General features: G+C 51.7%; 53 protein-coding genes (2 of these 53 cut by a window edge). 20 read left to right on the top strand and 33 right to left on the bottom strand.

The genetic code is table 11. The annotated features are described in order from the left end of the window. The 4 genes from lpxC to mutT all read left to right on the top strand — a co-directional run. Positions 1-191 carry the 3' portion of a UDP-3-O-acyl-N-acetylglucosamine deacetylase gene (gene lpxC / locus GF617_RS05145; protein WP_181622255.1) on the top strand. The gene continues 727 nt to the left of window position 1, outside the view, so only the last 191 of its 918 coding nucleotides appear in the window; the start codon falls outside the window, past its left edge; it ends in the stop codon at positions 189-191. Positions 192-467: 276 nt separating this feature from the next. Continuing rightward, the gene (gene secM, locus GF617_RS05140; RefSeq protein ID WP_181622256.1) at positions 468-971 is read left to right on the top strand and encodes a secA translation cis-regulator SecM; all 504 of its coding nucleotides are present in this window, start codon (positions 468-470) and stop codon (positions 969-971) included. Between the two features lie 59 nt (positions 972-1,030). Further along, positions 1,031-3,736, top strand: a complete 2,706-nt coding sequence (secA, locus tag GF617_RS05135) for a preprotein translocase subunit SecA (RefSeq protein ID WP_181622257.1) — start codon at positions 1,031-1,033, stop codon at positions 3,734-3,736. A gap of 57 nt (positions 3,737-3,793) precedes the next feature. Continuing rightward, the gene (gene mutT / locus GF617_RS05130) at positions 3,794-4,186 is read left to right on the top strand and encodes an 8-oxo-dGTP diphosphatase MutT (protein WP_181622258.1); all 393 of its coding nucleotides are present in this window, start codon (positions 3,794-3,796) and stop codon (positions 4,184-4,186) included. A gap of 31 nt (positions 4,187-4,217) precedes the next feature. Here the strand turns inward: mutT and yacG are convergent, their stop codons facing one another. From yacG to coaE, 3 genes are read right to left on the bottom strand one after another with little or no spacing between them, the layout of a single operon-like run. After that, on the bottom strand, positions 4,218-4,415 hold the full coding sequence (gene yacG / locus GF617_RS05125; protein WP_181622259.1) for a DNA gyrase inhibitor YacG: 198 nt from the start codon (positions 4,413-4,415) through the stop codon (positions 4,218-4,220). Between the two features lie 9 nt (positions 4,416-4,424). Next, complete coding sequence (gene zapD, locus GF617_RS05120; protein ID WP_181622260.1) at positions 4,425-5,168, bottom strand: cell division protein ZapD; 744 nt, start codon at positions 5,166-5,168, stop codon at positions 4,425-4,427. After that, entirely contained in the window at positions 5,168-5,788 is a 621-nt protein-coding gene (gene coaE, locus GF617_RS05115; RefSeq protein WP_203451228.1) for a dephospho-CoA kinase, read from the bottom strand. The genes zapD and coaE overlap by 1 nt, the downstream gene beginning before the upstream one ends. A gap of 228 nt (positions 5,789-6,016) precedes the next feature. Here coaE and GF617_RS05110 point away from each other — a divergent pair, with 228 nt between their 5' ends. Then, complete coding sequence (locus tag GF617_RS05110; RefSeq protein WP_181622262.1) at positions 6,017-7,060, top strand: GMP reductase; 1,044 nt, start codon at positions 6,017-6,019, stop codon at positions 7,058-7,060. Between the two features lie 34 nt (positions 7,061-7,094). On the opposite strand, the gene hofC is transcribed toward GF617_RS05110, so the two are convergent. The 4 genes from hofC to nadC all read right to left on the bottom strand — a co-directional run bounded on the left by hofC (position 7,095) and on the right by nadC (position 11,186). After that, positions 7,095-8,291, bottom strand: coding sequence for a protein transport protein HofC (gene hofC / locus GF617_RS05105; RefSeq protein ID WP_203451227.1), 1,197 nt, complete (start codon positions 8,289-8,291; stop codon positions 7,095-7,097). Next, positions 8,281-9,666, bottom strand: coding sequence for a type II secretion system protein GspE (gene gspE / locus GF617_RS05100; protein ID WP_181623689.1), 1,386 nt, complete (start codon positions 9,664-9,666; stop codon positions 8,281-8,283). Before gspE ends, hofC begins: the two co-directional genes overlap by 11 nt. A 12-nt stretch (positions 9,667-9,678) precedes the next feature. Next, positions 9,679-10,116, bottom strand: a complete 438-nt coding sequence (gene ppdD, locus GF617_RS05095) for a prepilin peptidase-dependent pilin (protein ID WP_181622264.1) — start codon at positions 10,114-10,116, stop codon at positions 9,679-9,681. 176 nt (positions 10,117-10,292) lie between these two features. Beyond that, the gene (nadC, locus tag GF617_RS05090) at positions 10,293-11,186 is read right to left on the bottom strand and encodes a carboxylating nicotinate-nucleotide diphosphorylase (RefSeq protein WP_203451226.1); all 894 of its coding nucleotides are present in this window, start codon (positions 11,184-11,186) and stop codon (positions 10,293-10,295) included. 87 nt (positions 11,187-11,273) lie between these two features. On the opposite strand from nadC, the gene ampD reads away from it, so the two are divergent. Together ampD and ampE are read left to right on the top strand one after the other, a co-directional pair. Further along, the gene (gene ampD / locus GF617_RS05085) at positions 11,274-11,837 is read left to right on the top strand and encodes a 1,6-anhydro-N-acetylmuramyl-L-alanine amidase AmpD (RefSeq protein WP_181622266.1); all 564 of its coding nucleotides are present in this window, start codon (positions 11,274-11,276) and stop codon (positions 11,835-11,837) included. Beyond that, positions 11,834-12,688 (top strand): beta-lactamase regulator AmpE, encoded by an 855-nt coding sequence (ampE, locus tag GF617_RS05080; protein ID WP_203451225.1) that lies wholly within the window; start codon positions 11,834-11,836, stop codon positions 12,686-12,688. Before ampD ends, ampE begins: the two co-directional genes overlap by 4 nt. Before the next feature lie 18 nt (positions 12,689-12,706). Here ampE and GF617_RS05075 read toward each other — a convergent pair whose 3' ends face one another. From GF617_RS05075 to aroP, 3 genes are all read right to left on the bottom strand, one after another. Then, on the bottom strand, positions 12,707-13,657 hold the full coding sequence (locus GF617_RS05075; protein WP_181622268.1) for a family 43 glycosylhydrolase: 951 nt from the start codon (positions 13,655-13,657) through the stop codon (positions 12,707-12,709). A 10-nt stretch (positions 13,658-13,667) separates the two neighbouring features. Then, the gene (locus GF617_RS05070; RefSeq protein ID WP_181622269.1) at positions 13,668-15,065 is read right to left on the bottom strand and encodes a glycoside-pentoside-hexuronide (GPH):cation symporter; all 1,398 of its coding nucleotides are present in this window, start codon (positions 15,063-15,065) and stop codon (positions 13,668-13,670) included. Positions 15,066-15,229: 164 nt separating this feature from the next. Continuing rightward, entirely contained in the window at positions 15,230-16,600 is a 1,371-nt protein-coding gene (aroP, locus tag GF617_RS05065) for an aromatic amino acid transporter AroP (RefSeq protein ID WP_203451224.1), read from the bottom strand. 539 nt (positions 16,601-17,139) lie between these two features. Here aroP and pdhR point away from each other — a divergent pair. From pdhR to lpdA, 4 genes are all read left to right on the top strand, one after another. Further along, positions 17,140-17,904 (top strand): pyruvate dehydrogenase complex transcriptional repressor PdhR, encoded by a 765-nt coding sequence (pdhR, locus tag GF617_RS05060; protein WP_181622271.1) that lies wholly within the window; start codon positions 17,140-17,142, stop codon positions 17,902-17,904. A gap of 243 nt (positions 17,905-18,147) precedes the next feature. Next, positions 18,148-20,811, top strand: a complete 2,664-nt coding sequence (aceE, locus tag GF617_RS05055) for a pyruvate dehydrogenase (acetyl-transferring), homodimeric type (protein WP_181622272.1) — start codon at positions 18,148-18,150, stop codon at positions 20,809-20,811. Positions 20,812-20,825: 14 nt separating this feature from the next. Continuing rightward, a complete protein-coding gene (aceF, locus tag GF617_RS05050) occupies positions 20,826-22,712 on the top strand; it encodes a pyruvate dehydrogenase complex dihydrolipoyllysine-residue acetyltransferase (RefSeq protein WP_203451223.1) in 1,887 nt (628 codons plus the stop codon). Between the two features lie 175 nt (positions 22,713-22,887). After that, the gene (gene lpdA / locus GF617_RS05045) at positions 22,888-24,312 is read left to right on the top strand and encodes a dihydrolipoyl dehydrogenase (protein WP_181623690.1); all 1,425 of its coding nucleotides are present in this window, start codon (positions 22,888-22,890) and stop codon (positions 24,310-24,312) included. Positions 24,313-24,366: 54 nt separating this feature from the next. Here lpdA and GF617_RS05040 read toward each other — a convergent pair whose 3' ends face one another. Together GF617_RS05040 and GF617_RS05035 are read right to left on the bottom strand one after the other, a co-directional pair. Further along, entirely contained in the window at positions 24,367-25,158 is a 792-nt protein-coding gene (locus tag GF617_RS05040) for a DUF2950 family protein (RefSeq protein WP_203451222.1), read from the bottom strand. 10 nt (positions 25,159-25,168) lie between these two features. Then, positions 25,169-26,695 carry a DUF3300 domain-containing protein gene (locus tag GF617_RS05035; protein ID WP_203451221.1) on the bottom strand — a complete coding sequence of 509 codons (1,527 nt, stop codon included), beginning with the start codon at positions 26,693-26,695 and terminating at the stop codon, positions 25,169-25,171. 536 nt (positions 26,696-27,231) lie between these two features. Between GF617_RS05035 and acnB the strand changes: the two genes are divergently transcribed. Both acnB and yacL read left to right on the top strand, forming a co-directional pair. Then, complete coding sequence (gene acnB / locus GF617_RS05030) at positions 27,232-29,829, top strand: bifunctional aconitate hydratase 2/2-methylisocitrate dehydratase (RefSeq protein ID WP_181622276.1); 2,598 nt, start codon at positions 27,232-27,234, stop codon at positions 29,827-29,829. Positions 29,830-29,988: 159 nt separating this feature from the next. Then, on the top strand, positions 29,989-30,351 hold the full coding sequence (gene yacL, locus GF617_RS05025; protein WP_203451220.1) for a protein YacL: 363 nt from the start codon (positions 29,989-29,991) through the stop codon (positions 30,349-30,351). A gap of 30 nt (positions 30,352-30,381) precedes the next feature. On the opposite strand, the gene speD is transcribed toward yacL, so the two are convergent. From speD to GF617_RS05010, 3 genes are all read right to left on the bottom strand, one after another. Next, positions 30,382-31,176, bottom strand: a complete 795-nt coding sequence (gene speD, locus GF617_RS05020) for an adenosylmethionine decarboxylase (RefSeq protein ID WP_181622278.1) — start codon at positions 31,174-31,176, stop codon at positions 30,382-30,384. Further along, on the bottom strand, positions 31,177-32,046 hold the full coding sequence (gene speE, locus GF617_RS05015; RefSeq protein WP_203451219.1) for a polyamine aminopropyltransferase: 870 nt from the start codon (positions 32,044-32,046) through the stop codon (positions 31,177-31,179). 119 nt (positions 32,047-32,165) lie between these two features. Further along, positions 32,166-32,513 carry a YacC family pilotin-like protein gene (locus GF617_RS05010; RefSeq protein WP_181623691.1) on the bottom strand — a complete coding sequence of 116 codons (348 nt, stop codon included), beginning with the start codon at positions 32,511-32,513 and terminating at the stop codon, positions 32,166-32,168. Between the two features lie 145 nt (positions 32,514-32,658). On the opposite strand from GF617_RS05010, the gene cueO reads away from it, so the two are divergent. Next, complete coding sequence (gene cueO, locus GF617_RS05005) at positions 32,659-34,230, top strand: multicopper oxidase CueO (RefSeq protein WP_203451278.1); 1,572 nt, start codon at positions 32,659-32,661, stop codon at positions 34,228-34,230. Between the two features lie 91 nt (positions 34,231-34,321). Here the strand turns inward: cueO and GF617_RS05000 are convergent, their stop codons facing one another. After that, positions 34,322-36,712: a glucose/quinate/shikimate family membrane-bound PQQ-dependent dehydrogenase gene (locus tag GF617_RS05000; protein ID WP_203451218.1), complete on the bottom strand. Its 2,391-nt coding sequence runs from the start codon at positions 36,710-36,712 to the stop codon at positions 34,322-34,324. A gap of 205 nt (positions 36,713-36,917) precedes the next feature. On the opposite strand from GF617_RS05000, the gene hpt reads away from it, so the two are divergent. Beyond that, positions 36,918-37,454 (top strand): hypoxanthine phosphoribosyltransferase, encoded by a 537-nt coding sequence (hpt, locus tag GF617_RS04995; RefSeq protein WP_181622281.1) that lies wholly within the window; start codon positions 36,918-36,920, stop codon positions 37,452-37,454. Positions 37,455-37,556: 102 nt separating this feature from the next. Here hpt and can read toward each other — a convergent pair whose 3' ends face one another. Next, a complete protein-coding gene (gene can, locus GF617_RS04990) occupies positions 37,557-38,219 on the bottom strand; it encodes a carbonate dehydratase (RefSeq protein ID WP_181622282.1) in 663 nt (220 codons plus the stop codon). Positions 38,220-38,326: 107 nt separating this feature from the next. Here can and GF617_RS04985 point away from each other — a divergent pair, with 107 nt between their 5' ends. The 4 genes from GF617_RS04985 (at position 38,327) to GF617_RS04970 (ending at position 41,880) form a co-directional block, all read left to right on the top strand. Continuing rightward, on the top strand, positions 38,327-39,253 hold the full coding sequence (locus GF617_RS04985) for an ABC transporter ATP-binding protein (RefSeq protein WP_181622283.1): 927 nt from the start codon (positions 38,327-38,329) through the stop codon (positions 39,251-39,253). Beyond that, positions 39,250-40,020, top strand: a complete 771-nt coding sequence (locus GF617_RS04980; RefSeq protein ID WP_203451217.1) for an ABC transporter permease — start codon at positions 39,250-39,252, stop codon at positions 40,018-40,020. The genes GF617_RS04985 and GF617_RS04980 overlap by 4 nt, the downstream gene beginning before the upstream one ends. Before the next feature lie 108 nt (positions 40,021-40,128). Further along, a complete protein-coding gene (locus GF617_RS04975; RefSeq protein WP_181622285.1) occupies positions 40,129-40,569 on the top strand; it encodes a PTS sugar transporter subunit IIA in 441 nt (146 codons plus the stop codon). 63 nt (positions 40,570-40,632) lie between these two features. Continuing rightward, positions 40,633-41,880, top strand: coding sequence for a polysaccharide deacetylase family protein (locus GF617_RS04970; protein ID WP_181622286.1), 1,248 nt, complete (start codon positions 40,633-40,635; stop codon positions 41,878-41,880). Between the two features lies 1 nt (position 41,881). Here the strand turns inward: GF617_RS04970 and GF617_RS04965 are convergent, their stop codons facing one another. From GF617_RS04965 to thpR, 16 genes are all read right to left on the bottom strand, one after another. After that, positions 41,882-42,979 carry a fimbrial protein gene (locus GF617_RS04965; RefSeq protein ID WP_203451216.1) on the bottom strand — a complete coding sequence of 366 codons (1,098 nt, stop codon included), beginning with the start codon at positions 42,977-42,979 and terminating at the stop codon, positions 41,882-41,884. Positions 42,980-42,995: 16 nt separating this feature from the next. After that, entirely contained in the window at positions 42,996-43,619 is a 624-nt protein-coding gene (locus GF617_RS04960; protein WP_203451215.1) for a fimbrial-like protein, read from the bottom strand. A 28-nt stretch (positions 43,620-43,647) separates the two neighbouring features. Further along, positions 43,648-44,202 carry a fimbrial protein gene (locus GF617_RS04955; protein WP_203451214.1) on the bottom strand — a complete coding sequence of 185 codons (555 nt, stop codon included), beginning with the start codon at positions 44,200-44,202 and terminating at the stop codon, positions 43,648-43,650. A gap of 27 nt (positions 44,203-44,229) precedes the next feature. Beyond that, positions 44,230-44,811 (bottom strand): fimbrial protein, encoded by a 582-nt coding sequence (locus GF617_RS04950; RefSeq protein WP_203451213.1) that lies wholly within the window; start codon positions 44,809-44,811, stop codon positions 44,230-44,232. A 30-nt stretch (positions 44,812-44,841) separates the two neighbouring features. Continuing rightward, complete coding sequence (locus GF617_RS04945; protein WP_203451212.1) at positions 44,842-47,430, bottom strand: outer membrane usher protein; 2,589 nt, start codon at positions 47,428-47,430, stop codon at positions 44,842-44,844. A 64-nt stretch (positions 47,431-47,494) separates the two neighbouring features. Then, positions 47,495-48,238 (bottom strand): fimbrial chaperone, encoded by a 744-nt coding sequence (locus GF617_RS04940; protein ID WP_203451211.1) that lies wholly within the window; start codon positions 48,236-48,238, stop codon positions 47,495-47,497. Between the two features lie 74 nt (positions 48,239-48,312). After that, the gene (locus GF617_RS04935) at positions 48,313-48,903 is read right to left on the bottom strand and encodes a fimbrial protein (RefSeq protein WP_203451210.1); all 591 of its coding nucleotides are present in this window, start codon (positions 48,901-48,903) and stop codon (positions 48,313-48,315) included. 289 nt (positions 48,904-49,192) lie between these two features. Further along, positions 49,193-49,573: an aspartate 1-decarboxylase gene (gene panD / locus GF617_RS04930; RefSeq protein WP_181622293.1), complete on the bottom strand. Its 381-nt coding sequence runs from the start codon at positions 49,571-49,573 to the stop codon at positions 49,193-49,195. Positions 49,574-49,686: 113 nt separating this feature from the next. Continuing rightward, entirely contained in the window at positions 49,687-50,541 is an 855-nt protein-coding gene (gene panC / locus GF617_RS04925; RefSeq protein WP_181622294.1) for a pantoate--beta-alanine ligase, read from the bottom strand. Between the two features lie 11 nt (positions 50,542-50,552). Beyond that, positions 50,553-51,344, bottom strand: coding sequence for a 3-methyl-2-oxobutanoate hydroxymethyltransferase (panB, locus tag GF617_RS04920; RefSeq protein ID WP_181622295.1), 792 nt, complete (start codon positions 51,342-51,344; stop codon positions 50,553-50,555). A gap of 122 nt (positions 51,345-51,466) precedes the next feature. Next, positions 51,467-51,946, bottom strand: coding sequence for a 2-amino-4-hydroxy-6-hydroxymethyldihydropteridine diphosphokinase (folK, locus tag GF617_RS04915; RefSeq protein WP_181622296.1), 480 nt, complete (start codon positions 51,944-51,946; stop codon positions 51,467-51,469). Then, positions 51,943-53,340, bottom strand: coding sequence for a polynucleotide adenylyltransferase PcnB (gene pcnB / locus GF617_RS04910; RefSeq protein ID WP_181623694.1), 1,398 nt, complete (start codon positions 53,338-53,340; stop codon positions 51,943-51,945). The genes folK and pcnB overlap by 4 nt, the downstream gene beginning before the upstream one ends. 51 nt (positions 53,341-53,391) lie before the next feature. Further along, positions 53,392-54,282, bottom strand: a complete 891-nt coding sequence (gluQRS, locus tag GF617_RS04905; RefSeq protein ID WP_203451209.1) for a tRNA glutamyl-Q(34) synthetase GluQRS — start codon at positions 54,280-54,282, stop codon at positions 53,392-53,394. Positions 54,283-54,343: 61 nt separating this feature from the next. After that, positions 54,344-54,799 carry an RNA polymerase-binding protein DksA gene (gene dksA / locus GF617_RS04900; protein WP_001155232.1) on the bottom strand — a complete coding sequence of 152 codons (456 nt, stop codon included), beginning with the start codon at positions 54,797-54,799 and terminating at the stop codon, positions 54,344-54,346. 177 nt (positions 54,800-54,976) lie between these two features. Next, positions 54,977-55,681 carry a DNA/RNA nuclease SfsA gene (gene sfsA, locus GF617_RS04895; protein ID WP_181622298.1) on the bottom strand — a complete coding sequence of 235 codons (705 nt, stop codon included), beginning with the start codon at positions 55,679-55,681 and terminating at the stop codon, positions 54,977-54,979. Continuing rightward, the gene (gene thpR / locus GF617_RS04890) at positions 55,671-56,225 is read right to left on the bottom strand and encodes an RNA 2',3'-cyclic phosphodiesterase (RefSeq protein ID WP_181622299.1); all 555 of its coding nucleotides are present in this window, start codon (positions 56,223-56,225) and stop codon (positions 55,671-55,673) included. Before thpR ends, sfsA begins: the two co-directional genes overlap by 11 nt. Before the next feature lie 73 nt (positions 56,226-56,298). On the opposite strand from thpR, the gene hrpB reads away from it, so the two are divergent. Continuing rightward, on the top strand, positions 56,299-57,671 hold the 5' portion of the coding sequence (hrpB, locus tag GF617_RS04885) for an ATP-dependent helicase HrpB (protein ID WP_203451208.1). 1,057 nt of this gene lie beyond the right edge of the window; only the first 1,373 of its 2,430 coding nucleotides appear in the window; the start codon lies at positions 56,299-56,301; its stop codon lies off the right edge, out of view.

Genomic DNA, 57,671 nt, shown 5'->3' with positions numbered 1-57,671 from the left:
CGATTGGTGATCTGTTCATGTGTGGTCACAACATCATTGGTGCATTTACCGCGTTTAAATCCGGTCATGCACTGAACAACAAATTGTTGCAGGCCGTCCTGGCAAAACAGGAAGCCTGGGAATATGTGACCTTCCAGGACGACGCAGAATTGCCTCTGGCATTCAAAGCACCGAATCTGGTTCTGGCATAACGGTTAATCCCGTTTCGTAAAATCGACTGATTTATCTGGTACTCTCTCCGGCCAGGTGAACAGTCGATTTTTCTTTTTCCCCCTTCTGATGCTTTTTCCTGCCCTTTTAACGTTTACTGAACATTGAAAATGTGCGCGTTAGCTGCATTCTTGACCGTTTTTACCTGGTGCATTACGTCATTCCTGCTGCTGTACAGTAGCTTTAGTGGTAATATCTGGGCGCTAAAAAGAATAAATGAACTCAGCTGGCACTGGCCGGCTTATGTGGTGGATTAGGTGAGCGGAATTCTGACGCGCTGGCGACAATTTGGCAGACGCTACTTCTGGCCGCATCTCTTATTAGGGATGGTCGCGGCGAGTTTCGGCTTGCCTGCGCTCAGCAACAGCGCTGAAGCGGCAACACCCACCAAAACCACCACGACAAAACATGATCTCTCTGCGCGGGTTAATTTTACTAACCTCGCGTTGCTGGAAGCCAATCGTCGTCCAAATTTCTCGGTTGATTACTGGCATCAGCATGCTATCCGCACGGTTATCCGCCACCTTTCGTTTGCAATGACGCCGCAGGTTATGCCTGTTGCAGAAGAGTCGTTGCCGGTTCAGGCTCAGCATCTCGCATTACTGGATACGCTCAACGCGTTGCTGACGCAGGAAAGCAAACCGCCGGTTATCGTCCGTCAGATGGCGAAAACTGCTTTTGTTCCTCCAGTCGTTTTTTCTGTGCCAGCCTGGATTAGCCAGGTTCAGGGCATTCGCGCCGGGCCTCTTTGCCTCAGCTAAATTAACTTTTTTCAATACCTTAATTTATCTGCCCATCACGGGGCGTTTGAGAATTTATTATGCTAATTAAATTATTAACCAAAGTTTTCGGTAGTCGTAACGATCGTACTCTGCGCCGCATGCGCAAAGCCGTCACCGTCATCAATGGCATGGAACCGGCGATGGAAAAGCTCACTGATGATGAGCTGAAAGCGAAAACCGGCGAGTTTCGTGCACGCCTTGAAAAAGGTGAAACCTTAGAAAGCTTGATCCCGGAAGCATTTGCCGTTGTGCGTGAGGCGAGTAAACGTGTTTTTGGCATGCGTCACTTCGACGTACAGCTGCTGGGCGGTATGGTCTTAAACGAACGCTGCATTGCAGAAATGCGTACTGGTGAAGGTAAAACACTGACTGCAACCCTGCCTGCTTATCTGAACGCGTTGACCGGCAAGGGCGTTCACGTGGTTACCGTCAACGACTATCTTGCGCAGCGCGATGCGGAAAACAACCGTCCGCTGTTTGAATTCCTGGGAATGACCGTAGGCATCAACATGTCTGGTCTGCCTGCTCCTGCAAAACGCGAAGCTTACGGTGCAGACATTACTTACGGTACTAACAACGAGTACGGCTTTGACTATCTGCGTGACAATATGGCGTTCAGCCCTGAAGAACGCGTACAGCGCAAACTGCACTATGCGCTGGTGGATGAGGTGGACTCCATCCTAATCGATGAAGCGCGTACTCCGCTTATCATCTCCGGTCCGGCTGAAGATAGCTCCGAGATGTACCGTAAAGTAGATAAAATTATTCCCCATCTGGTGCGTCAGGAGAAAGAAGATTCCGACACCTTCCAGGGTGAAGGCCACTTCTCTGTAGATGAAAAAGCGCGTCAGGTTAACCTGACAGAACGCGGCCTGGTAAAAATTGAAGAGCTGCTGGTTGCGCAGGGCATTATGGAAGAGGGCGAATCCCTTTACTCCCCGAGCAACATTATGTTGATGCACCACGTGACTGCGGCGTTACGTGCCCACGCGCTGTTCACCCGTGATGTGGACTACATTGTGAAAGACGGTGAAGTCATCATTGTTGATGAACATACTGGCCGTACCATGCAAGGCCGTCGCTGGTCTGATGGTCTTCACCAGGCGGTTGAAGCCAAAGAAGGCGTTGATATTCAAAACGAAAACCAGACGCTGGCGTCTATCACCTTCCAGAACTACTTCCGTCTGTACGAGAAGCTGGCAGGGATGACCGGTACTGCGGACACCGAAGCATTTGAATTCAGCTCCATCTATAAGCTGGATACTGTAGTCGTTCCAACCAACCGACCAATGATCCGTAAGGACATGCCGGATCTGGTGTACATGACCGAAGCGGAAAAAATTCAGGCAATCATCGAAGATATCCGCGAACGTACCGCAGCAGGACAGCCTGTGTTGGTGGGGACCATTTCGATTGAAAAATCTGAAGTTGTTTCACATGAACTGGATAAAGCTGGTATCAAGCACAACGTACTGAACGCCAAATTCCATGCGAAAGAAGCAGATATCGTTGCGCAAGCGGGCTATCCGGCTGCTGTGACTATTGCTACCAACATGGCGGGTCGTGGTACGGATATTATGCTCGGTGGTAGCTGGCAGGCCGAAGTGGCAGAGCTGGAAAATCCAACACCGGAACAGATCGCACAAATTAAAGCCGACTGGCAGGTGCGTCATGATGCCGTTCTGGCCTCTGGCGGTCTGCACATCATCGGTACTGAGCGCCATGAATCTCGCCGTATCGATAACCAGTTGCGTGGCCGTGCTGGTCGTCAGGGTGATGCCGGTTCTTCTCGTTTCTACCTGTCTATGGAAGATGCGCTGATGCGTATTTTCGCATCAGACCGTGTTTCCGGCATGATGCGTAAATTGGGTATGAAACCAGGTGAAGCGATTGAACACCCTTGGGTGACTAAAGCGATTGCCAATGCGCAGCGTAAAGTGGAAAGCCGCAACTTCGACATCCGTAAGCAACTGCTTGAATATGATGATGTAGCTAACGATCAACGCCGTGCAATCTACACCCAGCGTAACGAACTGCTGGATGTGTCCGACGTGAGCGAAACCATCAACAGCATTCGTGAAGACGTCTTCAAAGCGACTATTGACGGACATATCCCTCCGCAGTCTCTGGAAGAGATGTGGGATATCGAAGGTTTACAGGAACGCCTGAAAAACGACTTCGACCTCGAACTGCCAATCAAAGAGTGGCTGGACAAAGAGCCAGAACTGCACGAAGAAACGCTGCGCGAACGTATTTACGAAAACGCACTGGAAGTTTATAAGCGCAAAGAAGAAGTGGTTGGCGCTGAGATGATGCGTCACTTCGAGAAAGGCGTGATGCTGCAGACACTCGACTCCCTGTGGAAAGAGCACCTGGCCGCAATGGATTATCTGCGTCAGGGCATCCATCTGCGTGGTTATGCGCAGAAGGATCCGAAACAGGAGTACAAACGTGAATCTTTCGCTATGTTTGCCTCTATGCTGGAATCATTGAAATATGAAGTGATCAGCACCCTCAGCAAAGTACAGGTGCGTATGCCGGAAGAAGTGGAAGCGATGGAGCAACAACGTCGTGAAGAAGCTGAACGTCTGTCGCAGATGCAACAGCTGAGCCATCAGACTGATGAGAGTGAAGCTGCTGCAGCGATTGCCGCACAGACGGGTGATCGCAAAGTCGGGCGTAACGATCCGTGCCCGTGCGGCTCCGGTAAAAAATACAAGGCGTGCCACGGCCGTCTGAGCTAAGCACGTAAAAAATCAAAAAGGCGCAGATATCTGCGCCTTTTTTATGGAAGTGACAATATGAAAATACTGCAAATCGCTGTCGGGATTATCCGCAACCCACATAATCAAATCTTCATTACCCAACGTGCCGCCGATGCACACATGGCAAACAAGTGGGAATTTCCTGGAGGCAAAATTGAGTCAGGCGAAACGCCGGAACAGGCGCTGATTCGTGAACTTCAGGAAGAGGTGGGCATCACGCCTCTGAACCCCTCGCTTTTCGATAAACTTGAGTATCAGTTCCCGGATCGCCATATCACTTTGTGGTTCTGGCTGGTTGAGAACTGGGAAGGTGAACCCTGGGGAAAAGAAGGGCAACCGGGTAACTGGATTGAGCTTCAGGCGCTGGATGCCGACAAATTCCCGCCAGCAAATGAGCCTGTTATTACCCGATTAATACGAGGCGCTTGAGCCTGCTTAGCGAAACGCCAGCAGGCTTGTATTATGACTGCTGGTCTTCGCTCCAGTTATCACTATCAGAAAGATCGCCTGCGCTTGGAATGCGTTTCTCCTCTGCGGCCCACTCGCCTAAATCAATAAGCTGGCAGCGTTTAGAGCAGAAAGGGCGGAAAGGACTGCTTTCACCCCAGACAACGGTTTTTCCGCAGGTCGGGCAGTTGACCATGGTTACATCAGACATCGGTACTCCTTAACAGCAGGCCAGTTCAAAATCGAGGCGATCCGGCACTGTGCCATTTTCGCTATCCAGCGGCATGAATCGAATGGCAAAACGACTCTTATGCCCGGAAATCTGCGGATAAAGTTGATCGTTCAGTGACAAATTCAGACGCAGCAGATCGGCATCATCCCCATTATCCTGATAAAAACCGTTCAGACTGGTTTGTTTGCGGAACGGCGCTGAGTTTCGGATAAGATCGAGGATTAGCAAAAGTGTCTGCTGCATCGGCTCCAGACTGTTCAGCCAATTTTTTACCTGCGTATCACGCTGCTCTTGAGGCATGTGTAGCCACATATGAAGCGTTGGCAGGTCAAAACTACAGCACCCCCCTGGAATACTCAGGCGTTGACGAACCAGCCCGATGAGGCGGTCTTCCCGTAAAAATTGTCCCACACGTGGTGCAGACATCAGGACGCTACTGCTGTTTTTCAGCTGCTGGCGAAGTGAGTCGATACGGCTCTGATCGACCCCTGGAACTTCCGTCCACGCCTGTAATTTGCGCTGTTGGCGCTCCAGCTCTTTCAGCAGCTCGGTGCGCACATCGCCGCGTTCGATCACATCCAGCAAGTCGCCCACATTGCGGAAAAAATGCAGTGCGGTGGCGTGGTCGCTAATCGGGAGGTGATGTGAAAGCTGTTGAATCAAAAATTCAATGCGTAACCAGGTACGCATTTTTTCGTTAAGTGGGTGCTCAAAAAGGATGTGAGTTGGCATTATGATTTTTCCTGTGCAACGGCCTGCGCGGCGAACGTCAGATACTGCTCGTGCAGACGGGCAACATCCGATGCAATGGCATCTGGTGCGCCGTTATTATCAATAACATCATCCGCAACAGCAAGGCGTGCTTCACGCGTGACCTGGGCGGCAAGAATTTGTTCAGCATGTGCTCGGGAAACGTTGTCCCGTGCCATTGTCCGTTGGATCTGAGTTTCGGGGGAAACATCGATGACCAGTACGCGATCGGCTTTTTTCTGAAGCTGATTTTCAACAAGCAATGGAACAACCCATAGCACGTAAGGGGATGTGGCATCTGCAATCTGACGCTGTGTTTCCTGATGGATAATGGGGTGGAGGAGGGCATTGAGCCAGGCTTTCTCCGCAGGCTGTGAAAAAATATGTTCACGAAGCCGACGCCGGTTAAGCGTGCCATCGGAATGAATTATTTCATCCCCGAAATGAGCCTGAATAGCGTTTAACGCAGGTGTATTTGGTTCTACCACCTGACGGGCAATGATATCAGCATCAATAATCGCGATGCCCAGATGAGAAAAAGCGTCTGCAACGGTACTTTTGCCACTACCGATGCCGCCCGTTAATGCGACGATGTACCCCATTAAATCAAATCCTGGGAATTATTCATTATTAAAATCAGTTGGTTAAATTTCAAACTTATCACGGCGAAAGGTTCAATCGCATCACCCGCTTTTTACCAGGTAAATTTATAGGATTGTAGCGTAAAAAAAGAGAATTTCGCAGTCTTGCGGAGCAGGTATTAGTGCGTATGATAACGTCACTGGAGTTGTGCTTTTAACATATTTGCCTCTAACCCCAGGAATCCGCACATGCGTATCGAAGAAGATCTGAAGTTAGGTTTCAAAGACGTTCTTATCCGCCCTAAACGCTCTACACTGAAAAGCCGCTCAGACGTTGAACTCGAACGTCAATTCACCTTTAAACATTCCGGTCAGACCTGGTCTGGCGTGCCAATCATCGCGGCCAATATGGACACGGTGGGGACGTTCGAGATGGCAGCTGCGCTGGCTAAATTTGACGTGCTGACTGCTGTTCACAAACACTACAGCTCAGAAGAGTGGAATGCGTTCGTTTCGTCTGCTTCTGAAGATGTGCTGAAGCATGTGATGGTATCTACGGGCACATCTGATGCCGACTTCGAAAAAACCAAACAAATTTTGAATGCTAACCCGGTGCTCAATTTTGTCTGTATTGACGTGGCAAATGGATATTCCGAGCACTTTGTGCAGTTTGTCAGCAAGGCGCGTCAAGCCTGGCCGACGAAAACCATTATTGCGGGCAACGTGGTCACGGGTGAAATGTGTGAAGAACTGATCCTTTCCGGCGCAGATATCGTGAAAGTGGGCATTGGCCCGGGGTCTGTCTGCACGACGCGTGTGAAAACAGGGGTAGGCTATCCGCAGCTCTCCGCCGTGATTGAGTGCGCTGATGCGGCGCATGGCCTTGGTGGTCAAATCATCAGTGACGGAGGGTGCACCATGCCTGGTGATGTTGCTAAAGCCTTTGGCGGCGGCGCAGACTTCGTGATGCTGGGTGGAATGCTGGCTGGCCATGAAGAGAGCGGCGGTGTTGTCGTTGAAGAAAATGGCGAGAAATTTATGCTGTTCTATGGCATGAGTTCTGAATCAGCGATGACTCGTCACGTGGGTGGCGTGGCAAAATATCGCGCCGCAGAAGGGAAAACCGTGAAGCTGCCTCTGCGTGGACCGGTAGAAAATACGGCGCGCGATGTCCTCGGTGGTCTGCGTTCAGCCTGCACCTATGTGGGCGCATCCCGCCTGAAAGAGCTGACGAAACGCACGACGTTTATCCGCGTTCAGGAACAAGAAAACCGCGTTTTCAATAGCCTGTAATCGTCTCCCGCTGGTGCATGCCTGTGCGCCAGCATTATCCTGCACTCATGGCATCGCCCAGATGAAAAATGGGCAGATACATCGCGACGACCAGCGTTCCGATAATCACACCTGTCACTATCAGCAATAAAGGCTCCAGAAGTACGGCCAGCTCGTCAGCAAGCAGGAATGTTTGCTCGGTGTGGTGACGGGCAAGATTCGCCATCATGATATCGAGCGCCCCGGAAACTTCGCCTGTACGTACCAGTTGAATGCATAGCGGTGTGAATACCGTGGCTTTCTGGAGGGAGGACCAGACTGGCATTCCTTGCTCGATTCGTCCTCTGACTTCCTTGAGCCGTTCCTGCCAGAATAGATTATCAACGGTACTTTCGGCACTCTCCAGCCCTTGTAAAAAGGCAATACCAGCGTGCTGGGTGAGTGTCAGCACCGTAAATATTTGCCCCAGCTTTTGTCCTTTAGCTAGCGATCCCAGTACCGGTATACTTAGAACAAAACGATGGCGAAAATGCTGCCAGCGCGGATGCCGCCGTAGAATCCAGCCGAGACCAGCAGGGAAAAGCAGTGATGTAAGAAGTACCATTCCCCACTGATGAATAAATGCGGCCAGCCTCAGGATCCACTGTGTCAGCAAGGGAAGCGGTGTGCTAAAGGTTTTGTAGATAGCGGCGAACTCCGGTAATACCAGCGTAACCATGGCTATCACAACCGTTATCGCCAGCGTCAGAATGATCAACGGATAGCGCAGCGCTTTTTTCACTTTTGTGCTGAGTTGTTGTTGGGATTTTTGTTGCTCGGCAAGTTGCCGACAACACTCTTCCAGTTTTCCCGTTAGCTCGCCAGTTCTTACCATTGCGACATACAGCGGGCTAAAAACAGTAGGCCACTCTTTTAATGCTTCAGAGAATGCTCGTCCTTCGCTGAGATCGTCGGCGAGACTTTGCAGCAATGCCTGCCACTGTTTCAAAGGGTGCTGTTGCGCCAGCATATGCAGGCTTTCTGAGAGCGTGAGGCCAGCTTGCAACAATGTGGCGAGTTGCCTGAAAATCTCGTAGCAATGGTGTGTTTGCCACCGATACTTCTGCATACAGCGAGTGAGCTTCAACGGATAAAGCGCTTTTCGTATTAATTTTGCGTTGGCGGTTTCGCTATTTGTGGCCCAGATCGTACCATTTTGCAGTTCGCCTTCTTCTGTCATGGCCCGCCAGTGCCAGAGTTGGTTAGTCTCCATTGGGCATACCCAGCACGCGCAACAGTTCTTCTATAGTGGTCAATCCTTGTTCGATGGCCAGACAGCCATGTTCAAACAAAGACATCATTCCCGCTTGCCGGGCACTGGTTTCGACGACGTCTACAGACACCCCGCTGGCAATGGCTTGCCGGAGAGAATCATCGACGGTGAGTACTTCAAAAAGCGCAATGCGGCCATAAAACCCGTGATAGCAGCGATCGCAACCTGTGGCTTGCCACTGAGGGAGCTGTCGGGGCCATACTGAACGGGGAAGTGTCGTTTTGTCGGGAGCCTCTTTCCGGCAATGCGGGCACAGGCGACGAACAAGGCGTTGGGCAATAACCATAGAGAGTGCAGAAGAGAGCATCCAGCGGGCAACTCCCATTTGCTGTAGGCGAATCAACGTTTCAGCCGTTGAATTAGTGTGAAGAGTCGAAAGCACCAGATGTCCGGTTTGCGCGGCTTTAATGGCAATTTCTGCCGTTTCGCTATCACGGATTTCACCGACCATAATAATGTCCGGATCCTGGCGGAGCAGGGCGCGAAGCACGCTTTGAAACGTTAAGCCTGCACGGGGATTGATTTGTGTCTGGTTGAGTCCTGAAAGGGGGATCTCAATAGGGTCTTCTACACTGCAAATGTTGACGTCGGGAGTGTTCCGCGCCTGCAATGCACTGTAGAGAGTGACCGTTTTTCCGCTACCCGTAGGTCCTGTTACCAGGAGCAAACCTTGCGGCTTATTGAGTACCTCATCAAAGCGCCTTTGTTGGTCAGTGCTCATACCCAACTGATTAACCTCAAGCGCCTGTTGAACCTGGTGTAGTAAGCGGAGCACGATTTTTTCTCCGCCATTGCAGGGAAGTGTGGCGATGCGAAAGGAGACCGGGGTGTTAGCCAGTTCAACCGTAAACTGACCATCCTGCGGTAACCTGCGTTCTGCAATATCCAGCTGGCTCAGTACTTTTAACCGGGCGGTGAGAGTGGCCGCTAAGGCCACTGAAAGGGAGGGTTGCGGGTAGAGCACGCCATCAATGCGTAAACGAATCTGACAACCCTGCTCTGTTGGTTCTATGTGAATGTCGGATGCCCGTTGCTTTAACGCGTGCAAAAGCGTGCGGTTAAGAATATCGACAGCCGACCCAGTAGCCTCAGAGGTCACTGGCAGATGTGATTTTGCCATGGCCTGCTGGTGTTTCTCCATCCGCTCGACCGTCCAGCACTCGATATCAAGACGCTTTTGTGTGGTGAAGCGCAAAGCATCCATCAGCTCTGTCGTGGGATTGCCCACAACGGCGATACTGATCGTGTCGGCATCGCTGGTGAGTAACTGCGCCTGGTGACGCAGGCATAAGGTTGTGAGTTGTTCTAAATTCATCATCAGCTCCTGTTATTGACGTTCGAAGCGGAAGACGTCTTCACAGGCCTGTTTGAGCGAGGTGTCATTAGCGATATTGCAGTTTCGTACCCAGCCCGTCATGCCATTGCCATCATTCCATTGCGGTGTCATCACCACGTCAAGCCCGGTCAGGCTCTCCTGACCGGTGAGGGCCACTACCCCTTTTGCCACACTCATTCCGGAGACATAACGCGAAGTGGTTGGTGCGGGGATACCATTGCTGCCACCGTCACAGTTATCCACCCCACCATGATCCAGGGCGCAAAGCTCAATAGCGGTGCGATAGGGAATAAATGTTTGCAGCATATCGGTCAGGGCTGCTTTTCGAAGGTAGTTCTGGTAAGCCGGAACGCCAATTGCGCTCAAAATAGCAATAATGCCAATAACGACCATTAGCTCAATAAGGGTGAATCCCTGTTGTCTGTTCATTTCTGCTCCTTAGGTTAGATGGCGCTACTGTGGCAGCGCAAAGGCACAGAAACGAGGGGCAAAAAAGAGAACGTGAAGGGGCTTTCAGGCGTTTTCGGGAGAGTTACAGTTCAGGACAACAGATTTGCGTGTGTCTTCGTAATTCCCCTCCCCGACGGGAGAGGGGAAGCATGCGGCTATTTGAAGCGCATCGAAAGGTCGAGTGCCCGGATGTGTTTGGTGAGTGCCCCTACGGAGATAAAGTCCACACCAGTTTCGGCAAACTCACGCAGTGTCTCCTGAGTGACGTTACCGGAAACCTCAAGCTGTGCCTGACCATTGGTACGTTTAACGGCTTCACGCATCTGGTCGGTTTCGAAGTTATCCAGCATGATGATGTCGGCTCCGGCCTTGATGGCATCATCCAGTTCGTCCAGATTTTCCACCTCAACTTCGACCGGTACATCAGGGTGCAGCCAGAAGGCCTTTTCTACCGCCTGACGGACGGAGCCTGAAGCAATAATGTGGTTCTCTTTGATCAGGAAGGCGTCGGATAACCCCAATCGATGGTTTGCCCCACCACCACACAGCACTGCGTACTTCAGTGCGGTGCGCAGGCCTGGCAGTGTTTTACGGGTATCCAGCAATTGGGTACGCGTTCCTGCCAGCAGATCCACATAGCGGCGCACTTCACTCGCCACACCGGATAAGGTTTGCACGAAGTTAAGCGCGGTGCGTTCACCTGTCAGTAGCACACGGGATGGACCATCAAGTTCAAACAGTGACTGGTTGGCTGAAATAGCATCGCCATCTGCGACATGCCAGGTGACTTGAACGTCGTCACCCGCGAGTTGGGTAAAGACCTCTTCCACCCAACGTTTTCCGCAAAATACCCCGTCTTCACGGGTAATAATGACCGCGTGAGAGCGTGTCTCTTTTGGCAACAATTGTGCGGTAATATCGTTGTCGGCATTAACGTCGCCGCCCAGATCTTCTTTCAGGGCATGGGCAACGCTTGCCGGAATATCCATATTAATACGTTCCAGAAGCACGTCACGTCGGTGGTCGGGGTTATAGCGGCGAGGCGGCATGATAAAACTCCAAATTGGTAACGAATCATAATATTGAAACATGCTACTCTGAACCGGGTAACAGCACCATACATAAGGAGTTCCAGCATGTTGTTAGAAAACGGATGGCTGGTGGATGCGCGGCATGTGCCCTCGCCGCACCATGACAGCCGCCCGGAGGATGAGATGCCCTCACTGCTGGTTGTTCATAATATTAGTCTCCCACCGGGTGAGTTTGGCGGACCGTGGATCGATGCATTATTCACAGGAACGATTGATCCTGAAGCCCATCCTTTTTTTGCAGAGATTGCGCATCTGCGTGTTTCAGCGCATTGCTTGATCCGCCGTGACGGGGAAATTGTCCAGTATGTTCCATTTGATCAGCGCGCCTGGCATGCGGGTGTATCGCTGTATCAGGGGCGTGAGCGTTGCAATGATTTCTCTATAGGAATCGAACTGGAAGGCACGGACACCACACCGTATACCGATGCGCAGTATCAGCAACTGGTTGCGGTGACACAGACGCTTATTGGATTGTATCCCGCCATTGCCGGGAATATCACGGGACACAGTGATATCGCGCCGGTAAGAAAAACCGATCCCGGACCGGCATTTGACTGGTCCCGGTTTCGCGCCATGCTTACCGCTTCGTCAGAAAAGGAGATGACATGACGTTGTTTACCATGCTGCTGGTTATGATCGCTGAACGGTTGTTTAAACTCGGCGAACACTGGCAATTGGATCATCGGCTGGAGGTGTTTTTCCGCCGCATTAAACATTTCTCTATGCTGCAAACGCTGTTGATGACGGCTGTCGTCATGCTTGTCGTGTTCTTGCTGCTGCGCTCGCTCCACGGTCTTTTTTTCAATGTGCCGCTGTTGGTGGTGTGGATCGTACTTGGCGTCTTGTGTATCGGGGCGGGCAAAGTGCGTTTGCACTATCATGCTTATCTGAAAGCTGCATCCCGCGATGATGCTCATGCCCGTGGTGCGATGGCGAGTGAATTAACGCTAATCCATGGCGTTCCACCGGATTGTAACGAACGTGATTTTCTTCGCGAATTGCAAAACGCGCTGCTGTGGATTAACTATCGCTTTTATATTGCCCCGTTGTTCTGGTTTGTGGTGGGAGGTCCATGGGGGCCGGTATTGCTTATGGGATATGCGTTTCTGCGCGCCTGGCAAACCTGGCTTGCCCGCTACCTGACACCGCACGAACGTCTGCAATCGGGTATTGATGCCATTCTGCATGTGCTCGACTGGTTGCCGGTTCGCCTTGTTGGTGTGGTGTATGCGTTAATTGGCCACGGTGAGAAAGCGCTTCCTGCGTGGTTTGCTTCCCTTGCCGATCGCCACTCCTCGCAGTATCAGGTGTTAACCCGCCTGGCACAATTCTCCCTGGCGCGTGAACCTCATAGTGACAAAGTGGAAACGCCAAAAGCGGCCGTATCAATGGCGAAGAAAACGTCATTTGTGGTGGTCGTTATTGTGGCGCTGTTGACCATTTACGGTACGCTGGTTTAACCCAGCGCACCGTTGTCTTCAAAGCGTATCTGCGGGCGGGATGCCAAAATCAGGCATCCCATTTTCATTCCAGCGAACCAGTTTCAGGCGGGTATGGCGGTTGGGATCATAAAGCGGATCCCCTTCAATTTCGGTGTAGTTACGTGCGTGATACACCAGCACATCTTCGCCATCCTCTGTTTGCGTAAAGCTGTTATGCCCTGGTCCATACTGGCGGTTTTCATAGCTGGTGGTGAACACCGGGCGTGACGCTTTGTGCCAGTTGGCCGGATTTTGTGGGTCAGCATGCATATCTACCCACAGTAATCCCATGCAGTAGTTCTCATCGGTGGCGCTGGCGGAATAACTGATAAACAGTTTATTGCTATGTACCAACACTGCCGGGCCTTCATTGACCCAAAAACCGCGACACTCCCAGTCATACTCTGGTTTGCTGAGCATGACGGGCTCGCCCTTGAGCGTCCAGGGGTTTTCCATTTCACACAGATACAGGTTGGAATTGCCGGAAATATCCGGGGCTTTTTGCGCCCACAGATACCAGCGCTTGCCCTGATGGACAAACGTGGTTGCGTCCAGTGCAAAGGTATCGAATGGGGTTTTGATTTGCCCCTTTTCACGCCATGTTCCCGTGAGCGGATCGCTATGGGAACATTCCAGGGCGAACATGCGATGCTGGAACATGCCGAGTTTATCGAGCGCCTGGGTATGCGCAGCCGCAAAATAGATGTACCACTTACCATCAATGTGGTGCAGCTCGGGCGCCCAGATAAGCTCGCACATCGGGCCAGTGTCAGGTTTTCGCCACACCACCACGTCTTCAGCGCGGCGAAGGCCTTCCAGTGTGTCTGCGCGGCGGATTGCCAGCCTGTCATATTCCGGTACAGAGGCAATAAAATAGTACTGTCCATCATGACGCAGAATATAGGGGTCGGCACGTTGCTCAATAAACGGGTTTGGCCAGGTTTTCATTCGGCTTTCCTTATTTCGTCTCTGCGGCTTTCAGTTCCTGATAGTCGTTCAGTTCACGGTAATTGGTACGACGTTTTTCCAGATCGGCCTGTATTTGTTTCATCAATTCTCGATCCACTTTTAACAGGCGAACCACGCCAGCAGTGATCAAATATCCGACGCCTGGGATCACCGTAAACAGCAGTACGATCCCGTTGATGGCATCAGCACTTTGGGCTTTCGCGCCAGCGTCGTAACCGTACCAGGAGAGCAGGAAGCCCACCATAGCGCCCGCAACAGCCAGCCCCAACTTGAGGAAGAAAATATTGCCGGAGAAGCTGATTCCGGTGATACGTTTCCCTGTTTTCCATTCGCCATAATCATCAACATCCGCCATTAACGACCAGTGCAGCGGGGAAGGGATCTGATGCAAAATGTTCAGCAGGAAGTAGAGAACGACGATTGTGACTGTCGCTTTTGGATCGAAGAAGTAGAACGCGCTGGAGAAGATTGCCAGCACGATGTTGGTCCAGAAGAACACCTTTAATTTACACCAGCGGTCAGTTAACACTTTCGCCAGCATACTGCCGAGCATCATGCCCACTACGCCAAGGCTGATAAACAGCGTGGCAAAATGGGTGCTTTGCCCCATCACCCAGGTGACGTAATACATTGTTGCCGCCATGCGGATAAAGCCAGGACAGACGTTGCAGAGCGTGAGCAGCAGGATGCGCACCCATTGATCGTTTTTCCACACATCCTTGAGATCGTTTTTCAGCTCATCGTTGGTCTGAACAGCCGGGCGGACGCGCTCGCGTACAGTAGAAAAGCAAAACAGGAACATACATGTGCCGATCAGAGCCAGCACGGTCATCGCCATCTGGTAGCCCCTGGCTTTGTTATCGCCCCCAAACCAGTCGGCCATTGGCAACAGGGTTAATGACAGCAGTAACGTGGCAATGCCGACCAGCACAAAACGCCAGGACTGGCAGGCAACGCGCTCTTTCGGATCGTTGGTAATGACGCCGCCCAGCGAGCAATAGGGGATATTGATGGCCGTATAGGTGAGCGACAGCAGGAAATAGGTGACAAAGGCATAGATAACTTTGCTGTTGTAGCTCCAGTCCGGTGTGGTGAACATGAGGATGCTAAAGAGCGCGTAGGGGAAGGCAATCCATAATAACCATGGACGAAAACGACCATACTTGCTGCGGGTACGGTCGGCAATCGCTCCCATAATAGGGTCGGTTATTGCATCAATGACACGGACCGAAAGCAACAATACGCCAACCAGTGCAGGCGCTAGCCCAAAAATATCCGTATAGAAATAGTTAACAAACAACATAATAGCGCCGAAGATGATATTGCATCCCGCGTCGCCCATCCCATAGCCGATCTTTTCTTTCACTGATAATTTGGTGTTATCCATCGACAGCTCTCCGAGTAACGGTATGGAGAGAATTATTTGCCTGCAAATGAATATATGCGTTGCAGTATTGGGGTGGTGATATGGATTAAATAGCTATTGGCGCGAATTTGTGAGGGAGGTAACAACACGCTGTACCCGCAAAAAGCGGGTACAGCGGAGAGGGATTAATGTGCTTTTACTGCTTTGGCATTTTTCTGTTTACACAGGTAGCCGATACCGAGGATCACAATCCATACCGGGATCAGATAAACGGAGATCGCCATACCCGGAGTCATCAACATAATGACCAGTACTGCCGCCATGAACAGCAGGCATACCCAGTTACCCAGAGGATAGAACAGCGCAGGGAAGCGAGTGGTCACGCCTTGCTGTTGTTTCGCACGACGGAACTTGATGTGTGCCAGGCTAATCATCGCCCAGTTGATCACCAGAGCTGAGACCACCAGAGCCATCAGCAGGCCAAAAGCGGACTCCGGAGCCAGATAGTTAATCAGCACGCACAGTGCAGTCACAACGGCTGACACCAGGATGGTATTTACCGGTACACCACGCTTGTCGACGTTGAGCAATGCTTTCGGTGCGTTGCCTTGTTGCGCCAGACCGAACAGCATGCGGCTGTTGCAGTATACGCAACTGTTGTACACCGACAGCGCTGCCGTCAGGACCACCACGTTCAGGGCATTCGCGACGAAAGTATCCCCCAGTTCGTGGAAGATCAACACGAATGGACTGGTATCAGCCGTTACGCGTGTCCATGGCAGCAGAGAAAGCAGAACGGCCAGTGAACCCACATAGAAAATCAGAATACGGTAGATCACCTGGTTGGTGGCTTTCGGGATGCTCTGCTCCGGGTTATCCGCTTCTGCTGCGGTAATGCCGACCAGTTCCAGCCCCCCGAAGGAGAACATGATAATCGCCATCATCATGACAAGCCCGGTCATGCCGTGAGGCAGGAATCCACCTTGTTCCCACAGGTTACGAACGGTGGCTTGTGGGCCGCCGTTGCCGCTGAACAGCAGCCAGCCTCCAAAGATGATCATCGCAACAACCGCGATTACTTTGATGATAGCGAACCAGAACTCCATCTCCCCGAACACTTTTACGTTAGTCAGGTTGATGGCGTTAATGATAACGAAGAAGGCAGCCGCAGAAGCCCAGGTTGGGATATCCGGATACCAGAACTGAATATATTTACCCACAGCGGTCAGTTCAGCCATGGCAACCAGAACGTACAACACCCAGTAGTTCCAGCCAGAGGCGAAGCCCGCGAAACCTCCCCAGTATGTATAGGCGAAGTGACTGAAAGAGCCGGCCACCGGCTCTTCAACGACCATCTCACCTAGCTGACGCATGATCAGAAAAGCGATAAAACCAGCGATAGCGTAACCCAGAATAATGCCTGGACCGGCGGACTGGATTACGGATGCGCTCCCCAGAAACAGGCCTGTACCGATAGCACCACCCAATGCGATGAGCTGTATGTGGCGGTTTTTGAGGCCGCGCTTTAGCTGATCGCCGTGCTGTTGACCTTCCATTAGAAAACCTCGTGTGTGGTTGTTATGTTCACGCTCAGGCGTGTGTAATTATGAAAGTCCATTTCATGTATTATTTTCTTTACGGACTAATAAAATGAAATATTCGGAACTGTCTTCCTTAGGGGCAAGAATAGTGATAAGTGCGAATGAATGCACCTGCTTTATGAAAGGATGATGACGAGTTGAATAAAAAGAGAGCATTTGTAAATCCTGCCCATTAATCGTTCCTCTGCTACCTATAGAATAAAAATGCTCCTTAAGTGGGCGAATTTTCATTATTTTCGTTGTTGAATCGCTTCAGATTGCAAATTCCATCGTTTCAATAAGGTTAAAACCACCTCTTTGGTAGTAATCATTTCATTTGTGCAAAGTTACATAACTGAAACGTTATTTCTGTAAGGTTGTTAAAATGTGCAGGGTTTACTGATTTCAATCAAAACCAATATGGACAGAAGGTGAATACTTTGTTACTTTAGCGATACGAATATGAAATTGGTAAGACCAATTGACTCCGGGCAAAAAGGCGTAAGACAGGGAATATGGCCTACAGCAAAATTCGCCAACCAAAACTATCCGATGTGATTGAGCAGCAGCTGGAGTTTTTGATCCTTGAGGGGACACTGCGCCCCGGTGAAAAACTCCCGCCTGAACGCGAGCTGGCAAAACAGTTCGACGTTTCCCGTCCCTCTCTGCGTGAGGCGATTCAACGCCTTGAAGCAAAGGGCTTGCTGCTTCGTCGCCAGGGCGGCGGAACCTTTGTGCAAAACAGCCTGTGGCAGAGCTTCAGCGATCCGCTGGTAGAACTTCTCTCTGACCACCCAGAATCCCAGTTTGACCTGCTAGAGACCCGTCACGCGCTTGAAGGCATTGCAGCTTATTACGCTGCGCTTCGTAGCAATGATGAAGATCGTGAGCGCATACGCGAACTCCATCAAGCCATTGAACGGGCACAGCAGTCCGGCGATCTCGACGCCGAGTCTGATGCCGTCGTCCAGTATCAAATTGCCGTTACCGAAGCGGCGCATAATGTGGTGTTGCTTCACTTGCTACGCTGCATGGAACCGATGCTGTCCCAAAATGTTCGTCAGAATTTTGAATTGTTGTATGCCCGTCGGGAAATGCTTCCGCTGGTCAGCAACCATCGCACCCGAGTATTCGAGGCGATAATGGCCGGGGAACCGGAGCAGGCGCGTGAAGCGTCGCACCGCCATCTGGCTTTCATTGAGGAAATCTTGCTGGACCGCAGCCGTGAACAATCGCGTCGCGAACGTTCACTTCGCCGCATACAGCAACGAAAGGATTAAGCGCCAGGTTTTTTTAGAGCGCGGCAACTAAACGCAGAACCTGTCTTATTGTGCTTTTAGTTTTCGAAATAGTTCGGGTTGTATCGCGGCGGCAAGCGCGCGAATCCCTGGGAGCATAGTGAGCTATGTGACCAGGGTGAGGAAGCGCAGCCAACAAAGAGACAGCCTGAAATAGGAAGAAAAAGAACACAATGGGACAGGTTCCAGACAAATTAACGTACTAGATAGATAAGGAATACCCCCATGTCAGAACGTCTCCAAAATGACGTGGATCCGATCGAAACTCGCGACTGGCTACAGGCGATCGAATCGGTCATCCGTGAAGAAGGTGTTGAGCGTGCTCAGTATCTGATTGATCAGCTGCTTTCAGAAGCCCGTAAAGGTGGCGTGAAGGTAGCGGCAGGTGCAGGGGCTAGCAACTACGTAAACACGATTGCCGTCGAAGACGAACCGGAATACCCGGGCAATCTGGATCTGGAACGTCGTATCCGTTCTGCAATCCGCTGGAACGCGATTATGACCGTTCTGCGCGCATCCAAGAAAGACCTGGAACTGGGTGGCCACATGGCATCCTTCCAGTCTTCAGCAACCGTTTATGAAGTGTGCTTCAACCACTTCTTCCGTGCACGTAACGAGAAAGACGGCGGCGATCTGGTTTACTTCCAGGGTCACATCTCCCCTGGTATCTATGCACGTGCATTCCTGGAAGGTCGTCTGACTGAAGAGCAGATGAACAACTTCCGTCAGGAAGTTCACGGTAAAGGTCTGTCTTCTTACCCGCACCCTAAACTGATGCCTGAATTCTGGCAGTTCCCGACCGTGTCTATGGGTCTGGGCCCAATCGGTGCGATCTACCAGGCGAAGTTCCTGAAATATCTGGAACACCGTGGTCTGAAAGATACCTCTGAACAAACCGTTTACGCTTTCCTGGGCGACGGTGAAATGGATGAGCCAGAATCTAAAGGGGCGATTACTATCGCTACCCGTGAGAAACTGGACAACCTGTGCTTCATTATCAACTGTAACCTGCAACGTCTGGATGGTCCGGTAACCGGCAACGGCAAGATCATCAACGAACTGGAAGGCATCTTCGCAGGTGCTGGCTGGAACGTGATCAAAGTGATGTGGGGCGGTCGTTGGGATGAGCTGCTGCGTAAAGATACCAGCGGTAAACTGATCCAACTGATGAACGAAACCGTTGACGGCGACTACCAGACCTTCAAATCCAAAGACGGTGCATACGTTCGCGAGCACTTCTTCGGTAAATACCCAGAAACCGCAGCGCTGGTTGCAGACTGGACTGACGAGCAGATTTGGGCCCTGAACCGTGGTGGCCACGATCCGAAGAAAGTCTACGCTGCACTGAAAAAAGCGCAGGACACCAAAGGTAAAGCGACTGTGATCCTGGCCCACACCATCAAAGGTTATGGCATGGGGGATACCGCTGAAGGTAAAAACATCGCTCACCAGGTTAAGAAAATGAACATGGACGGCGTGCGTTATATCCGCGACCGTTTCAATGTGCCAGTGACCGATGAGCAGGTTGAAAACCTGTCTTACCTCACCTTCCCGGAAGGTTCTGAAGAGCACAAGTACCTGCACGAACGTCGTCAGGCACTGAAAGGCTACCTGCCATCTCGTCAGCCTAACTTCTCCGAGAAACTGGAACTGCCTGCGCTGGAAGACTTCTCTCAGCTGCTGGAAGAACAGAACAAAGAAATCTCCACTACTATCGCTTTCGTTCGTGCCCTGAACGTGATGCTGAAGAACAAGTCGATCAAAGATCGTCTGGTTCCAATCATTGCTGATGAAGCACGTACTTTCGGTATGGAAGGTCTGTTCCGTCAGATCGGTATCTACAGCCCGAACGGCCAGCAGTACACCCCGCAGGACCGTGAGCAGGTTGCATATTACAAAGAAGACGAGAAAGGTCAGATCCTGCAGGAAGGTATCAACGAGCTGGGTGCAGGCGCGTCCTGGCTGGCTGCTGCGACCTCTTACAGCACCAACGATCTGCCAATGATTCCGTTCTACATCTACTACTCCATGTTCGGTTTCCAGCGTATCGGTGACCTGTGCTGGCAGGCTGGCGACCAACAGGCTCGCGGCTTCCTGGTAGGGGGAACTTCCGGTCGTACGACACTGAACGGTGAAGGCCTGCAGCACGAAGATGGTCACAGCCACATTCAGTCTCTGACTATCCCTAACTGTATCTCTTACGACCCGTCTTACGCATACGAAGTGGCTGTCATCATGCATGATGGTCTGGAGCGTATGTACGGTGAGAAACAAGAGAACGTTTACTACTACATCACCACGCTGAACGAAAACTACCACATGCCGGCGATGCCAGCAGGTGCAGAGGAAGGTATCCGTAAAGGTATCTACAAACTCGAAACCGTTGCAGGTAGCAAAGGTAAAGTTCAGCTGTTGGGCTCCGGTTCTATCCTGCGTCACGTACGTGAAGCCGCACAGATCCTGGCGAACGACTACGGTGTAGGTTCTGACGTCTACAGCGTAACCTCCTTCACTGAACTGGCTCGTGATGGCCAGGATTGTGAGCGCTGGAACATGCTGCACCCAATGGAAACGCCGCGCGTTCCGTACATCGCTCAGGTGATGAACGATGCTCCAGCGGTGGCTTCTACTGACTATATGAAACTGTTCGCAGAGCAGGTTCGTACCTACGTACCAGCTGATGATTATCGCGTACTGGGTACTGACGGCTTCGGTCGTTCTGACAGCCGTGAAAACCTGCGTCACCACTTCGAAGTTGATGCTTCTTATGTGGTTGTAGCAGCACTGGGCGAACTGGCTAAACGTGGCGAAATCGACAAGAAAGTGGTGGCAGAAGCAATCACCAAGTTCAACATCGATGCTGAAAAAGTTAACCCGCGTCTGGCGTAAGAGGTAAAAGAATAATGGCTATCGAAATCAATGTACCGGACATCGGGGCTGATGAAGTTGAAATCACCGAGATCCTGGTCAAAGTAGGCGACAAAGTTGAAGCAGAACAGTCGCTGATCACCGTAGAAGGCGATAAAGCCTCTATGGAAGTCCCGTCTCCTCAGGCTGGCATCGTTAAAGAGATCAAAGTCTCTGTTGGCGATAAAACCGAGACGGGCAAACTGATCATGATTTTCGATTCCGCTGACGGTGCAGCAACTGCTGCACCTGCGCAGGAAGAGAAGAAAGCCGCTCCGGCCGCTGCACCAGCAGCTGCCGCGGCAGCGAAAGAAGTCAACGTGCCTGACATCGGCGGTGACGAAGTTGAAGTGACCGAAATCCTGGTGAAAGTGGGCGACACCGTTGCGGCTGAACAGTCCCTGATCACCGTAGAAGGCGACAAAGCCTCTATGGAAGTTCCGGCTCCGTTCGCGGGTACGGTTAAAGAGATCAAAATCAACACCGGTGACAAAGTGTCTACTGGCTCCCTGATCATGGTCTTCGAAGTGGCGGGTGCTGCACCTGCTGCCGCGCCTGCACAGGCCGCTGCTCCGGCAGCCGCTGCACCAGCTGTTGCTGGCGGCGCGAAAGACGTTAACGTACCAGACATCGGCGGTGACGAAGTCGAAGTGACCGAAGTGATGGTGAAAGTCGGCGACAAAGTTGCTGCTGAACAATCACTGATCACCGTTGAAGGCGACAAAGCGTCCATGGAAGTGCCTGCGCCATTCGCGGGTACGGTTAAAGAGATCAAAATCAGCACTGGTGACAAAGTGTCTACCGGTTCCCTGATCATGGTCTTCGAAGTGGAAGGCGCTGCACCTGCCGCCGCTCCGGTTGCTGCTCCAGCACCTGCTGCTGCACCGGCTCAGGCGGCTAAACCTGCTGCTGCCCCAGCTGCGAAGGCGGAAGGCAAATCTGAATTCGCTGAAAACGACGCTTACGTTCACGCGACTCCACTGATTCGTCGCCTGGCGCGCGAATTCGGTGTGAACCTGGCGAAAGTGAAAGGGACTGGCCGTAAAGGTCGTATCCTGCGCGAAGACGTTCAGACTTATGTGAAAGACGCGGTGAAACGCGCTGAAGCTGCACCTGCTGCTGCCAGTGGCGGTGGTATTCCGGGCATGCTGCCATGGCCAAAAGTGGACTTCAGCAAGTTTGGCGAAATCGAAGAAGTTGAACTGGGTCGTATCCAGAAAATCTCTGGTGCTAACCTGAGCCGTAACTGGGTGATGATCCCGCACGTTACGCACTTCGACAAAACCGATATCACTGACCTGGAAGCGTTCCGTAAACAGCAGAACGCAGAAGCTGAGAAGCGTAAACTGGATGTGAAATTCACCCCAGTCGTCTTCATCATGAAAGCGGTTGCTGCTGCGCTTGAGCAGATGCCTCGTTTCAACAGCTCCCTGTCCGAAGATGCACAGCGTCTGACGCTGAAAAAATACATCAACATCGGTGTGGCGGTTGATACGCCAAATGGTCTGGTTGTTCCGGTCTTCAAAGACGTGAACAAGAAGAGCATTACCGAGCTGTCTCGTGAACTGACTGTGATCTCCAAGAAAGCGCGTGATGGTAAGTTGACTGCTGGCGAAATGCAGGGCGGTTGCTTCACTATCTCCAGCATCGGTGGCCTGGGTACAACCCACTTCGCACCGATTGTTAACGCGCCGGAAGTGGCTATCCTCGGTGTGTCCAAATCCGCGATTGAGCCGGTATGGAACGGTAAAGAGTTTACTCCGCGTCTGATGATGCCGATTTCTCTTTCCTTCGACCACCGCGTGATCGACGGTGCTGATGGTGCGCGCTTTATCACCATCATCAACAACACCCTGAGCGATATTCGCCGCCTGGTGATGTAATCGAAAAGCCGGCCAATCGGCCGGCTTTTTTCTGATAATCTCGTGAGGTTTGTGAGGTTATTGGCGAAAGCGACAATTCGTGAGCCGTTTGTTGTTTCAAAATTGTTAACAATTTTGTAAACTGCGGGCGGATAGAACGACCCGGTGGACGACGGGTATAAATTAAGAGGTCATGATGAGCACAGAAATCAAAACTCAGGTCGTAGTACTTGGGGCAGGCCCGGCAGGTTACTCCGCAGCATTCCGCGCCGCGGATTTAGGTCTGGAAACCGTCATCGTAGAACGCTACAGCACCCTCGGCGGTGTTTGTCTGAACGTCGGCTGTATCCCTTCAAAAGCGCTGCTGCACGTAGCCAAAGTTATCGAAGAAGCCAAAGCGCTGGCTGAACACGGTATCGTCTTCGGCGAGCCGAAAACCGATATCGACAAGATTCGTACCTGGAAAGAGAAAGTTATCACTCAGCTGACCGGTGGTCTGGCCGGTATGGCCAAAGGCCGTAAAGTGAAAGTGGTAAACGGTCTGGGTAAATTCACCGGGGCAAACACCCTGGAAGTGGAAGGTGAAAACGGCAAAACCGTGATCAACTTCGACAACGCGATCATCGCGGCAGGCTCTCGCCCAATCGAACTGCCATTCATTCCACATGAAGATCCGCGCGTGTGGGATTCCACCGATGCACTGGAACTGAAAAGCGTTCCAAAACGTCTGCTGGTCATGGGCGGCGGTATCATCGGCCTGGAAATGGGTACGGTGTACCATGCGCTGGGTTCAGAGATTGACGTGGTTGAAATGTTCGACCAGGTTATCCCGGCTGCCGATAAAGACATCGTTAAAGTCTTCACCAAACGTATCAGCAAGAAATTCAACCTGATGCTGGAAACCAAAGTGACTGCCGTTGAAGCGAAAGAAGACGGTATTTACGTTTCCATGGAAGGCAAAAAAGCCCCTGCTGAAGCGCAGCGCTATGACGCCGTGCTGGTGGCTATCGGTCGCGTACCGAACGGTAAAAACCTTAATGCAGGCGCAGCGGGCGTGGAAGTTGACGATCGTGGTTTCATTCGCGTCGACAAACAGCTGCGCACTAACGTGCCGCACATCTTTGCTATCGGCGATATCGTCGGTCAGCCAATGCTGGCACACAAAGGTGTTCACGAAGGTCACGTTGCCGCTGAAGTTATCGCGGGCATGAAACACTACTTCGATCCGAAAGTGATTCCTTCTATCGCGTACACCGAGCCAGAAGTTGCCTGGGTGGGTCTGACAGAGAAAGAAGCGAAAGAGAAAGGCATTAGCTACGAAACCGCCACCTTCCCGTGGGCAGCTTCTGGGCGTGCTATCGCTTCTGATTGCGCTGACGGCGTAACCAAACTGATCTTCGACAAAGAGACTCACCGTGTAATCGGTGGTGCAATTGTCGGTACTAACGGCGGCGAACTGCTGGGTGAGATTGGTCTGGCTATCGAAATGGGCTGTGACGCTGAAGACATCGCGCTGACCATCCACGCTCACCCAACTCTGCATGAGTCTGTGGGCCTGGCGGCAGAAGTGTTTGAAGGTAGCATCACCGACCTGCCAAACGCGAAAGCGAAGAAGAAATAAGTTTCTTCCGGCTTAAAAAAGCGGCTGATAAGCCGCTTTTTTTGTGCCTGTGGTTCAGGGAGCGACAGGTTGCCAGTTTTTATCCGGGTTATAGACAGTGAGTTGCTGTGCTTTTTGTGGCGAGTGACTGCCGAGGTTTGTCTGATAAACTTTGTCATCCTGATTGATCACAAAACTCATCACTCCTGTTTCACCATAACTGACTGGCCAGGCGACCATTGCAAAACCGTGTTTATCAGGCAGGATTTTGAACCGATAGCCGTGATAACCCATTCCAGGCTCTTTTGGACTGAACGCCGGACCGAGTGGGCTGGGGGTTTCGCCTTGTGCAACAGGCCAGTACAGGCCATCTTTTTTCCCTTCTGAACTGACAATTTTCCGGGCGTAGGTCTGGTTAAGGGCGTAATAGCTCTGCTGGGCATCGACGTAGGCATGCAGGGCTTCTATGGCAGCCAGTTCATTGCGGCCTATTTCACGTGTCAGGATCTCATTGGCGGCTTCCTGCATATCAAATTGCCACCCGGATGCCGTCTTGATGACGGGTATTGGCAGTTGCCAGCTATTTTCACCGACGATGAGATGGGCAATATTGTCGTTAACCACTGTGCTGTGGCGCACTTTCCAGTCGCGCAAAAAACGGTCGACGGCATCCGGGTCGACACCTTCTGGCGGCAAAAAATGACGCCAGTTATCACCGAGCAGGGAATTCATCGCACTTTCATTTTGCTCATTAATGGCATTCGCCAGTGCATCCGTTGCTTGTTCTGGCGTGCTGAAATATTGCTGCGCCATCGTGACGGTAGACACCATCAAAAGCACCAGCCCACTGAGTAATTTGATTTTCATGTCTGTTCCTTTAGCGATGACGGAATTCACGGTGTTCAGTTCGGGCTGGCATTTGTCGCTGCTGTTGCTGCTGATTACGGGCTGATAACTGACGGCTCTGCGTGCCGCGTTGCTGCTGGGCCTGCCAGTTAGCGGAAAGGCTATCGTTACCGCTTAGCGCATTAGCACGAGGTGGGTTGTTTGGCCGCTGGGCGGTTTGTGAAACCCGTTTTTCCGGACGCGGAGTGGTTGTCTGGCGGCTCTCGTGCGTTTGCTTAGCATGCTTGCGTTGTCCGCTTTGCGGTGTGTTGTCGTACCCGCGATAGTTACTACGCTGAGAAATTTGCTTCAGTTGCTGATTTGCTGCCTGACGCTGAGCCTCTTTTGTGGCCGGGCGCTGTGCCTGGGAGAGCGTTTTACCCGTCGATTGCTGAACTTGTGCTAACGCCGCCTGACGCTGGTTATCGCGGTTCACCGTTTTTTGCTGCGTTCCACTCAGGCCTGTCGCCGTATTTGTTGAATGGAAACGGCTGTTGAGCTGGTTTGTGGGATACGGCACGCCTTCCCGATAGGCTGGATTGTGCTGCCAGGTCTGGTTAGCCTCAGTAAGATGTTGTCCGCTGATTTTATTGAAATTATCAACGTTGATATTGATGTTGTTATCACCGTTACGGTTATATCCGCCGTTGTGGTTGTAATCATCATCGTGATGATGGTGATCCCAGTCGATATTGCTGAAAATTGCATAGGTTGTTGCGACACCCAGACTAAAACCAAAGCCTTTTACCAGGCTGTCAGTGAATTGCTCCCCAGGGGAAGGAGGGAGATAGACCGGGGGATAACTGGTATTGGGCCAGGTTCCATAGACCGTATTAGGATTATAGGTTGGAACATACACAACCTGAGGATCGGCAGATTCGATCTTAATGACGGTCGGTGCTGGCGTTGCGGTACTAGTGGATGTCGATTCCGTGGAGGTGCTTTTCGTCGACGCGGGTTTTGTCACGGTGGTGACGGTCTGCTGAGGTGTGGATTGTAATGCGCCAGTCTGCTGAGCGAGGGCGCGAAGACGTTGAACAGAGTCCATTACATCCTTCGGCTGCGCGAGGAAAGCATCACCGAGGTTTTGCACCCAGGGAGGATTCTCGCCCATCAATGACATCAGCTGTGGAAAGGCAACCAGCGATTTCACACTGGGGTCCCACGGCTGCCCGGCCACGGCCTGAATGGCGGTATCCCCCTGCATTTTGGGGTTATCTTTGGACCACTGCGCCGCCTGAATCACATTTGCCGGATAGGTCGATGCCATCAAAATCTGAGACAACAGCGCGTCAGGGTAGAGTGCAACAGGGGCGACCCATTGATCCAGTTGTGCAGATGTGTAAGTCGGAGCAGGGGTTGCAGATGATTGCGCGACGGGGGTTGGCTGCGCCACGGGAACGGCCGGTTGGGGCTGGGGCTCTGTCGCCCGTCCTTTCACCAGCATGACGCCTGATGCGGCAAAAAGCCCGGCACTGCACAGAAGGACAAGGAGGTGTGGCTTAAAAGGCAACTTCATAAGATGACTCCGACGAGACGAGGGCAGTGCCGTGAGGCGTTGCTGTTGCCGCGAGTATATTCACCCGAGTTTTGCTGTTTTGACTTTTATTGGGAAATCACCGGAACATCTGGCTAAAGAATGTGAGCATTTATTACACAAATTATATCTGATGTCGGGAAAGTCGTCGGGTATTCCGCAGGCCGCCCTTGCGAATGACCTGCAAAACAGATGCTCACTATCCGCTATACCATCCTTAACGATTCAGCAAACTATTTAATGTTGCTTTTTTGTAAACGGATTAACACTGTGCAGAAATCCTGCTATGCTGCCCGACGCGGCTTCGGGCATTTACCCTACAAACTGCTGTCTCACAGGAGCGTGAAGAAAACGCCCAATACACGAAAGCTTTCAATTTGCGTCAAGGCGGCAAGTGAACGGATCTTCCAGAGCTTACATCAGTGAGTGACGGGAGTGAGTGAATGCAGCCAACGGAGAGGTAAGTTGAAGGAGGAAGTGTATGCCGCAATATGACAATGAGAGTGAGGAGAACCGTCGTGCTAGAAGAATACCGTAAGCACGTAGCAGAACGTGCCGCCGAGGGAATTGTACCCAAACCTTTAGATGCAACCCAAATGGCCGCGCTCGTCGAGCTGCTGAAAAACCCGCCCGCGGGCGAAGAAGAATTCCTTTTAGATCTTTTGATCAACCGAGTACCGCCAGGCGTAGATGAAGCCGCATATGTTAAAGCCGGTTTCCTTGCTGCCATTGCCAAAGGTGAAGCCACCTCCCCACTGGTCACTCCTGAAAAAGCCATTGAACTGCTCGGTACGATGCAGGGTGGCTACAATATTCATCCATTGATCGACGCGCTGGACAGTGACACCCTGGCCCCTATTGCCGCGAAAGCGCTGACCCACACGCTGCTGATGTTTGATAACTTCTACGATGTGGAAGAAAAAGCGAAAGCGGGTAACCACTACGCGAAACAGGTTATGCAATCCTGGGCTGACGCCGAGTGGTTCCTGAGCCGTCCTGCGCTGGCAGAAAAAATGACCGTGACGGTGTTCAAAGTCACGGGTGAAACCAACACTGATGACCTGTCTCCAGCCCCGGATGCCTGGTCTCGCCCTGATATCCCACTGCACGCCCTGGCGATGTTGAAAAATGCCCGTGAAGGCATTGAGCCTGATCAGCCTGGAAGTGTTGGCCCGATCAAACAGATCGAAGCCCTGCAGGAGAAAGGTTTCCCACTGGCCTACGTTGGCGACGTCGTGGGAACGGGCTCTTCCCGTAAGTCTGCAACCAACTCCGTACTGTGGTTCATGGGTGATGATATTCCTCATGTGCCGAACAAACGCGGCGGTGGCCTGTGTCTCGGCGGTAAAATTGCCCCTATCTTCTTTAACACCATGGAAGATGCAGGCGCGCTGCCTATTGAAGTGGACGTGAACAACCTGAACATGGGCGACGTGATTGACGTTTATCCGTTCAAGGGTGAAGTCCGTAACCACGAAACCGGTGAACTGCTCGCAAGTTTTGAACTGAAAACGGATGTGCTGATTGATGAAGTTCGTGCGGGTGGGCGTATTCCGCTGATCATCGGTCGTGGCCTGACGACTAAAGCGCGTGAAGCGCTGGGTCTGCCGCACAGTGATGTCTTCCGTCAGGCGAAAGATGTGGCAGAAAGCAGCCGTGGCTTCTCTCTGGCGCAGAAAATGGTTGGCCGTGCCTGTGGTGTGAAAGGCATTCGTCCAGGTGCGTACTGCGAACCGAAGATGACCTCCGTAGGTTCTCAGGACACTACCGGCCCGATGACCCGTGATGAGCTGAAAGACCTGGCGTGCCTGGGCTTCTCTTCTGATCTGGTAATGCAATCATTCTGCCATACCGCTGCGTATCCTAAGCCGGTTGACGTCACCACGCACCACACGCTGCCGGACTTCATTATGAACCGTGGCGGTGTGTCTCTGCGTCCGGGTGATGGCGTTATCCACTCCTGGCTGAACCGCATGTTGCTGCCTGATACCGTAGGCACAGGCGGTGACTCTCATACCCGCTTCCCGATTGGCATCTCCTTCCCGGCAGGCTCTGGTCTGGTGGCATTTGCTGCTGCGACGGGCGTGATGCCGCTGGATATGCCGGAATCGGTTCTGGTGCGCTTCAAAGGCAAAATGCAGCCGGGGATTACCCTGCGTGATCTGGTGCATGCGATCCCGCTGTATGCGATCAAACAAGGTCTGCTGACCGTTGAGAAAAAAGGGAAGAAAAACATCTTCTCTGGCCGCATTCTGGAGATCGAAGGTCTGCCGGATCTGAAAGTTGAGCAGGCGTTCGAACTGACGGATGCTTCCGCTGAGCGCTCAGCGGCAGGTTGTACCATCAAGCTGAACCAGGCGCCGATCGAAGAGTATCTGACGTCCAACATCGTATTGCTGAAGTGGATGATTGCAGAAGGTTACGGCGATCGTCGTACCCTGGAACGCCGCGTGCAGGGGATGGAAAAATGGCTGGCAGATCCGCAACTGCTGGAAGCCGATGCGGATGCAGAATATGCAGCCGTGATCGACATCGATCTGGCGGATATTAAAGAGCCAATCCTGTGTGCACCGAACGATCCAGACGATGCCCGTCTGCTTTCTGATGTGCAGGGCGATAAGATCGACGAAGTGTTCATCGGTTCCTGCATGACCAACATCGGTCACTTCCGTGCTGCCGGTAAACTGCTGGATACCCATAAAGGCCAGCTGCCAACCCGCCTGTGGGTGGCTCCGCCAACCCGTATGGATGCGGCGCAGTTGACTGAAGAAGGTTATTACAGCGTATTCGGTAAGAGCGGGGCGCGTATCGAAATCCCTGGCTGTTCCCTGTGTATGGGTAACCAGGCGCGTGTTGCTGACGGTGCGACAGTGGTTTCCACTTCTACCCGTAACTTCCCGAACCGTTTAGGTACAGGCGCAAACGTCTATCTGGCCTCTGCGGAACTGGCGGCAGTTGCCGCGCTGATTGGTAAACTGCCAACGCCGGAAGAGTACCAGACCTATATTGCGCAAGTTGATAAGACGGCGGTGGATACCTACCGCTATCTGAACTTCGACCAGCTCTCTCAGTACACCGAGAAGGCTGACGGCGTGATCTTCCAGACAGCAGTATAATAAATGCGCCCCTCTCCAGTGTGAGAGGGGCTGGGGTGAGGGCATCAGGCCGCAGGGCTTTGCTCTCACCTTTTTATTTTCATTCCTCCCGTCTCTCACGCTTTTTTTCTTCCTCTCTGCTGCGATAATTAACGTAATGGCTTTGCAGAGGAAAATACGATGGATTACGAATTTCTGCGCGACATCACAGGTGTGGTGAAAGTGCGTATGTCGATGGGCCACGAAGTGGTGGGGCATTGGTTTAACGAAGAAGTGAAGGAAAACACCGCCCTGTTAGATGAAGTGGTACAGGCGGCACAGACGGTGAAAGGCAGTGAACGTTCCTGGCAACGTGTCGGGCATGAATACACGCTGTGGATGGATGGTGAAGAGGTGATGGTTCGCGCCAATCAGCTGGAGTTTTCGGGTGATGAAATCGAAGAGGGAATGAGTTACTACGATGAAGAGAGTCTGTCGCTGTGTGGCGTTGAGGACTTTTTACAGGTGGTAGCGGCATACCGCAAATTTATGAAACAGAAGTAATTCGTCGGAGCATCCTTGCTCCTTATGTGTTTACACGGCTGGCATATTGCGGCCGTAGTAAATCTCGCGCATCTCTTTCCACAACAGGTCCGTGATAACCTTGCGCTCTTCCTCGCTTAGCTCTTCCGGCCGGGTATGGAACATATAGTGCTTAAGATCGAATTCCTTTAGTAACATCTTGGTGTGAAAGATGTTTTCCTGATAGACATTCACATCCACCATATCGTACAGCGCCTTCATATCCTCGGACATAAAGTTCTGAATGGAATTAATTTCGTGGTCGATAAAGTGCTTCATCCCATTGATATCACGAGTAAAACCCCGCACGCGATAGTCAATAGTCACGATATCCGATTCGAGCTGGTGGATTAAATAGTTCAACGCATTCAGCGGTGAAATCACGCCGCAGGTAGAGACTTCAATATCCGCGCGGAAGGTACAAAGCCCACCTTCAGGGTGACTTTCCGGATAGGTGTGAACACAGATGTGGCTTTTATCCAGGTGGGCTACCACGGCTTCTGGCAGTGGACCTGGGTGTTCGCTGGGGTCGATCAGTTTCGGGTCTACAGGCTCCTCGCTCACGAGGATGGTGACGCTTGCCCCCTGAGGCTCATAATCCTGTCGGGCAATATTCAGAATATTAGCGCCGATAATCGAACAGGTTTCTGAGAGGATCTCCGTCAGGCGGTTAGCGTTGTAGAGTTCATCGATATAGGCGATGTAACCATCGCGTTCTTCCGCTGTTTTGGCGTAGCAGATATCGTAAATACAAAAACTCAGGCTTTTCGTCAGGTTGTTAAAGCCATGCAGTTTAAGCTTTTTCAATTAACTCACCTCCTTAGAGGACAGCGCGTCTTGCAGATATTGTGGCAAGGCGAATGCCGCAGTGTGGATGGCCGGGTTGTAGTATCGACACTGAAGGCCAGACTGATGGAAGCGAGCCTGGATGATTTCCGTCGAAAGATGGCGTAGCACATCGTTATCGGTCGCCCAGGCGAAGGTCATGATCCCGCCGTAATAGGTCGGAATGGCCGCCTGATAGAAGCTGACATCGTCAAAGTAGCTGCTTAATTTACGATGGCTGTCCAGGGCTTCATCTTGTTGCAGGAAGCAGACGCCATTTTGTGCGACGAAGATCCCGCCGGGATTCAGACAACGTTTGCAGCCTTCGTAGAAGGAAGAGGTAAACAACGTTGCACCAGGGCCAATGGGATCGGTGCAGTCAGAGATAATCACATCAAAGGTCTGACGGGTCTGGTTTACAAAATTAACCCCGTCATCAATGACAAGGTTGAAGCGCGGGTCGTCGTAGCTACCGGCGTTGTGGTTGGGCAGATACTGGCGGCAGAACGAAACCACTCCGGCATCGATCTCCACCATAGTAATGGTTTCGATGGACTGATGGCGGGACACTTCACGCAGCATTGCGCCATCGCCACCACCAATGATCAGCACGTGTTTGGCGTGCCCATGCGCCAGAAGCGGTACGTGGGTCATCATTTCGTGATAGATAAATTCGTCGCGCTCGGTGGTTTGTACCACGCCGTCCAATGCCATCACGCGCCCAAATGCGGCGTTCTCAAAAATGATCAGATCCTGATGATCGGTTTTCTCGTGATAAAGCACATTATCAACGGAAAAGTACTGACCAAACTGGTCATGTAGCGTTTCATGCCAGACTGTATTTTCGGCCATGGGGTGATTCCTCCTTCGTTAACATCTGTTACACCAGCATAAACAGGGGCGCAGACGACAGCGAGCTATAACCGTCACTGAACGGTTATAGCATCATCAACAAAGGAGCGTCGGGAAGGTTATTTTACGTAGGCGAGCAGGCTTAGTGAGTCGCGAGCCAGCGCTTTGCATTTCTTTGCAGTGGGAATGCCGATACCGCTTAAATCCCGGTAGCTGTCTTCGCCGAGCGCCTTCATGTCGAAGCTGTCGTAGTTGCTGAGGTCCCATTGGTTCTGTTGGGCAAAAAAGACCAGTGCACGACGAATTTGCCCGTTGGGTAAATTCTGGTATCCGCAATCGTTTTTCAGGAATACAAACACCGCCGTTAAATCGGCCATATCTTCTGCTTCATTTTCACTTAGCGCATAACTGTTCGAGCACATAGCCATCAGGCTGGCGAACAAAATTGTCCTGAAAAACGTCTTCATTGCTTCTACCACTGCATCACGGAAAATTAACGTTAGCATACTTGATGCCAGGGCGACGATCTTTATTATTGCCGCTTTGCTTGACCTTCCGGTAAGGGGAGGGTTTATGCTCAAAATATCGCCTGCAGGAAATAAGGAAATGAACATGCAACGCCGTGATTTTTTGAAATATTCCGTTGCGCTGGGGGTTGCCAGCGCACTACCACTCTGGAGCCGTGCTGCTTTTGCCGCTGACAGGCCTGGATTGCCCATTCCGGAGGTGCTTACCGCAGATGCTCGTGGCCGTATTCAGCTAGTGGTCCAGCAAGGTAAAACGACGTTTGGTGCACAGACGGCAACGACGTGGGGATATAACGGTAATATGTTAGGCCCCGCCATCCAGTTACGCAAAGGTAAAGCCGTCACCGTTGATATTCACAATACGCTGACAGAAGAGACAACACTGCACTGGCACGGTCTGGAAGTGCCGGGAGAGGTTGATGGTGGGCCACAAGGTGTGATTAAAGCCGGTGGCAGCAGAAGCGTAACCTTTACTCCTGACCAGCGTGCGGCAACGTGCTGGTTCCACCCTCATCAGCATGGCAAAACAGGTCATCAGGTCGCAATGGGACTGGCGGGGTTAGTGCTGATTGAAGACGACGAGAGCCGCCTGCTGCGTCTGCCAAAACAGTGGGGCATCGACGATGTGCCTGTGATTGTGCAGGACAAAAAATTTACCACTGACGGGCAGATTGATTACCAACTGGATGTGATGAGCGCCGCGGTGGGATGGTTTGGCGATACGCTTCTGACCAACGGGGCGATTTATCCTCAACATGCCGCACCAAAGGGCTGGCTGCGTTTGCGTTTGCTTAACGGCTGCAATGCCCGTTCACTGAATTTTGCGACCAGCGATAAACGCCCATTGTATGTGGTGGCGAGCGACGGTGGTCTGCTGCCGGAGCCGGTGAAAGTGAACGAACTGCCCATGCTGATGGGTGAGCGTTTTGAAGTTCTGGTGGATATTAGCGACGGCAAAGCGTTTGATCTGGTGACGTTACCCGTCAGTCAGATGGGGATGGCCGTTGCGCCTTTTGATAAACCCCATCCGGTGCTGCGTATCCAGCCATTGCAGGTTACGGCCTCTGGCGCATTGCCGGATACCTTAACCACGCTGCTGCCCGCACTGCCTGCTCTTGAAGGATTAACCCAGCGCAAGCTACAGCTCTCAATGGACCCGATGCTCGACATGATGGGGATGCAGGCGCTGATGGCGAAGTATGGTGACCAGGCGATGGCGGGGATGCAGCATGGACAAATGATGGGTCATATGAATATGGATCACGGCAAGATGGGGAACATGGGGAATATGAACCATGGCAGCCATGATTTTGATTTCCACAATGCCAACCGCATCAACGGCAAAGCGTTCGATATGAACACGCCGATGTTTGCTGCCGCAAAAGGGCAGTTCGAGCGTTGGGTGATTTCAGGCGAGGGCGACATGATGCTGCATCCGTTCCACATTCACGGCACGCAGTTCCGTATTCTCTCTGAAAACGGTAAAGCGCCTGACCCGCATCGCGCGGGCTGGAAGGACACGGTTAAGGTTGAAGGTGGCATCAGTGAGGTGCTCGTAAAATTTGACCACGATGCACCAAAGGAGTTTGCCTATATGGCGCACTGCCATCTGCTGGAACATGAAGATACGGGGATGATGCTCGGTTTTACCGTTTAGAACAGTGCAGCCTGATGCCCTCACCCTAACCCTCTCCCACAGGGAGAGGGAACAAACATAAAAAACGGCAACCGAAGTTACCGTTTTGCGTTTATTTTGCTTCGTCAGGTAAAGCATACGCGACGATATAGTCACCCATCTTCGTTCCAAACGAACCGTGACCCCCCGCAGAGATGACAACATACTGCTTGCCATTCACTTCATAGGTCATCGGCGTGGCCTGCCCACCCGCAGGCAAGCGGCCCTGCCACAGTTTCTCACCGTTGGTCATGTTGTACGCGCGCAGGTAGTTATCTGCGGTTGCCGCGATGAACAGCACGTTACCGGCGGTAGAAATTGGGCCACCCAGCATTGGCATACCCATATTGAACGGGACAGGAACCGGCATCGGGAATGGCATGCTGTCCTGTGGCGTACCAATACGTTTTTTCCACACAATCTGGTTAGTTTTGAGATCCAGACCGGAAATATAACCCCAGGCTGGCTGTTTACACGGCAGACCGAACGGAGACAGGAACGGGTTCAGAGTTACGCCAAACGGTACGCCATACTGCGGCTGAATACCGGATTCAGTCCCAGTACCTTTTGCGTCTTTCGGTGGCTCCATCGGGTTGCCCGGACCTCGTGGGATCAGCTTAGAGACGAACGGCAGTGCCATCGGGTTGGCAATCGCCACCTGACGGTTCGGATCAACGGAAATTCCGCCCCATTCGAACATTCCCAGGTTGCCAGGGAAGACCAGCGTGCCTTGCTCAGACGGTGGTGTGAAGATGCCTTCATAACGCAACTGATGGAACATCACGCGGCAGACCAACTGGTCAAACATGGTGGCGCCCCACATGTCAGCACCGCTGAGGTCTTTCTTCGGACGGAAGCTCAGGTCAGAGAACGGCTGCGTTTTGCTGACGTAGTCGCCTTTTGCTGCACCCTGAGGAACCGGTTTTTCCGGGGCAGGGACAACCAGCTTACCGTTGCTGCGATCCAGCACAAAAATGTTGCCGGTTTTCGCCGGAGCATAAATCACCGGAACGGTTTTGCCGTTAACCGTGATGTCTGCCAGCGTCGGCTGGGAAGGCATGTCCATATCCCACAGATCGTGGTGAACGGTCTGGTAACTCCATGCCAGTTTACCGGTGGTCGCATTCAGCGCCACGATAGCACTCGCGTAACGCTCCTGCTCTGGCGTGCGGTTACCGCCCCAGATATCCGGCGTGGTCACACCCATTGGCAGATAGACCAGATCCAGCTTCGCGTCATACGCAGCCGGAGCCCAGGAGTTTGGAGAGTTAAAGGTAAAGGTGTGTTCATCCGACGGGATCGCATTAGGATCTTTCGCGCCCGGGTCGAAGGCCCACAGCAGTTTACCGGTATTCACGTCAAAACCACGGATAACGCCAGAGGTTTCACGGGTAGAGAAGTTATCCGTTACCGAACCGGCAATCACAATCGTTTTATCGGTGATGATTGGCGGAGATGTCGGCTCATACAGACCCGGCGTGGTGTCCGGCATATTGGTCTGCAGATTCAGGATACCTTTGTTGGCAAAGGTTTCGCACAGTTTGCCGGTTTCGGCGTTAATGGCAAACAGACGACCATCATTGACCGGCAGCATAATACGACGTGGGCAATCCGCGACAACATCCGGGCTGGCGTTATCGGCGCGCGCTTCATGGTAAGAAACTCCGCGACAGGTCACATGCTGGAATGAGGTGTTGGTGTTCAACTGCGGATCGAAGTGCCATTTTTCTTTCCCGGTAGCGGCATCAAGCGCGAACAGACGCTGGTGTGCCGTACACAGGTAAAGCATGTCGCCCACTTTAATTGGCGTGACTTCGTTGGTCAGTTCGCCGGGATCGTTTGGCTGCTTCAGGTCACCCGTTCGGAAGACCCAGGCTTCTTTCAGGTTCTTAACATTATCCGCATTGATTTGCTTCAGTGGCGAGTAGCGCTGACCTTCCTGATTACGACCGTATGCTGGCCAGTCGCCATCTGCAACCTGAGAGATCGCTGCAGCAGGCGTGGACTCGGTGTTCAGTGTGCCTTTAATTTCCTGCGGGTCGTTGAATCCGGCCCAGGTCAGGATGCCGCCGCTGATCAGCAGTGCCACAACCAGGGCGGAGACTGCACCGCTGGAAGGCACAAGCAGACGACGCCAGACGAATGGCAGGATCAACCAGATGCCAAAGAAGACCAGAATGTCACTGCGCGGCGTCAATGCCCAGAAGTCGAACCCGACTTCCCAGACGCCCCAAATCATTGTTGCGAGGAGTAATGCGGCATAGAGCCACAGTGCTGATTGCTTTCTACGCAAAAGCAGGACGGTTACACCCACCATAACCAGACCCGCAATTGGGTAGTACCAGGAGCCGCCAAGTGCGACCAGCCAGACGCCACCGATTAACAAATACAGCGCGCAGAAGGCTGCGAACGCCGCTGTTAATGTCACCAGTAGACGTGGCTGTTGAGATTTTGTTTCAGCCATAGAAAAGTACTCATCAGTTTGTTAATTATTTGCTAGCAATTAATTATAGGTATTAACAAGTGTGATCGGAATCACAAAATTTGCTTTTTGTAACTCATACTCCAGGGCTATCCATTTACTGGTATACTTGCGGGCTTGTGAATTAATGCCGGACGCAGGTTGATCCGCATTGAGAGATTTGTCTTAAAATCATATGGTTAGTAATATGAAACATACTGTTGAAGTGATGATCCCGGAAACCGAGATCAAAGCGCGTATCGCCGAACTGGGTCGTCAAATCACCGAACATTACAAAGACAGCGGCAGCGAAATGGTGCTGGTTGGTCTGCTGCGTGGTTCATTTATGTTCATGGCAGACTTGTGCCGTGAAGTGCATGTGTCCCATGAAGTCGATTTTATGACCGCCTCCAGCTACGGCAGCGGCATGTCGACCACCCGTGATGTGAAAATCCTGAAAGACCTGGATGAAGATATTCGCGGCAAAGATGTGTTGATCGTAGAGGACATCATCGACTCCGGTAACACACTCTCTAAAGTGCGTGAGATCCTGAGCCTGCGTGAGCCTAAATCTCTGGCAATTTGTACTCTGTTGGATAAACCAACCCGCCGTGAAGTGAGTGTTCCGGTCGAGTTCGTTGGTTTTTCCATTCCGGACGAGTTTGTGGTGGGTTACGGCATTGATTATGCGCAGCGTTATCGCCATCTGCCGTACGTGGGTAAAGTGGTCTTGCTGGACGAGTAATATTGGCAGGGTGCGGCCTGATGTCCTCACCCCGATCCTTTCTTTCTCTCGACGAAAGGGTGAAAAGAGTGCCCCGATAAGTGTTCGCTTTCGGGGCTTCTTTTATTTGTGGTTCACGTGTTTGAGCTTCAGGTTGGCAATCCCGGAACGGTAGCGCTGTTCCAGGGTTTCACGGTTTGTGGCGGTGACTTCGAGGTTACGCAGTAACCCGTCATGAATTCCGTATGCCCAACCATGTACCGACACTTTTTGCCCGCGTTTCCACGCGGATTGCATAATGGTGGAGTGTCCCAGGTTATAGACCTGCTCCATAACATTAAGCTCGCACAGTGTGTCGAGACGACGTTCCTGCGGCATTTCGCCCAGCAGTGAGCTATGTTTGAACCAGATATCGCGAATGTGCAGCAGCCAGTTATCGATAAGCCCCAGTTCAGGGTTTTCGACAGCCGCTTGAACACCACCGCAACCGTAGTGACCACAAATAATGATGTGCTCAACTTCTAACACGTCAACGGCATACTGAACGACAGAAAGGCAGTTGAGATCGGTATGAATGACCAGGTTAGCAACGTTACGGTGTACGAACAATTCTCCGGGTTCGAGGCCAGTCAGGCGTTCAGCAGGAACACGGCTGTCAGAACATCCAATCCATAGAAAGCGTGGATTCTGCGCTTGTGCCAGTTTCTCGAAAAATCCGGGATCTTCTTCCACCAGCATTTTTGACCATAGTGCATTGTTGCTGATGAGTGTATCTATGTCATTCATGGAGGTTAACGGCCTGTAACCGAGTGATTGCGTTGCGCTACTATAGGGTAACCCGACTTTTAATGAAACCACACAACGTGTGTCAGAACTATAGGTAAGTCTAATTCATGGCTATTGCACTGGAGCTTGAACAGCTTAAAAAAACCTATCCAGGCGGCGTTCAGGCGCTCCGCGGGATAGATCTCAAGGTCGAAGCGGGGGATTTCTACGCGCTTCTTGGGCCGAATGGGGCGGGGAAATCGACCACCATCGGCATTATCAGTTCTCTGGTCAATAAGTCCTCTGGCCGGGTCAGCGTGTTTGGCTACGATCTGCAAAAAGATGTGGTCAACGCCAAGCGTCAACTGGGCCTGGTTCCGCAGGAGTTCAACTTCAACCCGTTTGAGACGGTGCAGCAAATTGTTGTCAACCAGGCGGGTTACTATGGTGTTGAGCGTAAAGAGGCGGTTGAACGCAGCGAAAAATACCTTAAACAGCTCGATCTGTGGGAAAAACGTAACGAACGTGCGCGGATGCTTTCCGGTGGGATGAAGCGCCGTTTAATGATCGCCCGTGCACTGATGCATGAGCCAAAGTTGTTGATCCTCGATGAACCAACCGCGGGTGTAGACATTGAGCTTCGTCGCTCAATGTGGGGTTTCCTTAAGGATCTCAACGACAAAGGGACGACCATCATTCTGACCACCCACTATCTCGAAGAGGCGGAAATGCTCTGCCGTAATATCGGGATTATCCAGAATGGCGAGCTGGTGGAAAATACGTCGATGAAAAGCCTGCTCTCTAAGCTGAAATCCGAAACCTTTATTCTCGATCTTGCGCCGAAAAGCCCGCTGCCGAAGCTGGACGGGTATCAGTATCGCCTGGTCGATACGTCAACGCTTGAAGTGGAAGTCTTGCGGGAGCAGGGGATTAACAGTGTGTTCTCGCAACTGAGTGCGCAGGGCGTGCAGGTATTAAGTATGCGTAATAAAGCGAACCGGCTGGAAGAGCTGTTCGTCTCTCTGGTGCACGAAAAACAAGGAGACAAAGCATGACGCATCTTTACTGGGTCGCGCTGAAAAGCATCTGGGCCAAAGAGATTAACCGCTTTATGCGTATCTGGGTGCAAACCCTGGTTCCACCTGTCATCACAATGACGCTGTACTTTATCATTTTCGGTAACCTGATTGGTTCGCGCATTGGCGAGATGCACGGGTTTACCTATATGCAGTTTATTGTGCCAGGCCTGATCATGATGGCGGTTATTACCAACGCCTACGCCAACGTGGCCTCGTCGTTCTTTAGCGCCAAGTTCCAGCGCAATATTGAAGAGCTGCTGGTGGCGCCTGTGCCAACGCATGTGATCATTGCCGGATATGTTGGCGGTGGAGTGGCGCGTGGCCTGTGTGTTGGGATTCTGGTAACGGCGATCTCACTGTTCTTTGTGCCATTCCAGGTGCATTCATGGTTGTTCGTGGCGCTCACACTGCTGCTGACGGCCATTTTGTTCTCGCTGGCTGGCTTGCTGAATGCTGTGTTTGCCAAAACCTTTGACGATATCAGCCTGATCCCGACTTTTGTGCTGACACCGCTGACCTATCTCGGCGGGGTGTTCTATTCCTTGACGCTGCTGCCGCCATTCTGGCAGGCACTCTCGCACCTTAACCCGATTGTCTACATGATCAGCGGCTTCCGCTTTGGCTTCCTCGGAATTACCGATGTGCCGCTGTTTACAACGGTAGCTGTGCTGGTGGTATTTATCTTCGCCTTTTATCTGCTGTGTTGGTATTTGATCCAGCGTGGGCGTGGTTTACGTAGCTGATCATCATGCCCGGCGGTGTTTTGGCTGCCGGGTATTTTTCTTTGACAGCTATCACCGACCGTTAATCATCACTTCGCTACACTACTCGCCTGCTAAGGAGAGACGTTTATGCTGGGATGGGTGATTACTTGCCATGATGAATATGCGCAAGATATGTGGGTAAAGCTTGAAGCCAGATTTGGCCCCCTGGTGCAATGCCGTACGGTGAATTACTGGCGAGGGTTGAGTACTAATATGCTCGGCCGGATGATGTGCGATGCCTTACATGAAACTGACACCGGTGATGGCGTTATTTTTCTGACCGATAAGTCTGGTGCTGCACCTTACCGCTCTGCGGCACTGTTAAGCCATAAACACGACAATTGTGAAGTGATCTCAGGCATCAGCCTGCCATTGCTTGAGACAATGTATCCTCTACGCGGCGAATTAAGCAGTGCGGCGTTTCGTAATACCATCGTGGAGCAGGGTATGGCAGGCGTTAGCAGCCTGTGGCATCAACAGCAGAAAAACCCGCCTTTTGTTCTGCTCCACGAGCTGTACAGGAATTAAACATGGGCATTGATGTCACTTTTGCTACAATGACATCAGTTTTTTCGTGCCGATAAAGACCTGATGCTTACGCGTATTGTTTTCCTGCTTTTGCTGCTTATCTCCGGCAGCGCTTCAGCCAGTTTGTTAAGTCAGCAAGGACTGCCTGCTCAGTATATGCAAACCACCGAAGATGCGGCGATTTGGGCGCAGGTGGGGAATGAGGTGGTCAACGTCGGCAATGTGCGAGCTGGACAGATTATCGCCGTTGTGCCTACTGCAGCCGATTATTACGAATTCCGTTTTGGCTTTGGAACCGGCTTTATCGACAAAGGTCATCTTGAAGCTGTTCAGGGAAAACAGCGTGTAGAAGATGGTCTGGGCGATCTCAACAAACCCTTAAGCAATCAAAACCTGATCACCTGGAAAGATACCCCAGTCTACAACGCGCCAAACAGCGGTAGCGCGCCATTTGGTACGCTCAGCAGTAACCTGCGTTATCCCATCCTGAATAAGCTCAAAGATCGCCTGAATCAGACCTGGTTCCAGATCCGTATCGGTAATCGCCTGGCGTGGATAAGCAGCCTGGATGCTCAGGAAGACAACGGTATTCCTGTCATTACCTATCACCATATTTTGCGTGATGAAGAGAACACCCGTTTCCGCCATACCTCTACAACAACCAGTGTGCGTGCGTTCAGTAACCAGATGACCTGGCTTCGGGATCAGGGTTATACGACGTTGACCATGTATCAATTGGAAGGGTACGTACGTAACAAAATGAATCTGCCTGCGAAAGCCGTGGTGATTACTTTTGACGACGGCCTGAAGTCGGTGAGTCGCTACGCGTACCCCATTCTGAAAGAGTATGGTTTTAAAGCGACGGCATTTATTATCTCGTCGCGGATTAAGCGCCACCCGCAGAAATGGGCGCCTAAATCGTTGCAGTTTATGAGTGTTTCAGAGCTGAAAGAGATTCAGGATGTGTTTGATATCCAGTCACACACCCATTTCCTGCACCGTGTGGATAATTATCGCCAGCCTATTCTTCTCAGCCGTTCTTACCACGTTATTTTGTTTGATTTTGAGCGCTCACGGCGCGATCTGGCCCAGTTTAATCCGCATGTCCTTTATCTGTCTTACCCGTTTGGCGGCTATAACGACAAAGCCATAAAAGCGGCGAACGATGCGGGTTTCCATCTGGCGGTCACAACGGTGCGGGGAAAAGTGAAGCCGGGGGATAATCCGTTCTTGCTGAAACGTCTGTATATCTTAAGAACGGATTCGCTGGAGACCATGTCGCGGCTGATCAGTAATCAGCCGCAAGGGTAGGTTATTGGTAAGACAAAATAAAGGTGGCAGCGGTTTTGAAATCACCTGATTTCACGGGCGTGCCATCACCTAAAACCTGTGCGCTAAAGTTAAAATAAGTAATTCTTGTCCAGTCATCACTTCGCGCGTAAGGAACATTGACCATACCGCCGGGGTCCATCTGCACGTTATAGTCCGTGTTCATGATCTTCACTGCCACACCAGATGCACTCCCGGCGCTTTTCCCGAGTAAGTTATACACTCCGGCTGGTGGAAGGTATTTGCTGGTCATCTTTATTGACGCAATAGTCGCATTACAGTTCTGCGTATTAATGGTAAAGGGAACGGCCCTGGCGCTATTTCTCTTAATATCACTGACGAAGTAGGTTCCTAAATTAACATTATTACCTGATACCGCACTGCCGCCCAGTTGGCCTATATCGCAGGTCATCACCGGGAAATCAAATTGCAGGGTACTATCGGTGATAATGATATTAATTTCCGGCTGGCCCGGTGAGCCAATGCGCCATGTTCCCACTTTTCCAGCCAGAGAATGGCCGGTTCCACCTTTTGCGGGTTTAAAATCGGGGGCCTGCCAGTAGTTTATTTTTATTAACCAGTTGTGATCAGCGGTCTCCCAGGGATATCCGCTCTGTGAGGGAAACGAGTTGGTATACCCTCCTGGTGCAAGCAGAGGCAAAACAACATCGCTGTGGTTGGTTCCGCAGCCGTCACCTGTGCGGCATATTAACGTGACGGAGTAGTAGATCCCCGGCACGCTGGTTTTGAATAAGGCTTCTCCCGCAGTACCTTTGTACTGCGTGCTTATCAACTCCGGGCTGGTGGTAAAGTTGACGCCGTTGTTCCATGGGGATTCTGATTTACAGCCAATCGGGTCACCTCCTTTTAAAGGGAGAACGTAACTAAAACTTATCCCCATATCCCGAGGGGATGGAATTGCACCATTAACTATTTTGTCTTTAACATTCGGTGTCGCGGTATAGGGAATGGTGTAATCCCCCGCAGCACTCCTTTCAATATAACAACTTTGATCGGCGAACACGGGTTTCACAGCCGCCAGACAAAAAAGGCTGGAGAGCAGCAGTAGCCATTTTCTCATTACATCTCCTTGTAATTTATTCATAGGTTACGCTCACCAGTACATGGCTGGTGACCCGGCCCGCAGTGACACTTCCTGTATTCTGGTAACGGGCGGTAAATTCATACTGCGTTAGGTACGCGTAGTTTTGCTGTTTTGAGGTGACGTCATAGACCACGTCGGAACTGCCATTTTGCTGTAAAACGTTTTGATGTAGATCTGCGGAGAAGACGACAATACCGACATTTTTAGCGCCGGTGGAGGACTGCTCAAGATCGTTTGCGAAGACCTGATTATTCCCTTGTGCCAGAACACCGGATTGCGGCCGAAAACTGAAATGCAGTTTGCTGGCAGCGCCTTTGTCGTAGTCTTCACAGTCGATGACCTTGATGGCAAATTTAGTTCCACCCGCTTCCTTCGTTGCAGTGTATTTGTCACTACCATCCGCATTAGAAAACCAATCTCTTGGCACAACCGGTAACAGCACCTGACCGCCATTTGATAGGCCGATCTTGCAGGTATTGGCAATGATGTTCGCTGTCAGTTTGATATTCATGCCGGCGTCATCTGCCCACGCAGGGGCAGATGACAATCCGAATGAGAGCGCTGCCAGCAGCAGCGGCAGCCTGTATTTTTTTAAAGATAAAGAGGAGTGTTGCATTATTAAGCTACCGCCTGCCAGTGGTTCATTACTGGTATGTAATCAGGAAGGTCACCGGCGAGGTGACAGCACCAGTGGTGACATTGCTGATGGTCTTGCCATCGGCAACCACAATACGTGATGTCAGGTCATAGGTTCCCGCACCTGAGGTCATCGCGACGTTTTTAGTCTGCGGGGTGGTGCAATTCAGTTGTGTTCCTGATGGCGTTTTACCCTGCCAGATTTCGAATGCGGTCGCGTTGTTAGCACCAAAATTCGTACTGCCAGCGGCGGAACAACTGCTTCCCGCACCGGCTGTTGCCTGAACATCTGCGGATTTCACGCCAGCACAACTGCTGAACACAATCTTAAAGACTTCAGCCCGGGTTTTGTTCGAGAGGTCAGATTTAAAGACATCGCCAAAACCAATTTCGGTGGCAGGCGCACCTGCTGCATTTTGCACCTGGGCGCTACAGGTCCCGGCTTCAATGGTCGTGACAAAAGTGGCCTGAACACTTGATGTGCCCGTAATGGCAGCAAAAGCAACCGAAGAGAACAACCCGAGGCAGGCAGACAGCGCGATAATTTTCGTTTTCAGTTCCATTATTAAAGACTCCGTATTTCTACCTGATTAATCGTAATAAAAGTTGAAGGTGGCGACGGCACTAAACTGACCCGTTGTAGAACCACCGGCCTGTGTTTCAACGAGTTTGGCTCTCAGAGGCACTTCTTTGCTGGTGATTTCACCCGCTGTCCAGACCAGGCGCTTTTGATCGTCGGTTGAGTTGATTTCAAAAGGTGCTGTTGGGGCTGATACGCGAGCAATACTGACAGCTGTATAGTCCGCGCCTCCGGAGGTCCTGCTCACGCTGTTGACAATAGCGCTCTTCACGTACCCGGAAGCGGAACCGCTCACCGTGGTTTTCAGTGAAGTCAGACTTGACGGGCACTCAACAATTGCCAGCTTGAAGTCTGCGGTGGCGGTTCCTGCTGCGACGTAGTCCTGACGAACTTTGCCGCCGGAGCCTATGGTGATGGTGTTGTTTTTTCCATTACCCGTGCCGCCAACGATTTTCATGTCGCAGGTGGTTTCACGAATATTGGCTGTAAAGGTCACATCCAGGTTTGTCGCAGCCTGAACCGCGCTGCTTGCTGTAGTCAGTACCGTTGCTGCAAAAATACAGCGAACGAATTTGTTGGGTATTAACATCATTAACTCATGCTCCTTGTTGAAAATAGCTCATTACATCCGGCAGGTCTGGCCTGGCAGCAGCGTGGTCAGACCCGCTTTTTGTGCGCCCGGCAGGATCTGGTAACTCACGTGACATCGACTCTCCTTGCCGCTTCCCCAGACCACAGTAAGTGTTCCTTTCTCGTCGACACCGCGTACGTAGGCTTGGCCCGCCTGACCGACGCTGCCGACTGACTCACCTTTATCGTTGAGTACATCTGCCCCCAGAGGGATAAAACCTTTGTCTGAGCGTTGAAGCTCAATAACGGCTGAACGTCCTTCGTCGGTTTCAAAGTTAACCAGCACGATTGAACCACTGCGTGGAATGGCGATGGAGCTGGTGCTCTTCACCTCCACATCGGCTTTTAAGGTGCTGGTATCCAGCCCAACGCGGTTTTCACGATATGCAGAGAGATACGGCATGATGGCGTAGCCAGAGTCACCAATTTCCCCGTCGCCGTTGTTTAAGCGTGCACCTTTTGCGCCACTGGCCTTGACCAGTGCGAGTGAGTCGGTATCACTGATGCTGCCCGGAGCGAACGTCAGGCCACCGGAGTGCAGCAGCATGCCGCCGCTGTAGCTGGCAGAGTATTGCTGCTGGTTGTTATCCGTCACCGAAGCCGAAAGGCTGAGCGGCCCATGTGGGCTGTTGTAACTGCCGTAGCCACCAATCTGATTAATGGTGCTGTCATCCCCGCGGTTAGTGCTGGTTGTGACGCTGTAGCTAAAGCGACTGTCCTGCGAGTTTCCACTTGCGGTGGTATTGAGGCTGGCATTACCGCCAAAATCGGAGCTCAACCCCATATTGACGCTGGAGAAGCCCGCCGGGCGCTTGCCAAACCCGAATAAGGCATCAAATGGCAGGCTGATATTGATATAGATGCTGTCGTCTTTGTCGCCCGTTTCATCGTAAGAGCGTTGCAGCGAGACGCTGTAGCTTCCGTAGGTAAAGCTGTTGCTGTAACCGGCGGTATAGCTGGCGCTGGATTTGCTGCCATCCCAGTAGTCCTGCCAGCTTCCATTTACGTACATCGACCCATAACTCACTTTGTTATGCGCCAGCGGCTGGCTAACGTTAATCTGTACCTGGTTTTTCATACGTTTGAACGTGCTGTAAACGTCATTGCTGGTACTGCCAGGTTTGAGGTTGCGATCCTGGTATTTCACACGATCTGCCAGCGAAGCGGCATCGCGCAGACTCAGGTAATCCTCCGTAGAGAAGCGGTACGCGGCGACGTTTAGCGAGGTATCTGTCGCGGATAACATCTTGCTGTACGACAAGCGATAACTCTGCCCGGAAAGCGTGCGTAGCCCATCGATGTCTGCTCGTGAGTGGGTAACATCAAACGCAAATGCACCTACTTCGGTATTCATCGCCAGACCTGCCAGCCCGGCATAGAAACCGGTGTCCATATATTGCAGGCCGGTATATCCCGTGAAGATGTTATTCAGCCCGTAATACAGGGTGGCGTAGGCCAGCCGTGGTGAATCGTGAATGGACTGGTCGTGTAATTCACCCGCACCGATATCCCAGCGAGCAAAGCCAGGACGCAGCATTTGGCTCACTGAAGAGTAGGGCACTGAAAATGAACGTTTACTGCCATCGGCTTCTTCAATCGTCACCAGCAGATCGTTACCGTAACCGGTGGTGCTCAGATCGGAAATCTCAAACGCGCCAGGCGGTACTGAGGTCTCGTAGATCTTGTTGCCGCTTTGCGTTATGGAGACGCGGGCATTGCTGTTGGCCACGCCACGGATCACCGGCGCATAGCTGGAGAGGCCATTTGGCAACATACGGTCGTCGTTATACAGACGCAGACCGCGCAAGCTGACGGAATCAAACGCGTCGCCACGCGTATACGAGTCGCCCATCAGCATCTGGGCTTTCAGTGGGGTAATGTCTCGCTGCAGGTAGATATCCTGGCTGGCGTAATGGCTGCCGTTGTCGGAATCCCAGTTCAGGTTGCCGCGCGAGCGAAAACGCCACGGCCCCATGTTCAAGCCGTAGCGTAAGCCTGCATAGGCAGTATCCGTTGTGCTGCCAGTGCCTTCACTTCGCCAGGCGTTGAGATCGTAGGAGAGCATCGCCGCAGAAATACCACTGTCCCACAATGAAGGATCGACATATCCCTCTGGCAGTTTAAGGACATACAGCTGTGGGATCGTGAGATCCAGCTCCTGGGTCGCAGGATCAAATGTTGCTGTTGCTCCTGAAAAGGCTTTTTCAATCGCAATACAGGTTTCATCCGTAATATCGGGCGTTTTCTCCAGCGATTCCGTATTAATGCCCATCTGTTTGAGCGCTAATACGGTAAAGCACGGCGTCGCGCGAGGCGTGCCATTATCTTTAAATTCAACGTCACTGGTCATTTTGGGTTTCCCGTTGACGTTGATTTTTGTGCGGTATTTTCCGGGTAACACCGGGTTGCCGTGACTAAAACGGCTGACATCAACTTTACTGCCAGTATTAAATAAAAACTGATCGTTAAATTCGACTTCATCCGTCCCCATCGTTACCGGGGATTGAGAATCGGCAGCTACGGCGCATAGCGGAATCGCCGCGCTTATAGAAAGGCACAGAAATGAATGTCGAAAAATCATAATAATCCTGATCCATCAGATGCCGGTTAATATTAACCGGCATAAATATTCGAGTTATTTATTATTAATTGACGGGAAAGTTGTGTTCTTCCATGCCGCCAAAATCATTTATTGAGGAATACTTCACTTTCCCACTGGTGATATTTGAAAGTCCTTTGACTTTCATTACTTCGCTAGAGAGAGGCTTAACAGAGTGGCTTTCCACTTCGTATTTTTTGCCATTCACTTCAAATTCAGCGCTGGCCAGAGAAACGTTATAAACCGCATCATTTTTGGCAACCAAAACCAAACCATCAGCGTTTTTTTGCTGTGACCATTTCAGGTTTTTCGCGGCCTCTTCCGGTGTGCCTTTCAGGCCATTCGGGCGGAAAAAGAGTTTAATTCGGGTGCGAAAAGCCAGTTGCAGCATGTTCTGGTTTTCTTCGGATTGCGCTTTTGGCGGAACCTCCAGCACGTTAAACCAGTACAGTGATTCACGGTCTTGTGGCATCGATGTGCCTAACCAGGTGACGCGGATTGACTGGCCTTTTCGGGCATCGACGCGGGTTACTGGAGGGGTGATCACAAACGGGAGTTTTAACTCTTGTGGGTCCACGGTATCACGCCCATCGTCCAGCCATGACTGTACAAGAAGAGGGTGATTACCTTTATTTTCAAGATTAACAATCACGTCTTTGGCTGATTCCGGGTAAATAACCCGAGTACCTGAAATAACAATATCAGCGTTAGCCTGAGCGGTTATTATGCAGCCAAGCATAAATACCAGCGTTTTCATTCCATTGCTTATTTTTGCATTACGCAGTCGCATATCCACTCCAGGATAATTGAGATGAAATAACGTCCGCCGAAGGGCGGACGTATTTTAAGATGAATAATCGATGATTATTCGTAGCTCATGGTGAAGAAGGCGTTAGCCGTTACTTTACCTGCAGTTACTGGGTTGCTGTCTTTAACCCATGCAGAGCCAGGGACATAGGCCACACGGTAGTACAGATTGCCAGAACCATTGGTCACGTCAGCAACCTGCGAGTTGTTTGCTGGTTGGCCAACCATGACGCGGTCAGTGTTGGAAGAAGAGTTGTTAAACATCGCCAGGCTGACGTTGGTGGCAGAGCCAGAAACGTTTGAATCCGGGTCGATCGTGCCGTTACCAATGGAGCCCATGTTTTTAGACATGAACACTGCAGACGCTTTTTTCACTTGAGCTGGGCATTTAGTCAGCATCAGTTCAAAGTTTTTAGAACCCACACCTTTATCAATGGTCGTGCCTTCAACGTCCGATTTTTTCACGACTGGCAGGGTGATCGTGATGTTGTTGGTGTCTTCACCGTTATTGGTGGTGATAACACAAGTGGTGTCCGTTACTGCGCCGTCAAACGTGATCAGACCAATATCGGTATCAGCGAAGGAAGCGGCAGAACTAAAAGCCATAACTACAGCAGCGGCAGTCATGCTAATTTTTTTCAGTGACATAACAAATTCCATGTTAATTGAAGATTTTTAAAGCTGGGGTTTCTCAGCGGGAGGGATTCTAGAACTAAAATTATATTTACAATTGTTATAAATAATTAATTTTGAATGTAGCTATTCTTTATTTATTTATGTATCAATGGGATAGGGTTGGTTTGGCAGGATGGATAAATTCTTAAAAAATAAAAATCATTAGGGAGGTATATAGATTTTTTAAAACTAATAAGGTAGATAATTAATATTATATCAAGACCCGAAATATTAGTGTAAATAATATTTCGGGTCGATTTTATTATGCGACCTGAACCGGAATAGCTTTCGCGGTACGTTTCATTTCGTTATCGCCTTCAAAGTACGCCACTTTTGGCTGCCAGCGATGTGCTTCTTCATCAGACATCATCACGAAACTGGCAATAATAACGATATCACCCACGTTCGCGCAGTGCGCGGCAGCGCCGTTAACGGAGATAATTTTAGAACCGCGTTCCGCCGCTATGGCATAAGTGTAGAAGCGATTGCCATTGGTGACATTCCAGATATCAATGGCTTCATTTTCAAGAATACCCGCCGCATCGAGAAAATCCTGATCGATCGCGCAGGAGCCTTCGTAATGCAGGTCTGCCTGAGTGACTTTCACACGGTGAAGCTTACCTTGCAGCATTTTGCGAATCATTACGTCTACCTTTAATCATCATGCTTTGCCCTCTCGCAGACGACAGGGCAGGGTGAAGGGAACAATTCCCAAGGCAAATATGGGCGCAGTATTGCCCGATTTTTAGCCGATGTCTACTTCGCCAGTTCAACCACTTTATTGTCGATCAGACGCGCCTGGCCGAGCCATGCAGCCACCAGAATGACCGCTCGTTTGCTGGCTTCGGTGAACTCCAGCAGCGTATCCGCATCACGAATTTGGACATCATCAGAGCGGAAACCTTTATCGTTTAATGCCTGCTCAGCAAGAGCGACAATCTCTTCTGCCGTCAGTTCTTTCGCCAGAAGCTGTTCAGCCATGGTATTCATTACTTTGCTTAACCCTGGCGCAATTTTGCGCTGGTCAGCCGTCAGATAACCATTGCGGGAGCTGAGTGCCAGACCGTCTTTAGCACGCACAATCGGGACGCCCACGATCTCGATGTCATAGCCCATATCGGCCACCATCTTGCGAATCAGCGCCAGTTGCTGGAAGTCTTTCTCACCAAAACAGGCCACATCGGGTTGAACCAGGTTGAAAAGCTTGCTGACAATCGTTGAGACACCACGGAAATGCCCTGGGCGACTTGCGCCTTCCAGCATGGTCGAAATCCCTGGGACATCCACATAGGTCGACTCTTCGGTTCCCTGAGGATAAACATCAGCCGGAGCCGGAGAGAAGACGATATCCGCATGGCGTTTTTTGAGCTTCTCGCAATCTTCCTGAAGAGTGCGCGGGTAGCGAGCCAGATCGTCAGCCCGATCAAACTGCATGGGGTTCACAAAGATACTGACTACCACGATATCGGCACGGGCTTTTGCCTCGTCAACCAGTTTCATATGGCCGTCATGGAGGTTTCCCATGGTTGGAACCAGTGCGATACGTTTACCTTCCTGGTGCGCACGACGAATGTGCTGGCGCAGCAACGGCAGGGTTTCAATGATTAGCACAACAAGACTCCTTAATGGAAACTGTGTTCTTCGCCCGGATAAACTCCGGATTCAACCTCGTCAATATACTGCCTGACCGCAGCGCGCATGTCGCCCGCCGTGCTAAGGAAGTTTTTGGCGAATTTAGGGATATGCCCACCAGTAATGCCAAACGCGTCGTGCATCACCAGAATCTGACCGTCTGTGACGTTACCTGCGCCAATCCCAATTACCGGAATTGAAAGTGCATCGGTAACGCGTTGCGCCAGCTCTACCGGCACACACTCCAGCACCAGGAGCTGGGCGCCTGCGGCTTCAAGCGCCAGCGCATCATCCAGCAGGGTCTGCCCGGCATCACCGCGACCTTGCACTTTATAGCCGCCGAAAATATTGACGGATTGTGGGGTTAAACCCAGATGCCCACAAACAGGTACGGCGCGCTCAGTAAGCATTTTCACCGTATCCACAAGCCAGGAACCGCCTTCTATTTTGACCATGTTCGCCCCTGCGCGCATAACGATCGCCGCATTTTCAAAGGCTTGTTCTGGTGTGGCGTAAGCCATGAACGGCAAATCGGAAAGAAGCAGGCAGGCAGGCGCGCCACGGCGTACCGCGTGCGTGTGATAAGCGATATCCTCAACCGTTACGGGCAGAGTGGAGTCATGTCCTTGTACCGTCATCCCTAACGAATCGCCGACCAGCATGACGTTAATCCCTTCTTCGGCAAAGAGTTTGGCGAAGCTGTAGTCATATGCCGTGATCGTCGCGAAGCGTTTCTTTTCCTGTTTGCATTTCTGCAGTAAGGCGATGGTGGTTGGTTTCATACTGTTTCCTGATAGCTCAAAGCGAATCTTTGCGCATTCTAACAGTAACATTCGAGGGAACAATGATTTTAGGCAATCGATTAACCACAAATATTTCATGGTGAATCAACAAAAAAACAGGATTACCAGCGGGCGGGTTTTTCGGCGTTAAGACGGTCTAAAACAGTCTTCAGAGAATCACCGTCAGGGAAGCGGAGATCGGGGGCGACTTCAAAGAGTGGCCAGAGCATGAAACCACGGTTTTTCATGTCGTAATGGGGGATTGTCAGGCGTTCGGTATGAATAGTCTGATCGCCAAATAGCATGATATCAAGGTCGAGCGTACGTGGTCCCCAGCGTTCAGCTTTGCGCACACGACCTTGCTGTAATTCGATACGTTGGGTGTGATCCAGAAGCGTGTCGGCATCAAGTGCTGTCTCTAGCACAACAGCGGCATTGAGGTAGTCAGGCTGATCCTGAGGCCCCAGCGGTGGTGTGCGATAAAAAGACGATACAGTAACGACACGGCTCTGTGGGATCTCACTCAGCGCCTGCACGGCAGCATTGACCTGCTCCAGGGGAGAAGCAAGATTGCTGCCGATGGCTATCCAGGCGAGAGTCATGCACTGCCTTCACGGCGTGGCGCACGTTTACGCGGGCGGCGGTGACGACGGCGAGTTTCTGGCTCTTCATCCAGATTGGTCAGCATGCCTTTTTGCTCTGGCGGCGCAGAGACCTGGAATTCACCCCACCATTTCACCAGCTTTTGCAGTTCCTGGTTGTTTTCAATCTCGGCACGCAGTGCCATCAGATCGTAAGCGGCACGGAATTTCGGATGTTCCATCAACTTCCAGGCACGTTTACCCTGACGGCGAGACATGCGCAGCTGTAGCTGCCAGATATCACGCACCAGAGTGGTAATACGTTTCGGAATGGCCAGCGTGCGACAGGCTTCGTCCAGAACGTCATTTGCCGCAAGTGCAAACGCGTCGTAATACGCCAGCCCACTCTCCTGAGCAATCTTTTGTGCGGTTTCCAGAAGCGGATACCAGAACATGGCTGCAAACAGGAACGCAGGATTAACACGCATATCGTTGTGCAGACGCGTGTCGGTATTCTTCAGCACCTGCGCAATCATACGTTCCATCGGACTGTCGCTGCTTTCAGTAAAGTAGCGAGTGATCGTCGGGAACAGTGGCTGGAACAGGCTGTATTCACGTAGCAAGGTATAGGTTTCAAACCCATAACCGGCTTGCAACAGCTTCAGCGTCTCTTCGAACAGACGGGCCGGAGGAACATCGTTAATCAGCGTTGCCAGACGCGGGATTGGCTCGGCGGTTTCCGGGCTAATACGCATGTTCAGCTTTGCGGCAAAGCGCACAGCACGCAACATACGTACAGGATCTTCTCGATAACGTGTTTCCGGTGTACCGATCAGACGAATCAGTCCCGCTTTCAGATCCTGCATTCCACCAACGTAATCACGCACGGTGAAATCGGCAACGCTGTAATAGAGACTGTTGATCGTGAAATCGCGACGCTGGGCATCTTCTTCAATCGAACCAAAGATATTATCGCGCAGTAACATCCCGTTTTGGCCACGCTGGGAAGTCGTGCGATCGGTCGTACTGCCTTCGTGATGTCCACGGAAAGTGGCAACTTCAATAATTTCAGGCCCAAACATGACGTGGGCGAGACGGAAACGACGGCCAACAAGGCGGCAGTTACGGAATAATTTGCGTACCTGCTCAGGGGTGGCGCTGGTCGTTACGTCGAAATCTTTCGGTTTTTTGCCTAGCAATAAATCGCGGACACCGCCGCCCACGAGGTAAGCCTCGTAGCCTGCTTTATTCAGACGATAAAGTACCTTGAGGGCATTTTCACTGATATCTTTGCGGGAAATATTGTGCTGCTCACGCGGAATAACCGACATATGGGATTGCGCAATGACGTCATCCGCCATGCTCTCTTCGCGGCTTAGCACCTTACGGCAAAAATTAGCGACTCGGGTAAAAATAGTACACCTCGTAGTGTGTTTTATTTGTCAGGACAAAAAAATAGCGGCTAATCATAGCTCAGCACAAGGCATTTGAGAATGCTGGATTTTAGGCACAGCCGCGAGCGACCAGCTTTTGGCTGCCATTCTCAGTAATTCATCAACGCCTAAATCGTGCCATTCACCTGTTACATTTTGGTTGAGAAATCGCAATGCGTCGATCAAAACAGGGCGCGGATCGCCGTCAGGTAGAGCTGGAGCGTGGTTCTGCTTCGACAATTTATTGCCTTGCTCATTAAGCGCCAGCGGCAGGTGGATGTAGTCCGGTGCTTGCCACCCGAAGTGCTGATACAACGATATTTGTCGTACGGTGGGTTCAATAAGGTCTGCGCCGCGCACGATTTCCGTTACGCCCTGAAAATGATCGTCAACGACCACGGCCAAATTATAGGCAAATAAGCCGTCGCGACGATGAATAATAAAATCTTCCTGTGCCAGGCGAGCATCGGCCTGAATGTTACCAGACAGTCGATCGTTAAAATGCATAACCGGATGATGTTGCTGCAACCGTACGGCGGCATTTTCCGGCCCGTTATGCGCTGAACGACAGTGACCATCATACACGCCGCCAACGCTCTGGATGCGCGCACGGGTACAGGTGCAGTAGTAGGAAAGTCCTTGTTCATAGAGCCATGCCAGACGTTCCCGGTAGGCATCGTGACGTTTAGACTGCCAGAGTATGTCGCCGTCCCAGTGAAGACCGTAATGTTCCAGCTGACGCAGAATAGCCTCTGCAGCACCGGGAACTTCACGCGGGGGATCAATATCTTCTATGCGGACACGCCAGATACCGTGATTTGCCCGGGCCTGTAGGTAGCTGCCAAGCGCAGCAATCAGGGAGCCGAAATGTAATTCACCAGAAGGGGATGGCGCGAAGCGCCCAATATAGTGTGATTCAGACATATCAACAGTAACAAGGCGGGAGAAAACTCCCGCCTTTGTGAACGTTATGACAGGGCAGGGATTAACCGGCCATCTGTTTTTCGCGAATTTCTGCCAGCGTTTTACAGTCGATGCAAAGATCGGCAGTTGGACGCGCTTCCAGGCGACGAATACCAATTTCAACACCGCAGGATTCGCAGTAGCCGAAATCTTCGTCCTCAACCTTTTTCAGCGTTTTTTCGATCTTTTTGATCAGTTTGCGTTCGCGGTCACGGTTACGCAGTTCGAGGCTGAACTCTTCTTCCTGAGCGGCACGGTCTACCGGGTCCGGGAAGTTAGCAGCTTCATCCTGCATATGTGTAACGGTGCGATCGACTTCATCCCTGAGTTGATTACGCCATGCTTCAAGAATACGCTTGAAGTGCGACAGCTGGGCTTCGTTCATATACTCTTCGCCCGGCTTCTCCTGGTATGGCTCCACCCCAGCGATGGCGAGAATACTCAGGGACGATGTTTTACGGTTTTGCCCTTCTTGCATGTTGCTTCTCCTTAACACGCACTATCGATCCCCGTGTTGGGGGAAAAATCAGGTCGCTATAAATAGCAGATGCTTTTCCGTATGGCAATTATCTATACGTAACACTTGACAAGCCTGTGAGGAAAAGCGTATTTGCGCACGCGGCCAGAACACCAAATAATCAATCGTCTACCTTCCTTATAACACGATCGGAAGGGTCGATCTCAGAGTCATATTATCGGCAGAAAGTTCCGCTTTATAAGCGAAAACCTCTACCCCCTGCTTATGTGCCTCATTCAACAGTTGCGCGTATTTTGGGTCAATATGGCGGGCAGGAGAAAATCGTTCAATTGCTGAGTGCAATACTGCAAACAGCAACACGGCGCGTTTGCCCGCCGCCGCTACACTCATCAACTCTCGCAGATGCTTCTGGCCACGTAGCGTTACTGCATCTGGAAAGTAGCCATTTTCCTGTTCTGCTAACGTCACTGATTTTACTTCAATATAGCACTCAGGTCGTTCTTCCGCCTGTAGCATAAAGTCAATTCTGCTCCCTTCCTCGCCATATTTCACTTCACTTTTTAAGCTGCTGTAACCGGCGAGTTCAGGAATAATCTCGTCAATAAGAGCTTCCTTAACCAGTTGATTTGCCCGCAATGTATTGACACAAATAAAGGCGTCTTGCTGGGTTTGTGTCATCTCCCAGGTATGAGGATATTTACGTTTAGTATTTTCTGATGTGGAATACCAGATCGTGTCACCCGGCGTCGCGCAACCTGTCATCGCACCCGTATTAGGGCAATGCAGTGTCAGCGTTTCGCCATCAGGAGTTACTACATCAGCAAGAAAGCGCTTGTAGCGTTGAATCAATGTGGCGTGTTGTAAGGCAGGGCTAAACTTCATCGGGATTCCTTAAGGTGTCGCCCAGCGTCCAGCGCTGTAACGGGGTGTATCGGGTGCGTCCTTGTCTAAAAACAGATTCGTATAGCGCGAACGCTTTCACTGGAAAGACCCAGTGAAAGCCAGGCGGCGGAATAGCAACGGCCTGGCCGGCGTCGCGCAACAAGGTGATATGAGGGTGAAACGGCTGCGGGTTTTGATAACACCCACTGCGCGCCGCCTGAGCGCGCAGCATATTCGCCAGTTGTAATAATCCACGAGGTGGCTGTCGCGTCCCGAGCCAGACCACGCGGGAGCGTAACCACTGTCCGGCATCATCCAGGTGCAGCGTAAAGCCAGGCTGGGAAATGCGTCCGGCCATTGTGGCCAGAGCGCGTTGCTTTTCGGCACTGACGTCGCCTAAAAAAGCCAGTGTCAGATGCAGGTTTGCGGCCGCCACAGGGCGACCTGCCTCGGCGGGAAAGTGGTCGGCGCGCCAGCGGACGATTTGCCGCTGTATCGTGGCGGGCATCTCAATGGCGAAAAACAGTCGTTTCGACTCAGGCATACGGGGGACTCGGTAATGATATGCGCCGATGCTACAATGTACGCCGACGAATGTTAACCCTCTGGAGTTGTTAGTGTCCTCATTGCCGGTCGCCGTTGTCCTTCCTGAGCTACTCGCTGCCCTACAACATGCCCCGCAGGTTTTGCTTAATGCGCCTACAGGAGCCGGTAAATCGACCTGGCTGCCGTTGCAGATCCTGAAAGACGGGAATATCCACGGGAAAATTATCCTTCTGGAACCGCGCAGGCTAGCCGCGCGTAACGTGGCGCAGCGCCTTGCTGAACTGCTGAATGAGAAGCCCGGCGAAACAGTCGGCTACCGCATGCGCGCTGAAACCTGTGTGGGCCCGTCCACGCGGCTGGAAGTGGTGACGGAGGGTATTCTCACCCGGATGTTGCAAAACGATCCTGAGCTGACCGGTGTCGGTCTGGTGATTCTGGATGAATTTCATGAGCGGAGTTTACAGGCCGACCTCGCGCTGGCGTTGTTGCTGGATGTACAGCAGGGGCTGCGTGACGATCTCCGCCTCCTGATTATGTCGGCAACGCTGGATAACGCACGCTTACAGCAAACATTACCTGATGCGCCCGTTATCACCTCTGAAGGCCGCGCTTTCCCGGTAGAGCGTCGCTATCAATCTCTGCCAACCCACCCGCGCTTTGACGAGGCCGTCGCCATGGCTACGGCGGAGCTGTTACGTCAGGAATCCGGTTCGTTGCTGCTGTTTTTACCTGGTGTTGGGGAGATCCAGCGGGTGCAGGAGCACCTGGCATCCCGTGTGGGCCGTGATGTTACGTTGTGTCCACTCTACGGCGCGTTATCGCTGAATGAACAGCGTAAGGCGATCCTGCCTGCGCCTGCCGGAATGCGCAAAGTGGTACTGGCGACGAATATCGCTGAAACCAGTTTAACCATCGAAGGTATTCGTCTGGTGGTTGATACTGCGCAGGAGAGAGTCGCCAGCTTTGATCCTCGTACCGGCCTGACGAAACTCCTGACTCAACGGATAAGCCAGGCCTCAATGATCCAGCGTGCCGGTCGTGCCGGACGACTCGAATCGGGGATCTGCTTGCATTTGATCGGCGCTGAGCAAGCTGAACGTTCAGCATTGCAGAGTACTCCTGAGATTTTACAAAGCGATCTCGCCAGCCTGGTCATGGATCTGTTGCTGTGGGGCTGCCCGGATCCTTGTCAGCTCACCTGGCTCAATCCGCCGCCAGAAGTTAATCTTGCGGCTGCACGCGGTTTGCTTGCGCGGCTTGGTGCGCTGGAGGGCGATCGTCTGTCATCACGTGGGCAAAAGATGGCGGCGATGGGCAATGAGCCGCGCCTGGCGGCAATGCTGGTGGCCGCACAATCGGATGACGAAAAAGCCACAGCGGCAAAACTGGTCGCCATTCTTGAAGAGCCTCCTCGGAGCGGGAACAGCGACCTGATGGCCGCATT

Origin of the sequence: Lelliottia sp. RWM.1 (assembly GCF_016859735.1) — a bacterium.
Classification (GTDB): domain Bacteria; phylum Pseudomonadota; class Gammaproteobacteria; order Enterobacterales; family Enterobacteriaceae; genus Enterobacter.
The sequence above is the reverse complement of the archived record's forward strand: the minus strand, read 5'-3'. Positions and strand labels throughout refer to the sequence as shown.

Excerpts from the sequence above, each read along its gene's own strand:
- secA (WP_181622257.1), top strand. The coding sequence starts at position 1,031 with ATGCTAATTAAATTATTAACCAAAGTTTTCGGTAGTCGTAACGATCGT.
- mutT (WP_181622258.1), top strand. The coding sequence starts at position 3,794 with ATGAAAATACTGCAAATCGCTGTCGGGATTATCCGCAACCCACATAAT.
- yacG (WP_181622259.1), bottom strand. The coding sequence starts at position 4,415 with ATGTCTGATGTAACCATGGTCAACTGCCCGACCTGCGGAAAAACCGTT.
- zapD (WP_181622260.1), bottom strand. The coding sequence starts at position 5,168 with ATGCCAACTCACATCCTTTTTGAGCACCCACTTAACGAAAAAATGCGT.
- coaE (WP_203451228.1), bottom strand. The coding sequence starts at position 5,788 with ATGGGGTACATCGTCGCATTAACGGGCGGCATCGGTAGTGGCAAAAGT.
- GF617_RS05110 (WP_181622262.1), top strand. The coding sequence starts at position 6,017 with ATGCGTATCGAAGAAGATCTGAAGTTAGGTTTCAAAGACGTTCTTATC.
- hofC (WP_203451227.1), bottom strand. The coding sequence starts at position 8,291 with ATGGAGACTAACCAACTCTGGCACTGGCGGGCCATGACAGAAGAAGGC.
- gspE (WP_181623689.1), bottom strand. The coding sequence starts at position 9,666 with ATGAATTTAGAACAACTCACAACCTTATGCCTGCGTCACCAGGCGCAG.
- ppdD (WP_181622264.1), bottom strand. The coding sequence starts at position 10,116 with ATGAACAGACAACAGGGATTCACCCTTATTGAGCTAATGGTCGTTATT.
- nadC (WP_203451226.1), bottom strand. The coding sequence starts at position 11,186 with ATGCCGCCTCGCCGCTATAACCCCGACCACCGACGTGACGTGCTTCTG.
- ampD (WP_181622266.1), top strand. The coding sequence starts at position 11,274 with ATGTTGTTAGAAAACGGATGGCTGGTGGATGCGCGGCATGTGCCCTCG.
- ampE (WP_203451225.1), top strand. The coding sequence starts at position 11,834 with ATGACGTTGTTTACCATGCTGCTGGTTATGATCGCTGAACGGTTGTTT.
- GF617_RS05075 (WP_181622268.1), bottom strand. The coding sequence starts at position 13,657 with ATGAAAACCTGGCCAAACCCGTTTATTGAGCAACGTGCCGACCCCTAT.
- GF617_RS05070 (WP_181622269.1), bottom strand. The coding sequence starts at position 15,065 with ATGGATAACACCAAATTATCAGTGAAAGAAAAGATCGGCTATGGGATG.
- aroP (WP_203451224.1), bottom strand. The coding sequence starts at position 16,600 with ATGGAAGGTCAACAGCACGGCGATCAGCTAAAGCGCGGCCTCAAAAAC.
- pdhR (WP_181622271.1), top strand. The coding sequence starts at position 17,140 with ATGGCCTACAGCAAAATTCGCCAACCAAAACTATCCGATGTGATTGAG.
- aceE (WP_181622272.1), top strand. The coding sequence starts at position 18,148 with ATGTCAGAACGTCTCCAAAATGACGTGGATCCGATCGAAACTCGCGAC.
- aceF (WP_203451223.1), top strand. The coding sequence starts at position 20,826 with ATGGCTATCGAAATCAATGTACCGGACATCGGGGCTGATGAAGTTGAA.
- lpdA (WP_181623690.1), top strand. The coding sequence starts at position 22,888 with ATGAGCACAGAAATCAAAACTCAGGTCGTAGTACTTGGGGCAGGCCCG.
- GF617_RS05040 (WP_203451222.1), bottom strand. The coding sequence starts at position 25,158 with ATGAAAATCAAATTACTCAGTGGGCTGGTGCTTTTGATGGTGTCTACC.
- GF617_RS05035 (WP_203451221.1), bottom strand. The coding sequence starts at position 26,695 with ATGAAGTTGCCTTTTAAGCCACACCTCCTTGTCCTTCTGTGCAGTGCC.
- yacL (WP_203451220.1), top strand. The coding sequence starts at position 29,989 with ATGGATTACGAATTTCTGCGCGACATCACAGGTGTGGTGAAAGTGCGT.
- speE (WP_203451219.1), bottom strand. The coding sequence starts at position 32,046 with ATGGCCGAAAATACAGTCTGGCATGAAACGCTACATGACCAGTTTGGT.
- GF617_RS05010 (WP_181623691.1), bottom strand. The coding sequence starts at position 32,513 with ATGAAGACGTTTTTCAGGACAATTTTGTTCGCCAGCCTGATGGCTATG.
- cueO (WP_203451278.1), top strand. The coding sequence starts at position 32,659 with ATGCAACGCCGTGATTTTTTGAAATATTCCGTTGCGCTGGGGGTTGCC.
- GF617_RS05000 (WP_203451218.1), bottom strand. The coding sequence starts at position 36,712 with ATGGCTGAAACAAAATCTCAACAGCCACGTCTACTGGTGACATTAACA.
- hpt (WP_181622281.1), top strand. The coding sequence starts at position 36,918 with ATGAAACATACTGTTGAAGTGATGATCCCGGAAACCGAGATCAAAGCG.
- can (WP_181622282.1), bottom strand. The coding sequence starts at position 38,219 with ATGAATGACATAGATACACTCATCAGCAACAATGCACTATGGTCAAAA.
- GF617_RS04985 (WP_181622283.1), top strand. The coding sequence starts at position 38,327 with ATGGCTATTGCACTGGAGCTTGAACAGCTTAAAAAAACCTATCCAGGC.
- GF617_RS04980 (WP_203451217.1), top strand. The coding sequence starts at position 39,250 with ATGACGCATCTTTACTGGGTCGCGCTGAAAAGCATCTGGGCCAAAGAG.
- GF617_RS04975 (WP_181622285.1), top strand. The coding sequence starts at position 40,129 with ATGCTGGGATGGGTGATTACTTGCCATGATGAATATGCGCAAGATATG.
- GF617_RS04970 (WP_181622286.1), top strand. The coding sequence starts at position 40,633 with ATGCTTACGCGTATTGTTTTCCTGCTTTTGCTGCTTATCTCCGGCAGC.
- GF617_RS04965 (WP_203451216.1), bottom strand. The coding sequence starts at position 42,979 with ATGAGAAAATGGCTACTGCTGCTCTCCAGCCTTTTTTGTCTGGCGGCT.
- GF617_RS04960 (WP_203451215.1), bottom strand. The coding sequence starts at position 43,619 with ATGCAACACTCCTCTTTATCTTTAAAAAAATACAGGCTGCCGCTGCTG.
- GF617_RS04955 (WP_203451214.1), bottom strand. The coding sequence starts at position 44,202 with ATGGAACTGAAAACGAAAATTATCGCGCTGTCTGCCTGCCTCGGGTTG.
- GF617_RS04950 (WP_203451213.1), bottom strand. The coding sequence starts at position 44,811 with ATGATGTTAATACCCAACAAATTCGTTCGCTGTATTTTTGCAGCAACG.
- GF617_RS04945 (WP_203451212.1), bottom strand. The coding sequence starts at position 47,430 with ATGATTTTTCGACATTCATTTCTGTGCCTTTCTATAAGCGCGGCGATT.
- GF617_RS04940 (WP_203451211.1), bottom strand. The coding sequence starts at position 48,238 with ATGCGACTGCGTAATGCAAAAATAAGCAATGGAATGAAAACGCTGGTA.
- GF617_RS04935 (WP_203451210.1), bottom strand. The coding sequence starts at position 48,903 with ATGTCACTGAAAAAAATTAGCATGACTGCCGCTGCTGTAGTTATGGCT.
- panD (WP_181622293.1), bottom strand. The coding sequence starts at position 49,573 with ATGATTCGCAAAATGCTGCAAGGTAAGCTTCACCGTGTGAAAGTCACT.
- panB (WP_181622295.1), bottom strand. The coding sequence starts at position 51,344 with ATGAAACCAACCACCATCGCCTTACTGCAGAAATGCAAACAGGAAAAG.
- folK (WP_181622296.1), bottom strand. The coding sequence starts at position 51,946 with ATGACTCTCGCCTGGATAGCCATCGGCAGCAATCTTGCTTCTCCCCTG.
- gluQRS (WP_203451209.1), bottom strand. The coding sequence starts at position 54,282 with ATGTCTGAATCACACTATATTGGGCGCTTCGCGCCATCCCCTTCTGGT.
- dksA (WP_001155232.1), bottom strand. The coding sequence starts at position 54,799 with ATGCAAGAAGGGCAAAACCGTAAAACATCGTCCCTGAGTATTCTCGCC.
- sfsA (WP_181622298.1), bottom strand. The coding sequence starts at position 55,681 with ATGAAGTTTAGCCCTGCCTTACAACACGCCACATTGATTCAACGCTAC.
- thpR (WP_181622299.1), bottom strand. The coding sequence starts at position 56,225 with ATGCCTGAGTCGAAACGACTGTTTTTCGCCATTGAGATGCCCGCCACG.